We start from the raw sequence: 57671 nt of genomic DNA on the forward strand, positions 1-57671 counted from the left end.
GCTTTATTCTTTCAGCCGTTCAAGTTCCTGTCAAATTGACCGGACTTGCTCGATCTGCGGGAATTAAGCCTGCCCCCTTTCGGAGACAACCCCTCTAACTTACCAGCCGTTCCGAAGTGGTTCGTACCGTCAACGGATTAGCTTGAAGGTAGTGGGATTTGCCCGGCATCTTCGAGGCTCCAGGAGCCCCGTTGATCGCCCTGCGGGAAGCAACTCTAGCAGCCTGACGCGCCTACTCAGGCCCACACACGTAATCCCTAGGTCCTTCCCTCCCCACCTAACCCTCAAACCTCTGCCACGAACGTCCATACGGCGGCCCCGGGACAAGCCGACGGCAAGTCATCCGCAATCGCCTCCCGGTACGAATTACCTACGAGCAGACTGCGCTCTCGGAGGTGGCCGCCATGACCCGCTCGGAGTTCGACGACATCCGTGCCTTCCTCGCCGACGACACCGCCGACGCGGGTGACGTGCTGGCAGTCGCCCGGACTCTGGTCGACGACCTGGAGCACTCACACCTTCGCGAGGCGGTCCTGCGTACCCACTATCTGCGGTTGCTGACGGCCGCACGGGCGACGATGGCGGCCGAGCTCCTGGGAGCGCCCGATCCACTGGCGTTCGTCAGCCATGAGCTGTCCGGGCGCGGCCAGTTGCCGGAGGACGGTGAGACGGCGCAGCGCATCCTCTCCGACGCCCGTGCGGCGGCCGAGTTGCTCGCCAGTCTCGAGAACCCTCCGCCGCGGCCTCCGCGCAACCTTCGCCTGCGCCGCTGCGTCGGCACAGGCCGGCGGCTCCCCCACTGATCTCGTTGCCGCCCGCTGGCGGGATGACAACTTCGGACATACCCCACCTTGGCGGGCCAACTGCCAGACTTTCGCTTATGTGGCAGCGGGGGCTGAACTGGGCGGCAATCATCCTGGTCGGGATATTTGGCGTGATGTGGGTCGGCGTGGTGATCTACGCGGACCACGGATCGTCTGTCTGGATGCGGATCGTTCAGGTGGTGTTCGGAGTCACGCTGCTGGGGTGGGCCGTGCAGAAGGCCGTCTGGATGGTCATGCACGGCATGAAGCACCACAGTGGCTAGACGAGCGTTCTACTCCGGCTGGAACCGGTAACCCATTCCGGGCTCCGTGAGCAGGTGGACCGGGTGGGCGGGGTCGCGCTCGAGCTTGCGGCGCAGCTGGGCCATGTACTGCCGTAGGTAGTGGGTCTCTTTGAGGTAGTTGCTGCCCCAGACCTCTGTCAGCAGCTGGCGCTGGGTGACCAGCTTGCCGGGGTTGCGCAGCAGAGTCTCCAGGAAGTGCCATTCCGTGGGGGTGAGGTGCACACCTCCTGAGATGGTCTTGCTCGCGAGGTCGACGACGTGGTCGCCGACCCGTACGGTGACGTTCTCCTCCTCTGCCTGCCCCGTGCGGCGGGTCACGGCGCGCAGCCGCGCGAGCAGCTCGTCGATGCTGAACGGTTTCGTCACATAGTCGTCGGCGCCGGCGTCGAGCGCGTCGACCTTGTCGGTGCTGTCCGTACGCCCCGACAGAACGATGATCGGCACGGAGGTCCAGCCCCGCAGCCCTTCGATGACCTCCACCCCGTCGAGGTCGGGCAGACCGAGGTCGAGGATGATCAGATCGGGATGCCACTCGGCGGCCAGGCGCAGCGCGGTGCCGCCGTCGGGCGCGACGGCTGCCTCGTAGTGTCTGGCGGCCAGATTGATCCGCAGGGCACGCAGCAACTGCGGCTCGTCGTCGACCACGAGCACCCGCGTCATGTAGGCCGCCGCGGAGTGCACGTCTGTCGGCGGATACGGAGCCGACCTCGGGCTCTGTCTCCCATTCCTCCAGATTACGGCTGGTACGGCGGCGCGACCCCCCAGCCCCAGTGCGGGACCGGCGCCTGGAGCGGAGGCGTGGCGCCGGGCTGGGAGTTGTGCCGCGCCAGCCTGGTGCCCCATTCGATGTAGCCGGCGAACGCGGCCCTGAACTCGGGGTCGTCAGGAAGCCCTGCCTCGTCGGCGGCGTCCAGGAGCAGGTTGACCCATCGGCGGCGCTGCGGTTCGGTGATCGCCTTGCCGAGGTGGTGGCGCAGCATGACGGGGTAGCCGCCGCGCTCCTTGGTGTAGCGGTCGGGGCCGCCGAAGACCTCGCTGAGCCACATCGCCACGTATTTCGGGTGGTCGGCGTCCATGTGTGCGAACAGCGGCCCGATCAGGTCGTCCTTGACCACGCTGCGGTAGAAGAGCTCGGTCAGCCGCTCGAACGCCTCGGCGCCGCCGGCCCATGCGTACAGTGTCGGCACTGTGTCGTCAGTCACGTAATTATGTAATCATCGCCGCGAATCGACGGAAAGGCCCTTGGGCATACGAGAAAGTCCCCGGCCGCCGGATGATCCGGTGACCGGGGACTTCTGCTTGGTAGCGGGGACAGGATTTGAACCTGCGACCTCTGGGTTATGAGCCCAGCGAGCTACCGAACTGCTCCACCCCGCGTCGGTGTGTACTTCTTCATCATACAGGCCCGAGACACTGCTCTGACCATGATCCAGCTTCCACGTGAAAAGGCCCGGTTTTCCGTCTCCGGATCCCCGGGCCTTCATCGTGGTAGCGGGGGCAGGATTTGAACCTGCGACCTCTGGGTTATGAGCCCAGCGAGCTACCGAACTGCTCCACCCCGCGTCGTCGTGCTTTGCAAGCCTATCGGCGACAGCGGGGTATGCGCAAACTCAATGCGGTTATGAGGTGCCCGCGGCTCCCGCCTGTGACCCTGTGGGCACCGGTGACGGGTTGCCGGACGCGGGCGGCGTCGCAGGTGGTGTGGCCGGCGGCGTGGGCGGAGGAGTCGCCGGTGGCGTGCCCGTCGGCGACGGGCTGGGCGACGGCTGCGCCTGCTGCGCGTTCGCGCCTTCCAGCGCCCGCAGCGACTCGTCCAGTCGCCGCTGGGCGTCGCCGTAGGCGTCCCAGTCGGGCGGGCTGGCCTGCAGGGCCTTCTGCGCGTCCTCGTACGCCTTCTTGGCGTTCGCGATCGCGGTGTTCAGCGCCGTGGCGGCCTGGTCGGGCCGGGCCTCGGTCTCCTGCTCGTCGGTGGGTTGTTGCTGTTGCTGCTCCTGCTCGGTGCCGAAGACCTGCTGGAGAGCCTCGTCCAGCGTGCGGCCGACACCGATCTTGGAGCCGAACGACACCAGCACGCGCTGCAGGATCGGGTACGGCTCCTGCCCGCCGCCCGCGGCCACCTGGATGTACACCGGTTCGATGTAGACCAGGCCGCCGGCGTATGGGAGAGTCAGCAGGTTGCCGTAGCGGACCGACGACGCGCCGACGCCGAGCAGGTTGAGCTCACCGGCGAACCGGCTCTGGAAGGCGTTCTGTGCCTGGCCGGGACCCGGGATCGGGGTACTGGACGGCATCCGCAGGATGCGGATCTGACCGTAGTTGCTGCCCGCCGCGGAGTTGACCGCCATGAACGCCGCCAGGTTGGGCCCCTGTCGCGGCACGAACGTCGTCGTCAGCGAGAACGTCGGCGTGCCGCCCGGCATCGTGGTGGTCAGGTAGTAGGGCGGCTGCTTGATGTTGCGGTCGCCCTGCGTCGGGTCGCCCGGGACGTTCCAGAAGTCCTGGCCGCTGTAGAAGGCGGCCGGGTCGGTGATGTGGTAGCGCGACAGGGTGTAGCGCTGCACCTTGAACAGGTCTTCCGGGTAGCGGACGTGCTGGCGCAGCTCGGCGCTCATCTCGGAGGCCGGGCGGATGACGCCGGGGAAGGCGTTGCTCCAGGTCTTGAGCACCGGGTCGTTGTTGTCCCAGGCGTAGAGCCGGACCGTGCCGTCGTAGGCGTCGACCGTGGCCTTCACCGAGTTGCGGATGTAGTTGACGTGGTCGATCGGCTGCTGGGCGATCACCCGGCGGTCGGTGGACGTGTCGCGCGTCATCTCGCCCAGGCTCTCGCTCTGGGAGTACGGGTAGTCGTTGGACGTGGTGTAGCCGTCCACGATCCACTGGATGCGACCGTCGACGACGGCCGGGTACGGGTTGCCGTCGAGGGTCAGGAACGGCGCGGCCTTCTGGACCCTGTCACGCGGGTTGCGGACGTACAGGATCTTGGAGTTGTCGTTGACGTCGCCGGACAGGACGATGTTGGCCTCGCCGTACTTGGCGGCGTAGAGCAGACGGTTGAAGAACGAGCCCACGGGGACGCCGCCGGCGCCGGTGTAGGTGGTGTTCTTCTGGCCGGTGCCGCCGGTCTCCGGGTAGTCGAGCTCCTGCGGCTGTTGCGGGTTGCCGCCGGCGATGACGTAGTCGTCGCCGATGGAGCTCTCGCCGTAGTAGACGCGCGGTTCCTTGAGCTTGGTGCTCTGGACCAGCGGGCCGGTGACCGGCATGTCCTTCGCGTCGTAGGCGGGCAGGCCGCTGGAGTCGACCTGGTTGCCGGGCGCGGCGACGAAGCCGTAGCCGTGGGTGTAGACGAGCGCCCGGTTGATCCAGTTGTCCTGGCCCTGGGGCGGACCGGTCAGCTCGCGGATGCCGACGATGTGGTCGATCAGTTTGCCGGTGCCGTCGGGGTAGCGGTCGACGTCCAGCGGGTCGGCGAAGCTGTAGAAGCCCCTGATGCGCTGCGTCTGCTCATACGTCGAGGAGACCAGGGCAGGGTCGAGCAGGCGCACGCCGGACACCGAGGTGTCGCCGTTGGCCTGGACCTTCGTCGGGTCGGCCTGCGCGTTGTAGGTCTCGACCTCGGTCTTGTCGACGCCGTACGCCTCGCGGGTGGCCTCGATGTTGCGCTGGATGTACGGCGCTTCCTTGCCCTGCTGGTTGGGCTTGACCTGGAACTGCTCGACCAGCGCCGGGTAGACGCCGCCGATCAGGATGGCCGAGAGCACGAGCAGGCCGAAGGAGACGCCGGGCAGCATGCCGCCCGAGCGGAAGACGCCGGCGAAGAACAGCACGGCGCAGATCAGCGCGATGATCGCGAGGATGGTCTTGGCCGGCAGCACGGCGTTGACGTCGGTGTAGGACGCGCCGTGGACGAAGCCCCGGTCGGAGAAGACCAGGCCGAACCGGTCCATGAAGTACGCGATGGCCTTGAGCAGCACGAAGACGCCCAGCAGCACCGACAGGTGGATGCGGGCGGCCTTGGAGGCGTGCACGCCTGGGGACTGCAGGCGGAAGCCGCCGTAGAGGTAGTGGGTGATCGCCGACAGCACGATCGAGATGATCACGGCGGTGAACAGGAAGTTCAGCACCATCCGGATGAACGGATAGTCGAACATGAAGAAGGCGATGTCGTAGCCGAACTGCGGGTCCTGCCTGCCGAACGGCGCGCCGTTGATGAACTGCAGCCACGTCTGCCACTGCCCCGCGAACGAGGAGCCCGCGAAGAGCGCGAGCAGCCCCATGCCGACGATGAAGATCAGCTTGCGGTGGGGGTCGAGCGCCATGCGATAGCGGTCGGCGCCGCTGCTGCCGCCGAACATCGCGGGCCCGAACATCGGCCGCGTACGGAAGGCCAGCAACATGTTGCCGCCGGCGATGCCGACCATCAGCGCCGCTCCGACGAGGAACAGCACGATCTGGGTCAGCAGCACGCCGGAGAAGACCGACGTGAAGCCGGTCGAGTCAAACCACAGATAGTCGGTATAAATGCCCGAGAAAAAGAAGAACAGGGCAACGATCACCACGAGGGCGATCACCACAGGAAGAATCAGTCGCGGTCGGCGGGGCAAGCGCATTGCCCTGCCGGCTCCTGGGGTCCGGAAGCTCAAGGCCAACCCCTCGTCGTAATGAAGAAACGGTCCGTGTCTGGCAACCTACACCGCGGTGCCAGCCCTACGACTAACGCACGACGGCCGCCAGAAGTTTCATCCGGCCTCGCACGAGGGAACATTCGCGTTTCCCGTACGCAGCGCGTCTAGCGCCTGGACGGCGCCGTGCAGCGTGTCGGCGCGTACCAGCCGCAGGCCGTCAGGCACGGCGCGCACGGCCTCGGCGCAGTTGTCGGCGGGCGTCAGGAAGATCGTGGCGCCCGACTCCTTGGCGCCGACCATCTTCTGCGCGATGCCGCCGATCGGGCCGACCTGGCCCGTCGGGTCGATGGTGCCGGTGCCGGCGATCTTCTTGCCGCCGGTCAGCGCGCCCGGCGTCAGCTTGTCGACGATGCCGAGCGAGAACATCAGCCCGGCGCTGGGCCCGCCGACCTCGCCCACGCTGATGTCGACGTCGAACGGGAACTGGTAGGCGGCCCGCATCTCCACGCCCACCAGGGCCTGCCCCTCTTCGCCCGCCACCGTCGGCACGGAGACCTCGAGCTTCTCCTGACCGCGGGTGATGCCGAAGGCCACGGTCTCACCCGGTTTGTGCGCCTTGACCGTGTCGCCCACGACGTTGACGTCGGTCGCCGGCTTGCCGTCGACGGAGTCGATCACGTCTTCCGCGCGCAGCTTGCCGTCGGCGGGACGGCCCTTCTGCGTGGTCGCGACCGTCACGACCATCTTGTACGGGATCTTGAGCTCGTTGAGCGCGGCGGCGGTCGCGGTCTCCTGGGAGTTGCTCATCTCGACGGTGTTCTCCTCCTCGACCTCCTGGGCGGTGCGGTCGGGGGCGAAGATGGTCTCCTCGGGGACCACCGCGACGGAGGGATCGATCCAGCCGCGCAGCGCCGTCAGCAGATCGATGCGGGCGCTCGGGCCGCCCTGGTAGGCGACCGTCACGAGACTCAGCGCGCCGCTGGTCGGATAGGTCTGGCGGTCCTTGATGGAGATGACCGGCTTCTTGTCGACCTCGCCGATGGTGTTCTCCGTCGGGCCTGGGCTCAGCACGACGTACGGGACCGGCTGGAACGCGCCGATCACCCCCAGCGCGAGCACGAGGAATCCCGCGATCAGCAAGGTGAGGGCGCGTCGTGACATGTCGAGAAGCTTATTCGCCGACGCCGACCCACTCGGTCTCGCCGTCGGCGAACACCTGGTGCTTCCAGATCGGCACGCTGGCCTTGAGGTCGTCGATCAGCCGCCTGGCGGCCTTGAACGCCTCGTCGCGGTGAGGCGCGGCGACGGCGACGATGACGGCGGTGTCGCCCAGCTCCAGCTCACCCACGCGATGAACCGCGGCCAGCGCCGTCACGGGGAAGTCGGCGGCGACCTTCTCGGCCACCTGCCGCAGCTCGGCCTCCGCCGTGGGGTGCGCCGAGTAGGCGAGCCGGGTGACGGGCTTGCCGTGGTCCTGCTCGCGCACGGTGCCCACGAAGAACGTGGTGCCGCCCGCTGCGTGGTCGCCGACGGCGGCCAGCACTTCGTCCACGGAGAGCGGGGTGTCTCGTATGCCGAGCAACCGGATGACGTCCACGACAAAAAGCCTAACCTTTACTGGCGCCGCTTCTTACGAACCTGGCGGACGATCGCGGCTGTGCCGATGACGGCCACGGTGGCGCCGGCGGCGGTGAGGGTGGCCTCCTTGACGGGCAGGCGCCTGCCGACCACGGTCGTGCGGTTCTCGCCGCGCAGCTCGAGCAGCTGCTCGAAGGCGGCCTCGTTGGTCCACGCCGGCTTCCATCCGGCCTCGCGCAACGTCGTGCAGTCGACCACCCACGGATAGACGACGTAGTGCAGGTCGGTCGCGGGGGCCGGGGTGACGCCGAGGCGGTGCAGGCGCTGCGCCGTGCCGAACGTCAGCCCCGCCGGGAGCTCCAGGCTGCGGATGCCGGAGAGCTCTTCGACCTTCTCGTGCTCGATCCAGCCGTCGGAGCCGACCGCCACCACGCCGCTGATGTCGCCGCGGGCGGCCAGCTCGAGCACGGAGAGCAGGTCGTCGATGTGGCAGAACTGCCAGTGGGGGCTGCAGCCCTTGACGGTCAGGAGCCTGGGCGACTCGAAGTGGCGGGTGATCACCGTGTCGACGCCGGGCCCGACGACCGCGGCCGGGCGCAGCACCGTCACCTCCAGACCGGGGTGGCTGCGCAGCGACCTGCGCGCCACGGCCTCGATCTCCAGGAAGTCGCCGACCACGCCGGTGTCGGGCTCGGCCGCCACGGGGGCGTCCTCAGGCAGCGGCACCTCGTTGTCGGGGGCGGCGCCGTACACCATCGCGCTCGTCACCAGGACGACGCGGCGCACGCGGGCGGCGGCGCAGGCCGTGAGGACGGTCTGCGCGGCGCGCAGGTTGTAGGCCCGCCGTTCGGCCGGGTCGGAGTCGACGGCGTAGTCGCCGGCCAGATGGACCAGGACGTCGATGTCGGAGATCCGGTTCGCCAAGAGCGGATCCCGTACGTCGATCTCTCTCCAGGTGGCCTCCGGGATGTCTCCACGCTGCTCGTCGATGGCCACCACCCTGCGGAAATCCGCGGAGGATACGAGCCTCGAGAGCAGCTCGCGGCCCAAGCCGGAGGCGGCTCCCGTCACTGCGACGACGGGTTGGCGCGGGCGTTTCGAGGTAGGCACCAGGTCCTCACTTTGCACTGATCCGCCGTAGGACGACTAACGTGGCGGATGTGGACTCCTCCATCCTGCACGAGGTAGAGCGGTGACTGACCTGCCAGGTCGCGAAAACGACCCCAACGAGAACCCGTTCGCCATGTTCGGCAACCCTGAGCAGATGGCTCAGGCGATGCGCCAGTTCGCCGACATGCTGTCGGCGCCTCAGGGTTCCGGCCCTGTCAACTGGGACATGGCCAAGAACATCGCCCGGCACTCCGTGGTCGCCCAGGGCGATCCGAGCGTCATGGAAGGCGAGCGCCGCCAGATCGTCGACGCGCTCAGTCTGGCCGACCTGTGGCTGAACGAGGCGACGACGCTGCCGAGCGGCGTGTCGAATCCGCAGGCCTGGAGCCGTTCCGAGTGGATCGAGAACACCATCCCGGTCTGGCGCAAGCTCTGCGAGCCGATCGCCGAGCGCATGGTCGAGACCATGGGCGGCGCACTCGGCGGGTCCGGGCTGCCCCCGGAGGCCCAGCAGATGGCCGGGCCGCTGATGGGCATGCTGAAGCAGATGGGCGGCATGATGGTCGGCCAGCAGATCGGGCAGGCCATCGGCTCGCTGGCGCGCGAGGTCGTCGGCACCACCGACATCGGGGTTCCGCTGTCCGACAAGGCCGCGCTGCTGCCCGGCGGCATCGCCTCCTTCAGCGAGGGCCTGGAGATCCCGTCCGACGAGATCCGGCTCTACCTGGCGCTGCGCGAGGCGGCCCACCACCGGCTCTTCCAGCACGTTCCGTGGCTGCGTTCCCACCTGCTGGGCGCGGTCGAGGAGTACGCCAGGGGCATCACGGTCGACACCTCGGCGCTCGAGGAGCAGATCCGCGGCCTCGACCTCAACAACCCCGCGGCCATCCAGGAGGCGCTGAGCGGCGGCGGCCTGCTCAAGCCCGAGGAGACCGAGCGACAGAAGGCCGCGCTGGCCCGGCTGGAGACGATGCTCGCCCTGGTCGAGGGGTGGGTGGCCACCGTGGTCGACCGCGCCGCCGCGGGCAAGCTGCCCTCCGCGGGCGCGCTGGCGGAGACCGTACGCCGGCGGCGCGCGACCGGCGGGCCGGCCGAGCTGACGTTCGGCACGCTGGTCGGGCTGGAGCTGCGACCGCGGCGGCTGCGCGAGGCCGCGGCGCTGTGGCGGGCGCTGGAGGGGGCGCGCGGCGTCGACGGGCGTGACGCGCTGTGGTCCCACCCCGATCTCATGCCGACGGCCGACGACCTCGACGACCCGCAGGCGTTCGTCCGCGGGGAGACGACCTGGGACATCTCCCAGCTGGAGGCCAAGCCCGACGAGGGCGGGGGCGAGGGCGACAAGAGTTGAGCCTGCACGACGACGCGGTGGCGGTGTTGTCCGCCTGGGCCGCGCCCACGCCCGAGGAGGAGGCGCTCCGGGCCGAGTTCCTGGAGCACCTGCGGGCGCATGACGACGCGATGTTGCGCGAGTGCGTCCCCGGGCATCTGACGGCCACGACGGCCGTGCTGTCCCACGACGGCGCGCAGGTCCTGCTCACGCTGCATCCGAAGGCCAAGAGGTGGCTGCCGATGGGCGGTCACTGTGAGGTCTCCGACGCGTCCCTCGCGGCGGTCGCGCTGCGCGAGGCGTGGGAGGAATCGGGGATCTCCGGGCTGGAGCTGCTGCCCGGGCCGCTGGCGGTCGACAAGCACTCCGTGTGGTGCCACCCGCCGCAGTGCTGGCATCTCGATGTCGAGTACGCGGCCGTGGCGCCGCCCGGAGCCACGGCCGTGATCAGCGACGAGTCGCTCGACCTGCGCTGGTTCCCCGTCGACGAGATTCCGGAGCCGAGCGACGAGGCCACGCGGCGGCTGGCGAAACGCGGGCAGGCCGCCATCGGCTCCCGGCCCCTTGGCTAGAGTCCACTTGCGTCGTTCCAAAAGGGGGGCCTAGTGGAGACTTCTGCCGTTGGCGGAACGATCGTGACACCTGTCCGCAAACGCCGGAAGTTTCCCGCGGCTCTCACGTGGCTGGCCGTGACGCCGTTCGCCGCGTGGGCGATCGCACGGGTGGCCGGGCTGGAGCGCGGTTCGCTGCCGACGCAGCTCATGACCGCGACCCCGTACGCCGCGGCGGGCTCGCTCGTCCCCCTCCTGATCGCCGCGCTCGGGCGCCGGCGCGCCGCCACCGTCGTCGCGCTGTTGACCACGGCCGCGCTGGGGTTCAGCGTGTTGCCCAGGGCGTTGGGGACGGCGGACGCCGTGCAGGGCCGGCCGTTCCGGGTCATGACGATCAACATGCTGTTCGGCCGGGCCGACGTGGCGACGATCATGAAGCTCGTCCAGGAGTTCGACCCCGACGTGCTGAGCACGCAGGAGCTGACCCCGGACGCGGTCGCCGACCTCGACGCGGCCGGGCTCAAGACGCTGATGCCGCACCGCGTGCTGCAGGACGAGTGGAGCGCCACCGGGAGCGGGTTGTTCTCCAAGCACCCGGTCCGGCCCCTGACCAACTGGACGCCCCCGCCCGGGCACCGCATGCCCGCCGCGGCGGTGCTGCTGCCCGGGGGCGAGCCGATCGAGTTCATCGACGCCCACCCGTACCCGCCGCTGGGTCCGCAGGTGAACGACTGGAACGCGGCGCTGGCGGCGCTCCCCTCGGCCTCGCCTCAGCGGATCCGCGTCATCGCGGGCGACTTCAACGCCTCCCTCGACCACGCCGCCCTGCGCGCGCTGCTGTCGCGCGGCTACAAGGACGCCGCCGACCAGGTGGGCGCAGGGCTGATCCCGACCTGGCCGGCCAACAAGCCGGTGCCGCCGATCATCACGATCGACCACGTGCTGGTCGACCGGCGGGTCGGGGTGAAGGAGGTCAGCGTGCGGGATGTGCCGCGCACCGACCACCGGGCCGTGCTGGCCCGGCTCATCGTGCCCTGATCAGGGCCCTGGTGTTGTCCCAGCCTTCCAGGCCGGGGTCGAGTCGGGCGACGTCGCCGGCGCTGCGCAGGCGGTGCCAGCCCGGGGTGGTCGCGACCCTGCGCGGGCCGGGGGCCTGGGCGCGCAGCGCGCCCACCACGTCGTCGGCGTCGAGGTCGGGCTCGGCCCAGTCGGGCGCGGGCAACGCGCAGGCGAGGGCGACGGCTCCGCCGTTCTCCGCCGGGCAGACCGTGATCTCGGCCCTGCCCAGCTCCCTGAACAGCTTGCCGACCAGCAGCGGTGGCAGGTCGGGGGCATCGGCGCCGATCACGGCGGCCTGGTCGGCGTGCAGGCGGGCGAGCACGGCCTTCAGCGGCTCGGCGTCGTCGATCGTGACGATCTCGGTGCCGGGCCAGACGATGTCGTCGAGCCCGGGGACGCTCGTGACCAGGACGGGCGTGACGAGGTCGAGGCCGGCGGCCATCTCGTACGTGTCCTCGGCGATCGCCGCGAGGAACGTCGCGGGGTCGACTCCCGGGGGCGCGGCCTGCGCCATGGTGCGGCGTACGAGGACGGCGACGACGCGCTTCAACACTCCTCCGGCGCCGTGTGGGCGGCGGCGGAGAAGCCTTCGAGGAACCCGCGGGCCCGCTCGGCCTTCGGGTACTGCTCCACCAGCTTCCAGAACTTCGGCCCGTGGCTCGGCACCAGCAGGTGGGCGAGCTCGTGGATGATCACGTAGTTGATCACCCATTCGGGCAGGCCCTTGAGCCTGGTGGAGATGCGGATCGTGCCGTTTTCCGGGGTGCAGGAGCCCCAGCGGTGCTGCTGGTTGTCGACCCAGCGCACGCTCGCGGGATCGGCCTCGCCGTCCAGGTATTTGGCCGACAACTCTCTGGCCAGCTCCAGCAGGGCCTCGTCGGTGGGCCTTCGTCGGCGTTCCTTGGCGGCCAGCCGATCCAGCATCCGGCTCACCCATTCATCCGCGTCTTCGCCGCTAAGCCAGGCGGGCAGGAGCACGATCGTCTTGTCGCCGTCGCGGTAGGCGGAAACCGTACGCCGGCGACGAGAACTGCGACGGACCTCGACTGTCTCGGGGGGCACATATGCACGGTAGCCGAGACTGGCGAAATTCCACAGGGGGCGGACGTTGTTTCTGCTGGTCAGATGATTAAGAGCCGGTGAATTTGGGAACGCGCCTTTCCCGATGTGCGGCAAGGCCCTCGATCATGTCGGCGGAGGCCATGGTCACAGGTTGGGCCAGGGATTCCCACCGCAGCGCTGCTTCCAGGTCCTGATGGTCTTGGTTCATGGCGACTTTGGTGAGCCTTGTGGCAATGGGTGCGTTCTGGGCGATCTTCGTGGCGATGTCCCGTACGTGCGACATAAGGTCATTTTTGGGAAAAGATTGATTTACTAGACCTTTAACTTCTGCGTCCGATCCGGACAGGATCCGGCCCGTCAGGAGCATCTCCCGCGCCAGCCCGACGCCCGCCCTCCGGGGCAGCAGGTACGTGGCCGCCATCCCCGGGTGCAGGCCCAGCGACGTGAACGGGGCCAGGAGCTTGGCGTCGTCGGCGGCGTACACGAGGTCGCAGGCCAGCGCGAGGCACAGGCCCGCCCCGACCGCGGGGCCGTTGACGGCGGCGATCGTCGGGATCTCGAGCTCGGTGATCGCGAGCCAGTCACGGTAGAAGGCGAGCATGCGGTCGCGGAGCTGGGGGACGGGCTCGACGCCGCGTTCGCCGAGCCACGACAGGTCGCCGCCGGAGGAGAACGCGCTGCCGGCGCCGGTGACGACGAGACACCTGGCCTCGCGGTCGGCGGCGAGGTCGGCCATGGTGGCGCGCCAGCGGGCGGTCATGGCGTCGGTCATGGCGTTGCGCATGTCGGGGCGGTTGAGGGTGACGAGCACGACTCCGTCGTCCGTACGGTCAACCAAGATCTCGTCCATGCCCGGAAGCGTAACCCCGCGGACTCCGCCCGTCCCAGGACCGTCTGGTCAGGAACGGAACGAGCGGTCCCGGCACGGCCTTCTCGCGAATCGCAGCCCAGGCGGGCGGAGGCGTAGGGGCTGCGCCTCCGCCCGCCGCAGGGCGTTCAGCGACACGGCCGCCGCCTTGGAGGAGGACTCCCGGTGTCCCGTTCCGACGCGTACGACGGCCAGGCGCAGCAGGCGGTGCATCGGGTCGGCGGTGAGATCGACGCTGCGTACGCGCCCGCGTGGGATCGACCGGTGCCGGCGTACCAAGAGGCCTGTCTTCAGCTCGAGGTGCTCGGCCGTCAGCCGGTAGCGCGTCTTGGACCAGCGCAGCGCCTCGTACGCGATCATCGAGACGAGCGGCACCGGCACCGGCGCGACCAGCCACCAGGGCGCGTCCCGCCACCACATGACCGTCAGCGTCACCAGCGCCAGGCCCGAACCCCACAAGGCCACCACCCCGATGGTCCGGGCGTCGAGCCGCCGCCAGTCCGTGCCTTCCGGAGCGCCTGTCATGCGGCGTCACCGGTCTCCGCCTGGGCTTTTCCGACAGGTCCGCAGAGCGGATGCCCGTCTGTCGCTTCGTGAAGACCAGCAGGGATCGCGTCTGTCCACAGGCAGGGTGAGAAGATGAGAGTTGTCCACAGGCGGCGGCGAAGTCTCTCGGGATCTTGCTTCGGCGTGACATCTTTCCCGCCATGAGGCCACGTCTGAAGCCGTCCCTCCGGCGCATCGTGCGGGACGAGCGCACCCTGCAATACGGCGTCCACCCCCAGCGCTCCGTCATGTTGAGCGGCCTGACCAGGAAGGTCCGGGAGTGGGTGGAAGCCCTCGACGGCACCCGCGATCTGGAGACCGTCCTGCGTGAGGCCGCCCGGGCCGGTCTCGACGAGGGTCGTGCCCGTTCCCTGCTCGACCAGCTCGCCGCCCAGGGCGTGCTCCACGACGCCTCCGCCGGTCCCGGCCGCCTCCGCGACCTGCCGCTCGCCGAGAGAGACCGGCTGAGGCCCGATCTCGACGCCCTCGACATCGCCTCCACCGCTCCCGACGGCATGTTCGCGCTGTTCGAACGGCGCAGACGGGCGCGGGTGCGTGTGTACGGCGCGGGCCGTGTCGGGGCGCAGGTCGTCGCCCTGCTGGCCGCGTCCGGGGTGGGCACCATCCGGGTGATCGACCCTGGCACGGCTCAGGCCCGGGACATCACGCCCGGCGGTCTGACATGGGCGGAGGTCGGCATGTCCCGTGAGGCCGGCGCGGTGGCCGTCGCCAGGCGGCTCACCTCAGGCGGCCCGCCCCCTCTCTTGGATCCTCGTGCCGACAACGCGGTCCGGGACTCACCAGGTGCCGTCGGCGCGGGTGAGCGGGGGGCGCCGTCCCGCCCCACGGCCCCACGGACCGCAGCGGCGGAAACCGGCCGCATCCCCCGCGCCGCTGGGACCGCGATTGCTCGCCCCGGCGTCTCCCGCGCGGTGCCCCCGCAGAGCGGCAGACCGGATGCGGCTCGCCGTGACACCCATGACGGCGTCGCCGGAACCAGTGGTGCCCTTGGCCTCCCCAAGACCGGCGGCCTCCCGCGTGATCGCGGACGAGCCCAAGGCGCGCCGCCCGCCGACGGCCGCGAGCCCACGCGTCCAGAAGACGCCCGAGGCGATGGGCGGGGTGATGGAGGACGGGATCCCAGTGCGCGGCCCGATCGTGGGCGGGAACCTGCGCGGGGGCAGGATGTGCGGCGGGGTGGAGCCGTGGCGGCGAATTCTGACCACGCGGGTCAGGCCGAGGCGCGGGGACGAGGGGAGGCCGTGGAGCCGGCTGTCAACGTCCTGGCTGGTGGGCCGTTTCTCGGGGACAAGACCGACCGGCCCGATCTCGTCATCATCGCGCCGGTCGCCCCGCTCGACGGGTTACTGATCAACGACCTCAACTCATTGGGCATCCCCCACCTGCTGGTGACGGCCTTCGAGGGGTACGGCACCATCGGTCCGCTGGTCCTGCCCGGCAGCACGGCGTGCCTGCACTGTCTCGATCTGACGCGGCGCGACCGCGACCCCAACTGGCCGATGGTCACCGCCAGGCTGGGCGGCTATCCGCCGGGCGAGATCGCCTGCGCCTCCGCTCTCGCGGCCGTGGTCGCGGCGGCTGCCGTCGGCCATGCGCTTGGTCATCTCGATGGCCAGGAGTCCATTGTGACCAACGGCACAGTGGACGTAACGCCTGATTGGCAATGGAAAAGGCGGTCCTGGAGCGTTCACCCTCAATGTCGTTGTATGCGAAACAATCAATATTCGCTAAGAATGGTCATGGCACCTCACCTCGACTGACGTGCTCAGGGGACGACCACGAAGGGGGGAAGCGGATCTCATCGAGGTTCCGCGCATCGATGTGAGCGATCTTCCACGTCGTGCAGTCACGCGTTCGGCCAAGCTGGCCACCCTCCCACTCGGGTTCGCGGGGCGCGCGGCCCTGGGGCTGGGCAAGCGCATCGGCGGCAAGTCGGCGGAGATCGTCGCACAGGAGGTCCAGCAGCGTACCGCCGAGCAGGTCTTCAAGGTCCTGGGCGAGCTCAAGGGCGGCGCGATGAAGGTCGGCCAGGCGCTGTCGATCTTCGAGGCCGCGTTGCCGCAGGAGATCGCCGGCCCCTACCGTGCCACGCTGACCAAGTTGCAGGACTCCGCGCCGCCGCTGCCCGTCGCCACCGTTCACAAGGTACTGACCGAGCAGCTGGGCGACGACTGGCGTGACCACTTCCTGTCGTTCGACGACAAGCCGACGGCCGCCGCCTCGATCGGGCAGGTGCACCGCGCCGTCTGGCGGGACGGCAGGGAGGTGGCCGTCAAGATCCAGTACCCGGGGGCGGGCAAGGCACTGCTCGGCGACTTCTCCCAGCTGGCGCGGCTGGGCAAGATGTTCGGCGCGCTGCTGCCCGGCCTCGACATGAAGTCCTTGCTGAACGAACTGCGTGAGCGCATCGCCGAGGAGCTCGACTACCTCAGCGAGGCCGAGGCCCAGCACGCCTTCGCCCTCGAGTTCGACGGCGATCCCGACTTCCACGTGCCCGACGTGGTGGCGGCCAACGAGATGGTGCTGGTCACCGAGTGGATGGACGGCACACCGCTGTCGCGCATCATCACCGGCGGCACCCAGGAGCAGCGCGACCGGGCAGGGCTGCTGTTCGTACGGTTCCTGTTCTGCTCCCCCGCGCGGGTCGGCATGCTCCACGCCGACCCGCACCCGGGCAACTTCCGGATGCTCGACAACGGCAAGCTCGGCGTGCTCGACTTCGGCGCGGTCAACCGGATGCCCGACGGCTATCCGAAGGTCTTCGGGCAGCTGATGCGGATCTTCAACGAGGGCGACATGGACACCGTCATGGCCGGTCTGCGGCGTGAGGGCTTCATCCGCGAGGACGTCGACATCGACCCCGACGCTTTGCGCGCCTTCCTGGCTCCGTACGTGGAGCCGACGGCGGTGGAGGAGTTCACGTTCAGCCGGGCGTGGCTGCAGACGCAGGCGGCCAGCGTCGCCGACCTCCGGCCGACCAACGTGGTCCGGCAGCTCAACCTGCCGCCGTCGTACGTGCTGATCCACCGGGTGCACGCGGCGGGGATCGGCGTGCTGTGCCAGCTCGGCACCACGGCGCGCTTCCGCGACGAGGTCATCCGCTGGGTACCCGGCTTCGCCGACGACCCCGACGACAAACCCCTGCCCATCAGCTGACCCCCTGTCCCACCGCCCCGGTCTCTCACCGCCCCGATCCCGGGAGAGCCGACTCCGAAGGAGCCGAACCACCCCGCCGTCTCAGAACCCACTGACCAGGCGCCCAACGCGCTTCAGGCGCTACCGCCAGGCCCCTGCCGTCCGCGGCCGGCGCGCGTGGTCGCACACGGTGGCCGTGGCGGGGGCGTATCGCGGTCACGATGGCGGGATGGCTACCGCGAAGCTCAGCGCTGACAAGAGTTAGGTCTTCGTCGCTGTCGCATACTTCGGGCACCTCGACACTTCGGCACCTCGGCACTTCGGGCCCTCGGCCCTTTGAGCACCTGCGCTACTTCGCGCCTCTGGCACCTCCTGCACCTCACGGACTTCGGCGCCTCGGCACTTTGAAGCACTCCGGCGCTTCGGGCACCTCGCGTACTTCATGCACAGAGAGCGGGGTGGGCGTTCGGCAGTGTCGGCTGGCCGCTGTGCATGATGTGGATATTTCCCCCCGCAGGCCGAAAAGGGAGTGAACGTGGCGGGGGGTTATGAGGCGGAAGTGACACACCGCCCTATGCGCTACCGATCCTTTACTACTTTGTGTAGTGTTGCGGACGCAGACCGTAACTATTTCTGGAGGATGCACATGCGTCGACCTGCCCGCCTGATCGCCGCCGCTGCCGCACTGGCGACCGCAGGCCTGTTCGCCGCGGCCCCTGCCGCGAACGCCGTCGTCGATCCGGTCGCTCTCCTCGAGTGCGTGACCAGCAGCACCACTGAACTCACCACCCTGGCAGTGCCCACGGAGATCCCGCTCACCGGTTGCCTCGCTCCCTGAGCCGGCGTCCCACAGCGGAAACGCGCCGACCTGCCGCTGCCGCCGTGCGATCGCGGCAGGGACCATGCGTGACCAGGTGATCTGATCTGCACGCCCACGCCGTTCGGCCGGGCCCCGGTTCTTCCCCGTGGACCTACTTGAGCGTTGCGGCGGGCAGTTCGTGGCCGGCAGGGCGCTTCGCTCGCACAGGCGCCCTGCCTCACCACCTTGATCCCGACTGTTCGCTCGTGGTGCACCGTACTCGTTGTCGACGGTGGTGGATCCGCTGAAGGTGGCGGACTGGCCGAAGGTGGCGGACTCGCTGACGCAGTGGGGCCGCTGAACGTAGCCGGACCGCTGAACGTGGCGGATCCACTGGACGTCGTGGACCCGCCGAACGTGGCGGACTCGCCGACGTAGTGGAACCGCCAAACGTAGCCGGACCACTGAACGTGGCGGATCCACTGGACGTCGTGAATCCGGCGAACGTGACAGACCCGCCGAACGTGGCGGACTCGCCGACGTAGTGGAACCGCCAAACGTAGCCGGACCACTGAACGTGGCGGATCCACTGGACGTCGTGAATCCGGCGAACGTGACAGACCCGCCGAACGTGGCGGACTCGCCGACGTAGTGGAACCGCCAAACGTAGCCGGACCACTGAACGTGGCGGATCCACTGAACGTGGCGGATCCACCGAACGTCGTGAATCCGCCGAACGTGACAGACCCGCCGAACGTGGCGAACTCGCCGACGTAGTGGAGCCGCCGAACGTAGTCAGGCCACTGAACGTGGCGGATCCACTCGACGTCGTGAATCCGCCGAACGTGGCGAACTCGCCGACGTAGTGGGACCGCTGAACGTAGTCAGGCCGCTGGACGTGGCGGATCCGCTGGACGTGGTGGATCCACTGGACGTCGTGAATCCGCCGAACGTGGTGAGTTCGCTGGACGCGGCCGTCCGAGGGCACGGCCCAGTGATGTCGCAGACGCGATCGCTGCGGACGCGGGATCGCCGGGCCAGGTGAAGGGCCGTTGGACCGCCTCTGATGGCGGCGGGGTGGGGCGCCGGCTGTGGGCCTGGACGCCGTTGCCTCTGGGGACAGGCCGCAGCGACACAAGCGGGGAGAGAAGCGGCCCGGCGTTGTGGTGGAAAGGGAAAGCCGGGCGCTACGGGAGCGCCCGGCTTTCATGGAGATCCTGCGTCGACGCCGGGATCTCCCCTGATCAGAGGTGATGGGCCTGGGCCCGCTGGATGGTTGCGCCGGCCTGCGGTGAGGCCGTTAGGAGAGGCGGGTCAGGGCTTCCAGGCGGTCATGCGCTTGCTTGACCTTGGCCCGCGCCCGCTGTACCTCGGCTCTCGCCCGCTGGACGCGGCGGACGCGCTCCACGAGGCGGAGTTCGGCCGCCTCCCGGTGGAGGGTTTGTATTCGGTCGTTGACCATTTCATGGATCAGATCCGGCACGGCGAGGCTCCTGGTGTGCTGGTGGTTTCTCATGGGTTCGTTCTCTTTCTGGTGCGTAGTGCGGAAGAGGTCAGGCAGCGACCGGGTGCTTGCGAGGACGCCCGCGCGGACGCTTGCGGGGGACGATCGTCCCCCTGAGGATCAGCTCGCCACCCCAGACGCCCCACGGCTCCTCGCGCTCGAGCGCGCGGGCCAGGCAGGCCTTCTGGATCGGGCAGCCGCCGCAGAGTGCCTTGGCGAATTCGACGTCCTCCGGCGACTCTGCGAACCACAGGTCAGGGTCGGTACGACAGGGGATCTTGGCTTCGTCGATCAGGTCCATGATCGTCTTGGCCCCCATCTGCTTCTCCTTTTGAATCGATCTGGTGATCTTGGTCGGGCACCTCGTAGGTGGTCGGGGATCACGGACAAACAAGAAGGCCGCGGATCCTGTGTGCGGATCCGCGGCCTGGAGGCTGCTGCTGTGCCGGTCAACTTATGACCGGAGCATCCCTCCAGGGTTGCGGACCGCACAGTCCACCCATGGTGAGCTGGCTGGCCGGCAGTGCGATACGTGCGATGTAGACAGGAGCGGCTTCCGTCACGGCGGCGAAGTGCTGACGCGAGGAGAAGGCGACGGCCTGGCTACGGACAGGGCGCTCCTGCCGCAGCTTGGCGGGGCCATAGACGGGCCTCACCGAGTCACGGCATGCGGAGGCGAGCCACTTCGTGGCCGACATCTTGATGCTGATCACTGGGACTCACCTCCACTCTGGGATCGTCGGGCAGGACTTGCCCGACTCGCTTGACCTTGACCCTAAACCGGGAAGCCTGGAAGGGGCAACATATTTTCTACCTGCGATTTCGTGTCGATCTCCGCTACTCCTGGCAGCGGAGATCGCACTACTTGATCGGCCGGATCATGGCCTCCTGGACGACCGAGACCACGAGCTCACCCGACGCGGTGTACATCTCACCACGCGCGAGCCCCCGCGCCCCAGCCGACCACGGCGACTCCTGGGCGTACAGCAGCCACTCGTCGGCGCGGAACGGGCGGTGGAACCACATGGCGTGGTCGAGCGAGGCGCCCATGATGTTCGAGGCGCCCCAGGCCATGCCGTGGGCCAGCAGGATCGTGTCGACCAGGGTGAAGTCGGAGGCGTACGCGGCCAGCACGACGTGCAGCAGCGGGTCGTCGGGCAGGTCGGCGTCGTAGCGGAACCACACGTTGGTGTTGGCGCTGCGCAGCTCGGGATTCTGGAACGCCTCCCAGGTGAGCGGCGAGGCGTAACGCGCGTCCACCGGCCGGGGGCGGGCGAGCATGTCGCGCAGCGAGGGGTTCTCGCCCATCAGCTCGTACATCCGGTCCTGGAACGTCGGAAGCGTCTCCGGGTCGGGCACCTTCGGCATCCGCAGGGCCTGGTGATCCACGCCCTCCTCGGGGATGTGGAACGACGCCGACATCGTGAAGATGGCCTTGCCGTGCTGGACGGCCTGGATGCGGCGGGTGGTGAACGACCGCCCGTCGCGCAGGCGCTCGACGTTGTAGACGATCGGCACGGCCGGGTCGCCCGGGCGGATGAAGTAGGCGTGCAGGGAGTGCACGTTGCGGTCCTTGGGGACGGTACGGCCGGCCGCGACCAGGGCCTGGGCCGCCACCTGGCCGCCGAAGACGCGCTGGATGCGCTCTTCCGGGCTACGCCCCCGGAAGATGTCGAGCTCGATCTGCTCCAGGTCGAGCAGGTCGAGCAGCTCCTTCAGCGCCTCGTTCACGTGTCTGTCCCCTCCATGCCGTCCCGTACTGGGACAAAGTCTGATTTTTCGCCTCTATGCCCCTGAGGTGGGATGAGACTCAATAATTCCCCCCTGCAGTTTCGCGGTTGTTACGCGCGAGTAGGTAATCGGGGTGGCCTAAGCACGGCAGAGGGCGAGCACGGCGTCGCCGTAGCGGTCGACCTTCACCCTGCCGATGCCCGCGATGGACAACAACTCCTGCTCGGTCGCCGGCGCGCGTTCGGCGATCGCCTGCAGCGTGACGTCGGTGAACACGACGTACGGCGGCACCTTGGCCTCCTTGGCGGCGGCCGTGCGCCAGGCCTTGAGGCGTTCGAGAAGGGCCTCGTCGTAGTCGGCGGGGCAGGTCGAGCAGCGGCCGAGCTTCTGCTCGGCCGCCGCTCGCAGCGTCTTGGCGCACACCCGGCAGCTGACCGGCGCGGCCACCCGGGGGCGTTCTCGAGCAGGCGCGGTCATGCGCGGCGGCGCGGAGACCCGCCCGGTGAGGCCGTCGAGGAAGCGGGACGGGCGGCGGCTCTTGCGGCCCCCCGGCGCGCGGGCAAGGGCCCACGACAACGACAGGTGCTCGCGGGCGCGGGTGACGCCGACGTAGAGCAGGCGGCGTTCTTCCTCGATCTGCTCGGGGGTCTCGGCATAGATGATCGGGAGCATGCCGTCGGTGAGGCCGACGAGGAAGACGGCGTCCCACTCCAGGCCCTTGGCCGCGTGGAGCGAGGCCAGCGTGACGCCCTCGACGGGCGGCGCGTGCTGCTCGGAGGCGCGGCGCTCCAGCTCGGCCACGAACGCGGGCAGGTCGGCGCCCTGGGCGGCCATGTCCTCGGCCAGGTCGGCCAGGGCCTTGAGCGACTCCCACTTCTCCCGGGCCTTGCCGCCGCCGGAAGGCGAGGCGGTCAGGCCGATGCCGGCCAGGATGTTGTGGACCTCCGCGGCCAGGGGCTCGCCGGCCGCCGAACGCGCCGCGCCGCGCAGCAGCACGACCGCCTGGCGCACCTCGGGACGTTCGAAGAAGCGCTCGGCACCGCGCAGGACGTACGGGATGTCGGCCTTGGCCAGGGCCTCCTCGTAGGCCGCCGACTGGGAGTTGACGCGGAAGAGCACGGCGATCTCGCGCGAGAGCACGCCCTTGTCGAGCAGTTTCCCGATGGCCCTGGCCACTCCGGCGGCCTCGGCGGGCTCGTCGTCGTAGTCGGAGAACACCGGCCTGGGGCCCTCGGGGCGCTGCGCCACGAGCTCGAGCCGGTGCGGCGACCTGCTCTTGGCGATGACGAGGTTGGCCAGGTCGACGACCTGGGGGGTGGAGCGGTAGTCGCGGATCAGCTTGATGACGGCGGCGTCGGGGTGCTCGACCGCGAAGTTCGTCAGGTAGCGCGGGCTGGCCCCGGTGAAGGAGTAGATCGTCTGGTTGGGGTCGCCCACCACGCAGATGTCGTCGCGCCCGCCGAGCCAGGTGTCGAGCAGCAGCTTCTGCAGCGGGTTGACGTCTTGGTACTCGTCGACCACGAAGTAGCGGTACTGCTGGCGGATCTGCGCGGCCACCTCCTGGTGCTCGCTCATCACCGCCGCGGTCAGCTCCAGGATGGTCTCGAAGTCGAGGAGGTGGCGTTCGCGGCGGATCTGCTCGTACGCGTCGTAGAGGGCGGCCAGCTCGTCGGCGGGAAGAGGCGGCGTGCGGTGGTGTTTGGCGGCGGCGGCCGGGTAGTCTTCGGGGCCGATCTGGACGACCTTGGCCCACTCGACCTCGGAGGCGATGTCGCGCAGCTCGGAACGGTCGGGGCTGCGCCGCAACCGCCGGCACGCCTCCCCGAGCACCGGGAGCTTCGACTCGATGACCGAGGGGGCCTCGCCGCCGATCACCCGCGGCCAGAAGTAGGTGAGCTGGCGCAGCGCCGCGGCATGGAACGTGCGGGCCTGCACCCCCGGGGCGCCGAGGGCGCGCAGGCGCTGGCGCAGCTCGCCCGCGGCGCGTGTGGTGAACGTCACGGCGAGCACGCTCTGCGGCTCGACCACACCGCTGCGGACCGCGTACGCGATGCGGTGGGTGATCGCCCTGGTCTTGCCCGTGCCGGCGCCGGCCAGGACGCACACCGGCCCGCGCACGGCCTCGGCGACCGCGCGCTGCTCGGGATCGAGACCGACCAGGACGTCGTCCACGCTGTTCACCCGTACATCCTCCCAGCCTGCCGGCGGTCAATGACTCTTTATTCTGGCAACATGCGGGCGGAGGTACGTTCATAGCGTTCGAGATGCGAACAAGTGCTCTCTTCCTCCACAATGGGGCCCGACCGAATGCTTGTGGGGAAAGGAAGCCCGTGCGAACAGCGGTTTTCGTGAGCGCCCTAGCGCTCGCTGCCGTCGTGCTCACTCCCGTCGCCGCGAGCGCGTCCAAGGAGCCGACGCCGGCGCCCACGGTGGACTATCCGGTCGACGTCAACGGCCTCGGCGGGCTGGCCCTGGAGACCGTCCCGTACGGCTCCCACAAGCGTCAGACGATGGACGTCTGGTGGACGCCCGACGGGCAGGAGCGGCCGGGGGTCTTCGTCATCCACGGCGGCTGGTGGTCCAGCGGCGACAAGAAGTCCATGAAGGAGATCGCGCGCGGCTACGCCGACATGGGCTACACGGTCTTCAACCTCAACTACCGCCTGTCGGGCGACGCGGCCTGGCCGGCGCAGCGCGCCGACGCCCTGGCGGCGATCGCCCTGGCGCGCAAGAACGCCGACCGGTGGGCGTTCGACCCGGGCAACTACGTGGTGGTCGGGTTCTCCGCGGGGGGGCACATCGCGGCGGCCGTCGGCACGTACGGCGACGGCATCAACGGGCTCAAGGGCGTGGTGGGCATGTCGCCGATCATCTCGCCGCTGCGCGCCTACTCCGACGGGGAGAAGACCACCGACTCCGCCAGGCGCAAGCTGCGCACGGCCGCGATCAAGCTGGCCGGCTGCGGCGCGCCCAAGGGCAAGTGCTCGCGGGTCTGGGCCAGCATGGAGGTGGCCTGGCACGCCAGCGCGAAGGACGCTCCGATGCTCACCGTGCACTCCGACAAGGAGTTCGTGCCGCCGGTGCAGAGCCAGCTGCTGAAGAAGATGATGGGCCAGGTCGGCGTGCCGGTGACCGTCATCACGGCGCCCGGCGTCAACCACAGCACGGAGGTCTACCGCGAGCCGGGCATGGCCGAGCGCGTGCAGGCGTGGATCGCCGGCCGCATCGGCTAGACGCCCGTACGGGGTATGGGATTAACGGCGATCGTCGGGTTGTTGCACCCAACGCCCGTTTTCATGACCTTGGAGGGTATCCCCAACATGGCGCTCACCGTTTACAGCACTACCTGGTGCGGCCCTTGCAAGCGGCTCAAGTCTCAGCTGAAGCGCGACGGCATCGTTTTCGATGAGATCGACATCGAGAAGGACCCGTCGGCCGCCGAGTTCGTGATGAGCGTCAACAACGGCAACCAGACGGTGCCCACCGTGGTGATCGACACCCCCGACGGCCGTGTGGTGCGGACGAACCCCTCTGCCCTCGAGGTCAAGGCGCTCCTCGGGGTCTGACCCCTCACCAGTCGCCGACGAGCTCGCCGCCGTACCAGGTCTCGATCAGGCGGCGGGCGATCGACACGCGGGGCGGCAGGCGCAGCTCGCCCGAGCTGAGGGCCTGCGCCAGCTGTTCCCGCGTGAACCACCGGGCCTCGGCGATCTCCTCGGCGTCCGGCGTGAGCGTGGTGGTCGTGGCGTCGGCGAAGAAGCCCAGCATGAGGCTGCGCGGGAACGGCCAGGGCTGGCTGCCGAGATAGCGCGGCCGGGTGACGGTGACGCCGACCTCTTCTGCGACCTCGCGCACGACGGCGGCCTCCAGCGACTCGCCCGCCTCCACGAAGCCCGCCAGGATCGACAGCCGGCCCTCCGGCCACTGCGGGCCGCGGGCCAGCAGGCAGCGGTCGGCCTCGTCGCGAATGAGCATGATCACTGCGGGGTCGACGCGCGGGAAGTGCTGGCTGCCGTCGTTCGGGCAGACCCGGACGTGGCCGCCGGACTGCACGGTCGTCATGGCGCCGCAGCGCGGGCAGTACTGGTGGGTCGAATGCCAGGCGTCCAGCGCGACGGCGAAGACCAGCAGGCCCGCGTCGCGGTCGCCGAGCAGGCCGCCGGCCTGGCGCAGCCCGGCCGCGACCGGCTGCCCGTCGGGGGTGTCGCGCAGGCTCATCGGGACGGTCACGCGGCCGTTGACGTCGCCCTTGGGGATGCCGGGCAGCGGCGCGACCACCGCGAAGTAGGCGACCCCTGCCTCGACGCCGAGCAGGAATCGCGGCCCCGGCGGGGCCTCGGCCGTCGTGTAGAGCACCGCGTGCACCTCGTCGCCCGTGCGCCGCACCAGCGTGTGACCGTTGTCGATCACGAGCACCCGCGTCGCCGGGTCGGACCAGGCCCGCTCCAGCCACTGCTCGTCGGCCCGCAACGCCGACGACCTGTCGATGGTGCCGCGTGCGAGAAGCAGTGGTCCGATGAGTTGTGCCTCCGCGGTCGTCTCCACTGGCCGCCCCCTCCCAGAAGTCCCCTGTCATCCTATGACCACCCGGTTAGCCGCCGATTACGGTATCCGGCCCCCGAGACGATCTCCGTGAGGCTAGGATGCGTCGAGTTAGGTTAGCCTTACCTGAGCTCCGGGGGTGCTTTTCGCGTTGCGGCTCTACCTGACCGCGCTCAAGCCGACCGACTCGGTGACGGACGGCTTCCTGCCCGCGGCGCGGGCGCTCGGCTGCGAGGTGACCGTCCTCACCGACCGGCCCGAGCGGCACCCGGGGGCGGTGGGCTGCGACGTACGCGACCCGCGAGCCCTCATCGACGCGATCGAGCACCTGGGCAGGCCGGACGCGATCTTCTCCAACTCCGACCACCTGCAGGCCGAGACCGCGCTGGCCGCCGACTACTTCGGGCTGCCCGGCAAGGACTGGCGGGCGTGCGCGGCGGCCAAGAACAAGTTCCTGATGCGCCGCCGGCTTCTTCAGGCGGGCGTCGAGGAGGTCTTCTCCGTACGGCTGGGGCCGGGCGACCCGGTGCCGGAGCGGGTGCCGTACCCGGTGGTGGTCAAGCCGCGCGAGGGCGTGGCCAGCGAGGACGTCGTGCTCGTCGAGGACGACCTGGCCGGGGCCGTGGCCGACATCAGGAAGCGGCGGCCCGGAGAGGCGCTGGTCGTGGAGGAGTACCTCGACGGGCCGCTGCGCACGCTGGAGACCCTGGGGGACGACTCGGGGCTGCGGGTGCTGGGCGGGTTCGCGACGACGCTGGGGCCGCTGCCGCACTTCGTGGAGGAGCGGCTCGACTGGGCGCCCGACGGGCCGCACGAGCACGTCCTCGCGGCGCTGCGGGCGCTCGGGGTGGGGTTCGGGGCCTGCCACACCGAGTACGTCCTCACCTCACGCGGGCCGCGCATCGTCGAGGTGAACTACCGGGTGATCGGCGACCACTGCGACTTCCTGCTCGCCGAGGTGCTCGGCGTGCCGCTGTTCGAATGGATCCTGCGGGTGCACCTCGGTGACCGGGCGCCCGCCCCTCCCCCGGCGACCGCGTACGGCAGCGCCGTCAGCCTGGTCGCCGACCGGCCGGGCACGGTCAAGGAGGCGCCCGGGCACGAGTCGGCCGAGACCGGCGGCGTACGGCTGTGGCACCGGCCGTTGCGCGCGGTCGGCGACGTCGTCTCCCTCACCCACACCAACCGCGACTACCTCGGCGTGGTCCGCGCGGTCGGCCCCGACCGGGAGCGGGTCCACGCCGCCATCGCCGGCTACCGGGCGGCCAAGCCGTGGGTGGTCGAATGAGCGGTCGGGAGGCGTACCTGGCCGCCCGGGTCCTCGACGCGCTGCTGCGCGAGGACTACGGCGGGCTGGCCTCCCGGATGGCGCGGACCAAGGACGGCGTCGGCGTGACGCTGGCCGACGGGCGCTGGGTACGCCTCGTGCCTGGTCTGCTGTTCCAGGACTTCGTGGTCGCGCCGGACGAGCGGCTGGGGCTGGAGCAGGTGCTGCAGACCCTGGCCGAGGTGGCCGACCCGGCCGACGCCGAAGGGGTGGCGGCGTTCTTCGAGGAGTGCCTGGCGGCGCTGACGGCGCTGGAGCTGCACGACGCGCGGGCGGAGGAGGTGCTGCGGGCGGGGCCGTCGTACGAGACGCTGGCGGCGTTCGCCGACCATCCGGTCTATCCCACGTCGCGGGCGCGGGCAGGGCTGTCGGAGGACGACCTGCTCGCGTACGCGCCGGAGTTCGGGCCCTCGTTCGCCCTGCGGTGGGCGGCGGTGCCGCGCCGCTTGCTCGGGCCGGGCGCCGCGGAGCTGCCCGCCGGCCTCGCGCCCGGCGGGATCACGGCCGGCGCCGACGAGGCGCTCTTCCCCGTGCACCCGCTGACCGTGGACGAGGTGCGGAAGATCGACGGGGTGCGGATGCTGGACGGCGCGGCCGTCACCGTGCGGCCCACCCTGTCGATGCGCACGGTCGAAGCCGGCCCGCGCCTGCACCTCAAGCTGCCCCTCCCGGTCAGCACCCTCGGCGCCAGGAACCGGCGCTCGATCAAGCCGGGCACCCTCGACGACGGGGCCAGGGCCGAGCTGCTGCTGCGCGAGCTGGCCGACCCGGACGTGGTGCTCGCCGACGAGCAGACGTACGCGCACGCCGGGCACGAGTACCTGGCCTGGATGGTCAGGCGGCTGCCCGAGGGCACGATCATGCCGGTCGCCGCGCTCAACGCGCCCGGGGTGCTCGGCGGGCTGGGCGACGTGCTGCCCGCCTATCTGAAGCTGCTGCTGCGCTGGAACGTTCGGCTCTTCGTCAGGTACGGCATCGCCCTCGAAGCCCACCAGCAGAACCTGGCCCTGCTCCTCCAGGGCGATCGGCTGCGCCTGCTCGTCAAGGACAACGACGGCCTGCTGGCCTCGCCCGCCCGGCTCTCGGCCGCCGGGATCGCGGTGCCGGACTTCGCCGACGAGCGGATGCTGACCGACGACCCCCACGCGCTGGCCGACGTGTTCGTGACCATCACCCTGCACCTGGCCGCGGCGGCGGTGACGTTCGCGGCGCTGCCGCCCGACGAGGCCGCCGCGCTGTTGCGCGACACCCTGGCCGAGGCGCTGGACGCGTACGGAGACGACCCCATGGCACGGCTGCTGCGGGCCAGGACGCTCGACGCGGCCCGGCTCACCGGCAAATCCATGATCACCGCCGGGACGCTCATGTCGAAGGAGCGCTCCGGCGCGCGTGACGTCAACAAGTTCTACGGCACCAGCGGGCCCAACTACCTGAGGAGAACGTGAATGCACGGACTGACCCTCGACGCGGCCTCCGGCCCGGCCGTCGAAGACGACCTGGCCGAGGAGGCGACGCTGGCGGCGCTGCTGCGGTGCTGCGTGCGGGAGGTGGCCGGGCCGCGCGGCCTGGTGTGGCCGGCGCCGCCGAACCTGCTGCTGCGGGTGGCGGGCACGCTGCTGCGGGTGCGTACGCACGGGGGCGCGGCGCTGCGGTTCGACGGCCCGGCCGAGCGCCTGGAGTCGGGTGTGTGGCGGCCGTTGACCACCGAGGAGCTGGTCGAGCTGGTCGAGGCGGAGTTGCGGGGCCACAACGGCGAGTTCGCCGGGCAGGTGACCGCCAGCAAGGAGGCGGTGGCCGCGATCGTGCGGGCTCGGGCCGAGGCGGTGCCGCCCGCCGATCCGTGGCTGGAGTCGGAGCAGGCCCTGGTCCATGGGCATCCGTTCCATCCGAGCCCGAAGGCGCGCGGCGGGGACGGCTGGCTGCGCTACGCCCCCGAGGCGCACGCCGAGTTCCCGCTCCGGCTGCTCGGCGTGCGCGAGGACGTGCTCGCCGAGGGCGGCGAGGTGGCCGCGCTCGACGCGCTCGGCCGGGCACCCGGCGGGTACCGGCTGCTGCCCGCCCACCCCTGGCAGCTCGACCTGCTGCGGCCCGCGTTCGGGGCCGATCTCGTCGATCTGGGGCCCGGCCCGGTGGTGACCCCGACGTCGTCGGTGCGCACGGTGTACGCCGCGGAGGCGGGGGTCTGCCTGAAGTTCTCCCTCGACGTGCGGATCACCAACTGCGTGCGCAAGAACGCCTGGTACGAGCTGGCCGGGGCCGTCGAGCTCACCGAGCGCCTGGCGCCGATCTTCGACGAGGTCGTGCGACGGCATCCGGCCACCCGCTGGCTGCCCGAGCCGGGCTACCGGACCGCCGCTCTCGGCACCCGGCTGCACGAGGGGCTGGGCGTGATCGTCCGGCGCAGCCCGTGGGCCGTCTGCTCCCCCGGCGTCACGCCGGTGCTGGCCGCGGCCCTGGCCCTGCGGGCTCCCGCCGGGGATCCTCGGGCGTGGTGGCGGGCGTACGTGTCGGTGGTGGCGCTGCCGGTGCTGGAGCTGTACTTCGCGTACGGCGTGGTGCTGGAGCCCCACCTGCAGAACGTGCTCGTCGGCCTGGACGCCGCCGGCCTGCCCGTCGAGGCGGTCTTCCGCGACCTGGAGGGCACCAAGCTGGTCGCCGGCCGCCACGACCTCGCCGGGCTCGACCCCGACGTGGCGGGGGCGCTCACGTACGACGCCGAGCGCGGCTGGGGGCGCGTGGTCTACTGCCTGCTCGTCAACCACCTGACCGAGATCGCCGCGACGGTCGCGGGGCCGGACGACGGGCTGCTGCGGGACTTGTGGCGGATCGCCCGCGACCTGTTCGCCCGCCAGGCCGCCGAGCTGGGACGGCCGCTGCCGCTGTCGGACCTGCTGGCCGGCGCGCCGCTGCCCGCCAAGGCCAACCTGGGCGTGCGCTGGGCCAGGGCGGCCGACCGCGCCGCCGGGTACGTGCCGATCGCCAACCCGCTCGCATGATCGGCCCGCGCGTCCGTGAGGCCGCCCTCGGGCTCGCCGAGGCGCCGGCCTACCTCTACGACCTGCCCGCCCTGGACGAGCACGTCGCCTCCGTGCGGCGGGCGCTGGAGGGCGTGGAGCTGTACTACGCCGTCAAGGCCAATCCCGACCCGGAGCTGCTGCGTGTGCTGGCCGCGTACGTGGACGGGTTCGAGGTGTCGTCGGCCGGCGAGCACGCGCACGTCACCGTGTTGTTCCCCGGCATGCCGGTGGCGCTGGGCGGGCCCGGCAAGACCGACGCCGAGCTGCGGCTGCCGCACCACCGCATCCACGTCGAGTCGCCGAACGAGCTGCGCCGCCTGCTCGGCACCGGGCTGGCGGCCGACGTGCTGCTCCGGCTGAACCCGGACCTGCCGGTCGAGGGCGCGGCGCTGACGATGAGCGGGCCGTTCGGGATGGACGAGGACGATGTCGCCGCGTGCCTGCCGTTGTTCGGCGACCGGGTGCGGCTGCGCGGGCTGCACGCCCACCTGGCCAGCGGGCTCGCGGCTCCCCAACTGCTGGAGCTGGCGCGGGCACTGCTGGAGCAGCCGTACGAGGAGGTCAACCTGGGGGGCGGGATGGCGGTGTCGTACGCGGCGCCGGAAACCCGGTTCGACTGGGGGGCGTACGGCGCGGGCCTGGCGTCACTGGGGCGGGGCAGGCGGCTGCGGATCGAGCCGGGCCGGGCGCTGACCGTCTACTGCGGCTACTACGCGACCAAAGTGGTGGACGTCAAGCGGGTACGCGGCCAGGCGTACGCGGTCGTGCTCGGCGGCACCCACCACCTGCGCACCCCGGCGACGAAGGGGCACGACCAGCCGTTCACGATCCTGCCCACCGGCGGCGGGCCTGGCGTGACGGACGAGCCGGTCACGTTCGTCGGCCAGTTGTGCACCCCGAAGGACGTGTTCGCCCAGCGGATCGTGACGTCGGCGCGCGTCGGCGACACCGTGGTGTTCGAGATGGCCGGGGCCTACGCCTGGAACATCTCCCACCACGACTTCCTCATGCACCCGAAGCCGGCGTTCCACCATCTGCGCGCCTGACGCGCTCGATCAGCGCGACCAGGCCGTCGCCGTCGAGCAGGTCGACCGGGCGGACGGTGCGGTTGGCGCGGACGTAGTGGAAGGCCGCCCCCACCTCCTCCAGCGGCACCCCCGCCAGGTGTGACCAGGCCAGCCGGTACGCCGCCAGCTGCACCGACGCCGCCCGCGCCGCCTTGCCCCTGGGCGGCTCGCCGGTCTTCCAGTCGACCACCTCGTAGCCGCCGCCCGGCCGCTCGAAGACGGCGTCCATGCGGCCGCGCACCAGCCGGTCGGCGATCATGGTCTCGAACGGCACCTCCAGGTCGATCGGCCGCCGCTCGGCCCACTCGCTCTGCTCGAAGCGCTCCTGCAGCTCCGCCAGCCGCACGTCGGTCTCTTCCAGCTCCTCGTCGTACAGCTCCAGGTCGTCGATGAGCCGCTGCTGGTCCCACCGTCCCTCCAGCCACTTGTGGAACGACGTGCCGCGCCGGGCCAGCGGCGCCGGCTCGACCGGGACCGGGCGGCGGATGCGGCGGGCCAGCTCGCCAGGGTCCTGCGCCAGCGTGACCAGCGACGACACGGTCAGCTTGGCCGGCAGCTCCACGATCGTCGCGGGGCGGCGGCGGTGCAGCTCACGCTCGCGCAGCAGCAGGTTGGTGTCACGCTCCCAGGCCCGCAGCCGCTCCTCCTCGAAGGCGCGCAGCGGCTCGTCGTCGTCTTCGTCCTCCGCGAGGCTGCCCGCCAGGGCGTCCTCCACCAGACGGGCGCCGTCGAGGACGGACTCGTAGCGCAGCCCCTCGGGCGTGACCGGCCAGGTGGCCTCGGGCGGCTCGGCCAGCAGCGGGTTGGACGCGCCCGCCGGATCGTCGGCCGCCCAGACCGTGACGCGGTCGGCGACGTCGCGGACCTCCAGCAGGAAGTCGGACGGCTCCAGCGGCTTGGTGGCCGTGCCCCAGCGGTAGCCGGAGGCGATCAGCTGGTAGTGGGCGCGGGTGACGGCGACGTACGCGAGCCTGCGCTCCTCCATCAGGTCGCGCTCGCGGCAGTGCTCCTCGAACGCGGCCAGCTCCTCCTTGCTCAGCCCGGACAGCCTCGGCAGGTCGGCGGCGTCGCCGCGCAGCGAATAGGGCAGCTTACGCGGGTTCTCCGTCCAGCGGCCGTTCATGACCGGGGTGGCGGGGAAGATGCTGCCGCTCGCGATCGTCCCCTTGGAGCTGACCAGCTGCGACAGCCCCGGCACCACCACGACCGGCCACTCCAGGCCCTTGGAGGCGTGCACGGTCATCAGCTTGACGCTGTTGCTCTCGCCGACCCGGCCCGCCTCCAGCCCGAACTCCTCGCTCTCCGCCGCCTGCAGATAGGCCAGGAACGCCCCCAGCGTCGGGTCCTCCGCGTCGCCCGCGAACCTGGAGGCCGCGTCGAGGAACGCGTCGAGGTCGGCCCGCGCGGCGAACGCCCCAGCCGTGCCGCTGCGCGCGGCCACCTCGATGTCGAGGCCGAGCCGGCGCTCCACCTCGCTGATCAGGTCGGGCAGCGGCTGCGCGGTGTGGGCCCGCAGGTGGCGCAGCTCGTGGGCGAAGGCCACCAGCCGGGTGCGGGCCAGCGGGCTGTACTCCTCCAGCCACTCCGGCCGGTCGGGCAGCTCGTCGAGCGCGTCGACCAGGCTGCCGCGCTCTTCGGCCATGTCGGCCACGACCTGGTGGAGCGGGTCTTCCTCGCGGTGGCTCTCGCTCAGCTCGCGGGCCAGCTGCCTGGCGTGCTCGCCGAGCGCCCGCAGGTCGGCCGGGCCGATCCGCCAGCGCGGCCCGGCCAGCAGCCTGGCCAGCGCGTCGCCGGCCGTGGCGTCGTACAGGACGCGCAGCGTGGCGACGATGTCGTTCACCTCCGGCACGGTGAGCAGGCCGCCGAGGCCGACCACCTCGACCGGGATGTCGCGCTCCTCCAGGGCGCGGCGGATCGCGGGGAACTGCGAGCGTTTGCGGGCCAGGATGGCGATGTCCTGAGGCTGGAGGGCGAGAGTCTTCTTGCGCTCCCTGTCACCCCAGGGCAGGCCGTCGGGGGCGGTCTCCTGGCCGAGGATCCTGGCGATGCCGTCGGCGATCCACTTGGCCTCGTCGTCGGCGGTCTCATGGAAGGCGCACGTGACGCGGCCCCGATCCACCCGGTTGGGGCCGGGCACCAGCACGGGCACCTCGCGGGCCTCCATGCGCAGCGGCAGCTGCACGCGGGCCGCCACGTCGAGCACGCGGTCGCCGTTGCGGAAGCTCACGCTGAGCTGGCGGACCGGCGCGGGCTCGCCCGTACGGGCCGGGAAGTCGCGCGGGAAGCGGCGCAGGTTGCCCGCCGAGGCGCCGCGCCAGCCGTAGATCGACTGGCAGGGGTCGCCGACCGCGGTGACCGGGTGGCCACCGCCGAAGAGCGAGCGGAGCAGGACGAGCTGGGCGTGGCTGGTGTCCTGGTATTCGTCGAGCAGGACCACGGAGTAGCGGCCGCGCTCGATCTCGCCGACCTCCTTGTGGTTCGCCGCGATCCTGGCCGCCAGCGACATCTGGTCGCCGTAGTCGATGACCTCACGCCGGCGCTTGAGCCGTTCGTACGCCTCCACCAGCGGCAGCAGCTGTTCCCTGGCCGCCTGGACGGTGACCGGGCGCTTCTGGGCGACGATCGGGCGGCCGGGCAGCGCGTCGAGCCGCTCCCACAGCCACTCCCCCACCCGCCGCACGTCGGCGGGCGTGCGCAGGTGCTCCGACAGCTCGCCCGCCAGCTCCAGCACGGCGGCCGTGACGGAGGGCGGGCCCAGCTCGATCTTGTCCATCGGCCCGTCGTACATCGCCACCACCCGTGAGGCCAGCTGCCACGACACGGCCGGCGTGACCAGGCGCATGGTCGGCTCCAGGCCCTCGCGCAGCGCGTGGTCGGTGACCAGGCGGGCGGCGTAGGAGTGGTAGGTGGACACCGTCGGCTCCTCGTCGAGGGCGCCCGGCGCCAGCAGGCCGGCCTCCACCAGGCCGTTGAGCCGCTCCCTGACCCGGGTGGCCAGCTCGGCGGCGGCCTTGCGGGTGAACGTCAGGCCCAGCACGTTGGCCGGGCTGACCAGGCCGTTGGCGACCAGCCAGACCACGCGGCCGGCCATCGTCTCGCTCTTGCCCGAGCCGGCGCCGGCCATGACGACCATGGGCTCCAGCGGCGCCTCGATGACCTCGCCCTGTTCGCGGGTGGGGGGCAGGATGCCGAGTTTCTCGGCGAGCTCGGCGGGGGTCAGCACACCTGACCCCCGTTGTCGTTGACCGGGCAGCTCGCCCGGGCCGCGCACGTGCGGCAGCCGTCGTTGACCTTGGCCTGGAAGAACGGGCCCGACATGCCGGTCGCGACGGTGTCGACGAGCTCCTCGGCCCACTGCGGGTTCTTGTCGTCGGCCAGCGCACCCTGCTGCTGCTCCAGCGCGGCGTTCTTGCCGCCCGCCTTGCCCAGCTGCACCAGCGCGGCGCCGCCCGGCTCCGTCATGCCGTGGCGGGCGAAGGCCCCGAGCAGGGCGGCGAGCTGGTAGACGCCGAGTTGCGGATGGCGGTCGATCTCGCTCGCCTTGGGCTTGGAGCCGCCGGTCTTGAGGTCGATGATCACCGCCCGGCCCTGGTCGTCGGCCTCCACCCGGTCGACCCTGCCCTTGATCTGCACGCCCTCGGAGACCATGGCGGTGAACGACTCCTCGATGGCTTTGAGCTCGCGGGGGTTCTTCTCGTGCCAGACCAGGAACTTGCGGATCATCTGCTCGGCGACCTTGCGTTGCTTGCGGTTGTACCAGGCGCCGCCGAAGTCGAGCTCCTTCCACACCTCGTCGAGGCGCTTGCCCAGGAGGTCTTCGCTGGGCAGGTCGGTGGCCGCCAGCACGGCCAGGGCGTGGATGACGTTGCCGAGGCCCTGGGCGGTGCTGGTGCCGGCCGCGCCGACCGCCGTCTCCAGCAGCCAGCGCAGCCCGCACTTGGTGAAGCTCTCGACCGCCGAGGGGGAGACGTTGACCACGCCGTCGGGCCAGCTCAGCGGGCGGTCGTCGGAGATGGGGGTGAGGGCGTACCAGTCGTTGGGGTGGGCGCCCTGCACTCCGGCGGCGGCCAGGCGGGCCAACTGCCGGGCGGCGCGCTGCCGCAGCTTCCCTGGCTTGGTCGGATCGGTCACCGCGCTGCGCAGGTCGGCCACCAGCGCCGACATGTTGAGCCAGCGGGCCCGGTCGTCGACCGTGGCCTGCTCGACCGCGCCCGGCATCAGCTCCTCCAGGTGCCTGGACGGGCGCTCGTCGGTGTCCTCCCCGCCCACGGCCGTGACCACCAGCCTGCGCCTGGCCCTGGTCACCGCCACGTAGAACAGCCGGCGCTCCTCCGCGAGCATCTTGGAGTGCAGCGAGGCGGCGTTGGGCTCGGCGCCCTCGACCACCTCGACCAGGTCCTCGATGCCCAGCAGGGAGCCGCGCAGCCGCAGGTCGGGCCAGACGCCCTCCTGCACGCCCGCCACCACGACGACGTCCCATTCGAGGCCCTTGGCGCGGTGGGCGGTCAGCACGCGCACGGCGTCGCCGTCGGGGGCCCGGTCTGCGAGGGTGTCGCCGGGGATCTCCTGGGCGGCGAGGTCGTCGAGGAACACCTCGGGGCCGGCCATGGGCATGCGGTCGACGAACCTGGCCGCGTGGTCGAACAGCGCCACCGCGGCGTCGAGGTCGCGGTCTGCCTGGGCGCCTCTGGGGCCGCCCTGCAGGCTCTGCTCCGTCCAGCGTTGGGCCAGGCCGCTGCCCTGCCAGATCGTCCACAGGACGTCCTCGGCGGTGCCCTGTCCCGCGGCGGCCTCGCGAGCGGCGGTGAGCAGCCTGGCCACCCGCTCGGCGGGAAGCGCGACGTGCGGCTCCACTCGGGTGAGCTCCCGGGCGTCCTTGACCGCCGCCACCAGCAACTCCCCCGACGACCGCGCCGCGGGCCGCCGCACGACCGCACCGTCGAGCACCGCGCCATCGGCGCGCTGCCCCGACTCGTCCTCATCGATCGCGTCCGTCGCCGCCGCCCGGCCTTCGGGAGCGCCCGCGGGGGCGCGTTCGCCGGCATCGCCGCCGACGGGCGCGGGATCGCCGGGAACGCCCTGGACCGGCGCGTCGGGGCCGGAGCCGCTGGAGACCGCGGTGTCGCCCACCCCCGACGCGCCGTCCGCCGCGTCACCGCTTTCGGTGGTGCCGTGTACGGCTTCGTTCTCGGCGATCTTGAGGGCGCGGCGGAGGCGGCGTACGCCGATCATGTCGGTGCCGCCGAGCGGGCCCGTCAGCAGCTCCTCGGCCACTCCCTCGTCGAGGCTGGACGGATCCAGCGCCACCCGCAGCATCGTGAGCAGCGGACGCACGCCCGGCTCCTGCGCGATCGGCACCTCGTCGCCCGCGATCATCGTCGGCACGCCGGCGTTGACCAGCGCCCGCCGCAGCAGCGGCACCTGCCGCCGGGCCGAGCGCACCAGCACCGCCATCCGGTGCCACGGCACCCCGTCGATCAGGTGGGCGCGGCGCAGCGTGTCGGCCACGATCGCGGCCTCCTGGCTCGTGCTGTCGGCCAGCAGCACGCGCGCCTCGCCCGGGTCGGCGTCGGGCAGCGGCGCGAGGTCGCGGTGGCCGTGGCGCTGGTCGTGCTCGGGAGCCGGCGCGACCGGCAACCGGGCCGCCACCCGCCTCGTGGCCTCCAGCAGGTCGGCCCCGCTCCTGTGGGACACCCGCAGCGCCAGCACCGGCGCCTCGCTCCCGTCGAGCCTCCTGAACCGCTCGGGGAAGCGCATGATGCCCTGCACGTCGGCGCCACGGAACCCGTAGATCGACTGGTCGGGGTCGCCGACCACGACGAGGTCGCGCCCGTCGCCCGAGAGCTGCGACAGCAGCAGCTCCTGCGCCGGATCGGTCTCCTGGTATTCGTCGACGAACACCGCGTCGTGCGCCGCCCGCTCGCGCTCGCGCACCTCCGGGTCGGCCAGCAGCGCGGAGGCGCCCCTGACCAGCTCGGCGTAGTCGTAGGTCTCCTCGGGGGCGAGGTCGAAGCGGTCCTGGTAGCGCTCGGCGAACCGGCCGGCGGCCACCCAGTCGCCCCGCCCGTGCACCCGGCCGAGCGTGATCAGCCGCTCGGCGTCGAGCCCGCGCTCGTTGGCCCTGGACAGGAAGTCGCGCAGCTCCTCGGCGAACCCGCGGGTCTTGAGCGGCTCGCGCAGCGACACGGGCCAGTCGAGCGCGCCGCCCTCCAGCTCGCCGTGGAGCAGCCGCCGGATCTCCAGCAGCTGCTCGGGGCCGGTGAGCAGGCGTGGCGGGGCCTTGCCCGCGAGCACGCTCTCGCGGCGCAGCAGCGCGTAGGCGTAGGAGTGGAACGTCAGGGCGAGCGGGGTGCGGGTGGTGCGGCGCAGCCGGCCGGTGACGCGGCGGCGCAGCTCCTCGGCGGCCCTGCGGCTGAAGGTGAGGATGAGCACGCGCTCCGGGTCGACGCCGCGGCGCTCGATCCGGTCGACCACGCTCTCCACGATCGTCGTGGTCTTGCCGGTGCCGGGGCCGCCCAGGACGAGCAGCGGCCCGCGCTCGTGCCGGACCACGGCACGCTGGTGCTCGTCGAGCACAGGGGGCGCATCGGGCCCCCCGGATCCGCTGCGCACCAACCGCCAGGTCTGAGCACTCACAGCTCTAGATTCCACCAGACCACAGGGGTAGATCGTGCCGACTTGCCCCGTCTCCCCACGCGATCCGCCTACCGTATCGGCGCAGATATCGGGATTCTTCGCGACACGCCGACGCTCGTGTTCGCCCGCAGCGTCACGCCATCCCCGACCGCGGCACGGTCCGGGCAGGCCCTACGCCCGCCCGGACCGGCCGGTCAGCCGAAGAGGTGGTCGACCACCCTGGCCGTGGCCTTGCCGTCGTCGCGGGGGGCGAACGTGGCACGGAAGGCGTCGTAGCGGTCGGCGTTGGCGGCGGCCACCTGGTCGATCGACCGCAGTGCCTCGATCACCTCGGCCGACGTCGACAGCAGCGGGCCCGGGCCCTGCTCCGCCAGGTCGAGGTAGAGGCCCCGCTTGGCGGAGTATTTCGCCACGTCGTAGCCGTACAGGACGATCGGGCGGCCCGTGCTGGCGAAGTCGAACATGACGGACGAGTAGTCGGTCACCAGCACGTCGGTCACCAGCAACAGCTCGGCGATGTCCGGATAAGTCGTGACGTCGCGGGCGATCTCCGGCACGGCGGGCGCGGCCTGCATCGGGTGGGCGCGTACCAGGATCTCGTGGTCGGCGCCCAGCGCCTGGCGGGCCTTGGCCAGGTCGAGCTTGACCATGGCGTTCTTGCGGTCGTAGTCGCGGAAGGTCGGCGCGTAGAGCACCACGCGCTTGCCCTCGGCCAGCCCGAGGCGCTCGCGCACGGCCGCGGCGAGAGCGTCGCGGTCGGGCGAGTTGAGCAGGTCGTTGCGGGGCAGCCCGCCCTCCAGCACCTCGCCCTTGTAGCCGAACGCCTTGCGCAGCACCGGCGTGGCCCACGGCGACTGCGACAGCAGCAGGTCCCACCCGCGCACCTCGGCCGCCTGGCGGTGCCAGATGGGCGGCTTGGGGTCACGGTTCATGTGGGCCTGGTCGTTGCCGATGAACTTGGCCGGGGTGCCGTGCCAGGCCTGCACCACCACCTGGTCCTCGCGGGCGCGGAACCACACCGGCAGGAACGCGTTGGTGATGATGTGGCGCGACCTGGCCAGCGCCTCGTGGTGCTCGCGGCTGCCGGCGCGCACGACCGTCGCGCCGCCCGGCGGCACGAACGCGCCGTCCTTGACGATCCAGATGTGCTCGCGGTCGTCGCCCCGGCGCAGCCGCTCCTCGTAGACGGCGCGGATGCTGTCGGCGTAGAGGCGGCCGTCGTTGACGACGTAGACGGTGGACTCGCGCAGCGGCTCGGTGCGCTGGGCCGGGTAGAACACGCGGCGCAGCACGTGGGTGCCGGCCACGCCGCGCTCCTCGGCGGGCCTGTCCTCCTCGACCGTGATCACCGGCACGTCGAAACGCGTCGAGATCATGCGGAAGACGTGGCCGCCGATCGTGCGCGGGGCTTCGTCGAGCCCGGGCAGGGCCGCGTGGTCCATCCGCAGCGGCACGATCTCGCCGGACGGGTGGCGCAGCGACATGCTCCAGGTGCCGGAGGCCAGCGGCACCGGCTCGCCGAAGCGGTCCATCGCCCCGGGCTCCACGCGTACGGAGAACTCCGCGCCGGAGCGCTCCATCGGCAGCTGGTAGGACAGCCCGGACCGGTGGCGCAGCGTGAGCGTGCGCGGCCCCGGCGCGTCGGGATAGTCACCGCGCAGCACGAGCGCGGAGCCGTCCCAGACCGCCGAGGTGATCACCGGGCGGATGCGGTGGGCCGAGATCACGATCCGGTCGCGGCGGTCGCCCAGCACGGTGATCTCGCGGTCGCCCACCGTCGAGCGGGTCTCGGTGGAGTCGCCCAGCATGACGGAGGCCGCCGGGTCGCCCTTGGGCTCGACCCAGAGCCGCCGGCCGTCCTTCTCCTGCAGCAGCGCGGGCACGGCCAGGCCGACCACGACGTCGGTGCCGTCGCCCGACGGGGTGAAGTCGGCGGCGATGCGGTGGCCGCCGAGCCGGGCGTGGCCCTTGGTCACCGTGCGGCCGGGCAGGTTGATCTTCAGCTCCAGGCGCTCGCCGTCGAGCGTCACGCCGGTCAGCTCGGCCCGGTTGGGCTGGAGCACGACCTGCAGGGCGCGGTCGGACGTCCAGACCGGCCTGACCCACCAGCCCTGCTTGACGCGGAGCCCGGCGGGCCGCTCGGGACGGCCGATGGACGAGCCGCGCAGCAGGCCGGTCGCCAGCGCGCCACGGCTCCAGAACACGATCTCGGCGCGCCACGTCGTGGCGTCGGGCACCGACGGCCTGCGGCGCATGCGGCGGCGGGCCCCGGAGACGAACCCGCGCACGCCGCCGCGCCAGCGCAGCGACCACGGGCGCAGCTCGGCGGTGAAGCCGGACCAGTCGTAGTTGCAGCCGGGCTCGCGCGCGCCGTGGGTGGCCTCGGGGGCGAGCACCCGGCGGGTGCGCATGCGGATGGGCGGCAGCCAGCGCGGCCCGCGCAGCACCACGGTCGCCATGTTGAACCGGCGACTGCGAACGGAGAGCCCGGCGAGGTAGGCGAAGCCGGTGACGCGCAGCTTGCCGTCGACCCAGACGATGTCGTCGATGTGGGTGACCGGCGTCAGGTCGGCGCGGCGCAGGCGGTAGAGGTCGGTCGGCAGCTCGTCGCGCAGGGGCAGGTCGGCGTACCAGCGCAGGCCCTTGCGGATGCGCTGGGCCGGCTCGGCCGCGGCGGCCACCACCGAGGCGAGCGTCTCGCCCTCGACGAGCTCGTCGTCGGGGCGGTGCTCGATCAGGTGGCAGATGAGGCGACGGGCGACGGGCAGGTCGCGTTTGACGCGGGCGTCGACGCCCGCGAGGTAGGGGCGTACGAGGTCGAGCATCTCGCGACGGCGCGCGGGGCCGCGTTTGACCGCCAGGTCGATGCGGGCCCCGAGGGGACCGCTGAGGACCTCGCCGTCGAACGCGGCGTCGCGACCGCCGGGGCCGACCGCTCGCATGACCGCTTCGAGAGGCTCGCCACGATCGCACAGATCCTGGACAGCCTTCAGGCGGTCGGCGAGCGTATCGCCGCCCTGGCTTCGGGCTGTGACGCCGGTGGCCATGGGGAGGCACCGCCTTTCGGGCCGCCATCAGTGTTCAGCCCATGGTAATGGGAGTCACATGCGACGGAATCGCGGGTTCGCCGTAGGCGCAGGTCAGCGTCGTTACTGAAAATCGCCTGAACGCCCGTCCCAGCGTGCCTGGCGCATGTCCACCCGTTCGCCGCGCAGCGGAGTGCCCTCCTCGCGCCAGTGGGCCAGGCATTCCCGCAGGTGGTCGGGGGCGGCTCCGGTGCCGTCGGCGTGCACGACGCGCCACCACGGCACGCCGCCGCCCCAGGTGGCCATCACCTTGCCGACCTGGCGCGGGCCGCCCTCGCCGAGGTATTCGGCGATGTCGCCGTAGGCCATGACCTTGCCGGGCGGGATGCGCTCGACCAGGTCCAGCACCCGCTCGACGAAGGGGTTCACGGACTCCATGCCGTGGGGCCCGCGTCGATGATCTCGCCGAACTTGCCGAGCTCCGTCACGGCGCCGGCCGCCTCGACCTCCATGACGCCGTCGCGCAGGGTGTAGACCTCGCCGTCCTCGCCGACGAGCCGGGCGCCGAGGGCGGTGGACAGGCGCAGGAGCTGGGCCACCTGCCAGTCGGAGCCGGGCTCGCCGACCAGCTGGTCCCGCCATCGGGCCACGGGGTGCACGTCGCCGCCGTGCCCGATCACGATCTCGTCAGATCCGCGCAGCTCGAATCCGGCCGGCGCGATGGCCTTCGCAAGCTCCGCGAAGGCGAGTGGCGATTCCCGCACCACCCGCAGCTCGTATCCCATGACGCGCGACCATAGCGGATCTTTCACTCTTTTCGCTGATTGAGCAGGACGATGGCTCCGCAGAACATGGCGAGCGCCACCAGCACGCCGCCTCCGTACAGGCCCAACCGCAGCGGATCGGGCCCAGGACGGGTCGGCACGGGCGAGTCCTCGCCCTCCCCGAAGTGCTTGACGCCGGCCTCCACGCTGCGCTTGGCGCCGGTCAGCCGCGCGGCGGCGTTGAGCGCGGCGGCGGCGTCGACCACGCCGAAGCCGGTCTGGTCGTCGTATCCGGCGGCGGGCCCTCCCTTGGAGCCGGCCACGAGCGCCTGGGCGACCTGCTCGGGCGGCAGGGTGGGATGGCGCGACTTGATGAGCGCGGCCACGCCCGCCACGAGCGCGGCGGCCGAGCTCGTGCCCTCGGACAGCTCGTAGCCGCCGCCGCGCTTGACCACGGGCACCTCGACGCCCGGCGCGGAGACCAGCACCGACAGGTTGTCGCTGCTGAACGACGCCCTGCGGCCCTGCTTGTCGGTGGCCGCCACGCCGATGACCCCCGGGTATCCGGCCGGGAAGCTCCAGTAGGAGGTGCTCTTCTCCCTGGCGTACGCGGTCTGGCCGTCGTTGCCCACGGCGGCGACCAGCACGACGCCCTTGCCCAGCGCGTACGAGACGGCCTCGCGCTCGGACCTGAGCGGCCCGTACGAGCCGATGGACATGCTCACGACCTGGGCGCCGTGGTTGGCGGCGTAACGCAGTGCGCGGGCGAGCGGGCTGTCGGCGGCCGGGCCGTCCTCCTCCATGGGCGGCATGGAGAAGCCGGGCTCGTCGTCGATGGCCATGGGCAGCGACAGGATGCGCGCGGCGGGCGCGACGCCGACCAGCCCGTCGTCCTCGCCGGAGCCGGCGATGAGCCCCGCCATGGCGGTGCCGTGCCGGCCGGGCCGCACCTCGCGCTGCACGGCGCCCGCCGACATGTCGGGGCCGGAGCTGACGCGGCCCTTCAATTCCTTGACGTCGGGGTCCACGGCGCTGTCGACGACGGCGACGGTGACGCCCTCGCCCCTGGTCGACGCCCAGGCCTGCTCGACGTTGAGCGCGTCGAGCACCCACTTCTGCTGGTCTCTGACGGGGTCGGCGGCCGTGCCCGTGAACGCGAGGACGGCCGCCGTGACGAGGCGTACGACGGTCAGCACACGTTCCCCTGAGTGCAGGGCGGCACCTTCGGCGGGTCCGCGAGGAAGTAGGCGATCTGGTTGCCGATGGACTTGGCGGCCGGCCACAGCTCGCTGTGCAGGATCTCCTCCGGCGGGATCGCGGCGCGGGTGCGCCCGTCGGCGTAGCCGCCCGTCGAGAAGACGATGTACGGCCCAGCGCCCACCCAGCTGGTGCGCTGACGCTGGTCGGGGCCGAAGCGCGCGGTCACCGTCCCGGGGAAGGCGACCGGCAGCACGCCCACCCGGTCGTCCTGGGTGAGCTCGTCGGTCGCCGAGACCCTGGACTCCTCGTCCTCCAGCACGGCCACCCCGACCGTGAAGACGAACGAGGCCGTCTGGTCGATGTACGTCGCCCGCAGCAGCGTCCGGCAGCCGTACTCCCGCAGGATGCCGGCCACGGGGGCGTCCACGCCCTTGGCGCACTCGGTCTCGGGGGCGATGCCGACGCGGCGGGCGTACTGCTGGGCACGGTCGAGCCCGAAGTACTTCACCTCTTCGGGGAAGACGCCCGTGGCGGGCCAGGCCTGCCAGCGCCGGGCGATCTCCTCCTGCTTGTAGCGGTCCTGTTCGGCCGTGGTCAGCGGGCGGGAGCGGGTCTCGGCGAACAGGCCGACGGTGCCGAGCAGCACGACGACGGCCGACACCACGATGACGACGCTGAGCAGGGCCACGAACATGCGGCGGTAGCGCACCCCCTGCTGGAGGGAGGTGACCTCGGCGCGCTGCCGGGCGACCGTACGCGTATGGGAGTCGGCCGCCGGCCACGTGCGCACCCGCGGCCGGCGGCCGGGTGCGGCGCCGAGCGGATTGCGCCGCCCCTGGGCGGATCCTCCCCCGGCGCGCGGCAGCCCTCCTGCCGTCGTCCTACGGTTCTTCACCACCGCCTCGTTCCCGCGTCTCCGTCGCTCCCACTCCCGTGGGAAGTCGTCTATTTCGTCCCCCTTGATAGGCGGATCATGCGTCTTGTGACATCTGTGCCCGCCGTACCCGTCTGACCAGGACGAAGATGACGGACAGCGAGGCCAGCGCACCGGCTCCCGCCGCGGCGGAGATCGCCGTGTAGAGCGTGACGAGCCGGTCGTCCCGCACGATGACCGTGACCGGGCCCTCCTGCCCGCCGGCCAGCGGGCGGGCAGGGTCGTGGACGTCGGGGCCGGTCGCGGCCTCGGTGTGGCCGGCCAGCCGGGCCGCCTCGGTCAGGGCCCTGGCGGCGTTGACGACGCCGAAGCCGGTGGCGGTGTCGTAGCCGCCCGGGGGCCGGTCGGTGGCGCTGTCGGTCAGGGCCCGCGCCACCAACGTCGGCGACATGTCCGGATATTCAGCCTTGATGAGGGCGGCAACGCCCGACACGAGGGCGGTCGCCTGGGACGTGCCGCGGCCCACCCAGTACTCGTCGCCCGGCCCGGCGCCCATGATGTCCACGCCGGGCGCGGCCACCAGCACCGAGGAGTTCCAGTTGGAGAACGTCGCCCGCCGCAGCCGCCGGTCGGTCGCCCCGACGGAGACGACCCCGGGGAAGGCGGCCGGGTAGGAGTAGGGGGCGAAGGCGCCGTCGGTCTTCCTGTCGCCTTCGTTGCCCGCGGCGGCGACCAGCACGACGCCCCTGGAGATGGCGTAGCGGATGGCCGCACGCTCCTCCCGGGTCGCCAGCTGCTTGGAGATCGACATGTTGATGACGTCTGCTCCCTCGTCGACCGCGTAGCGGATGCCGCGGGCCACCACGTTCTCGAAGCGCTCGTCGGAGTTGAACTCCCGGAACCCCGGCTCCTCGTCCTCCAGGATGACCCTCACCGACAGTACGTCCGCTTCGGGCGCGACGCCGATGATCCCCCGTTTTCCTCCAGGCCCGTGACCGTGCCCGGCGATCAGCGAGGCCATGTACGTGCCGTGCAACCTGCTCGGACCCGTGCCGGGCGGGTTTGCGCCCTCGGTGAAATCTTTACCGACGCGTACCGAGCCGGCCAGGTCGCGGTGGCGCGGGTCGACACCCGAGTCGAGCACGGCCACCGTCACCCCGGCGCCCTTGCTGGTGCGCCACGCCTCGGTGAGCCGCAGCGTCTTGATCACCGCCCGCTGCCCGCCGCGTACGTCGTCGGCCTGCGCGGGCGGGGCCGTGAACAGCAGCACGCCCGCCAGCGCGACGCCCATCCCGAACCGGCTCAGCACTGCCACTCCCGCGAGGTGCAGTCGGGCATCCGCGGCGTGCTCAGCCTGGTGAGGACCCGCTCGGAGATCTCGGTGCCGAAGGCGAAGATCGCGGGTCGCGGCTCGCTCGCCGCGTCCGCCGGCCGCCCGTCCACCTGACCCGCCGTGGTCAGCACGAGGTACGGCCCCGCCTGGCGTACCGACCCCGACTGGCGGACGTCGGCGGCGAACCGGTCGGCGACCGTGCGGGGGAAGGCGAGCGGGCGCAGGCCGGGCACGGGCCTGCCGCCACCGGCGAAGGCCGCCTTGGCGCGTACGGCGCTCAGCTCGTCAGGAAATGCCGCCACGCCGATGGTGACGAGGACGCCGCGCAGCGCGTCGATGTACGTCGCTCGCAGCACGCCCTTGCACCCGGCCCGGCGCAACGCCCTGGCCGCCGCGGCGTCCACCGCGTCCTCGCACGAGGTGTGCGGCGAGATGCCGATCCGGCCGGCACGTTCGCGCCCGCCCTGCTCGGCGGAGTACGGCAACGTGGCGGGGAAGACGCGGCCCGCGGGCCAGTTGCGCCAGCGTCCGGCGATCTCCCGCTCGGCCGCCGCGTGCAGCTCGGCCGTGCTCGGGCCACGGGTCAGCTCGGTGCCCGCCGCGCTGCCCGCGACTCCGGCGGCCACCGCGCAGACCAGAGTCAGCGCGGAGGCCGCCACGAGCGTGGGCCACGGGCGGGCGGAGTTCACCGGTCTGACCCCCTGACAGAGAACCTGCGCGTCTGACCGCCGCCCGTCGTGCTTCCCGCAAGACCCCGGCGGCAGTCCTCAGCGCAGATTTTTCCCTGCGGACCAGGGGAGCATCCCCCCATCCGCGTCAGTAGGAGGGCAGGCTCGGATCGATGGTCTTGACCCAGCTCAGCACGCCGCCGCCCACGTGGACGGCGTCGGAGAAGCCGGCGTTCTTGACGATCGCGAGAGCCTCGGCCGAGCGGGCGCCCGACTTGCAGTGGAGCACGATCTTCTTGTCCTGCGGCAGCCTCTCCAGGGCCGAGCCGTTGAGGAACTCGCCCTTCGGGATCAGCGTGGCGCCGGGGATGTTGACGATGTCGTACTCGTTGGGCTCGCGGACGTCGACGAGGAAGATGTTGTCGCCGCGGTCCTGCATCGCCTTGAGCTCCTGCGCGGTGATCGTGGAGCCGGTGGCGGCCTCGGCGGCCTCGTCGGAGATCGCGCCGCAGAACGCCTCGTAGTCCTCGAGCAGCTCGGTGACCGTCGGGTTCTTGCCGCACAGCACGCACTCGGGGTCCTTGCGGACCTTGACGTCGCGGTACTTCATCTCCAGGGCGTCGTAGATCATCAGCCGGCCGACCAGCGGGTCGCCGATGCCGGTCAGCAGCTTGATGGCCTCGTTGACCTGGATGGAGCCGATCGACGCGCACAGCACGCCCAGCACGCCGCCCTCGGCGCACGACGGCACCATGCCGGGAGGCGGGGGCTCGGGGTAGAGGCAGCGGTAGCAGGGCCCGTGCTCGGCCCAGAAGACGCTCGCCTGACCGTCGAAGCGGTAGATCGAACCCCAGATGTAGGGCTTGCCGAGCAGCACAGCGGCGTCGTTCACCATGTAACGCGTGGCGAAGTTGTCGGTGCCGTCGACGATGAGGTCGTAGCCCGAGAAGATCTCCATGACGTTCTCGGTGGTCAGCGCCGTGTTGTGGAGCACGACGTCGACGTACGGGTTGATCTCGCGGACCGACGCGGCGGCGCTCTCCGCCTTCAGCTTGCCCACGTCGGACTGACCGTGGATGATCTGGCGCTGCAGGTTGGACTCATCGACGACGTCGAAGTCGATGATGCCGAGGGTGCCGACACCCGCCGCCGCGAGATACATCAGCGCGGGCGAGCCCAGGCCCCCGGCGCCGACACACAGCACCTTGGCGTTCTTCAGCCGCTTCTGCCCCGCCATACCCACATCGGGAATGATCAGGTGGCGCGAGTAGCGGCGCACTTCGTCGACGGTCAGCTCTGGAGCCGGCTCGACCAGCGGTGGCAACGACACGTTCTACGCTCCCGTTTTCAGGGGGTCTTATCTCCAGTTGAAACCTAGCCGGGCAGTGGGGCATTCCCCAATCGCGTCTCACCGATCAGACGGCGCGCCTCGGCGGCCACGACCTGCGGCATCTCCATCATCGCCACATGTCCCGCGGTCGGCAGCAGCACCAGCCGCACCTGGCGGAACGCGCGGTGGGCCTTCCTGGCCATCGCCGGCCGGACCAGGCGGTCGTGGCGGCCGTGGACGATCAGCGCGGGCGCCTGGACCTTCTCCGCCTGGTGCCACAGGTTGTCCTCACCGCGGCGGAAGTACTCGGCCACGATGCCGCGCGCCGAGGCGACCATGGCCTGCCCGGCGTGCGGCAGGCCGTCGCGCCTGCGTTGCTCCTCGATGGCGTCCTTCAGCCGCATGGGGTGGACGGCCTCCATGTTGGCCCAGACCATGGCGAACGACGCCTGTATGCGCTGCTCGACCGGCAGCATGCGCAGGTGGTCCGCCACCCATTCGCCCAGCATGGGCACGGCGGCGGCGGCCACGCGGACGGGGCCGTACCTCGGCAGCAGGTCGGGCAGGGCCGGGGAGATGAGCGTGAGCGTGCGCACGAGGTCGGGACGGCTCGCGGCGACCCGGACGGCGACCGCGCCGCCGAGCGAGTTGCCGAACAGGTGGGCCGGGCCCGTCTGCTCCAGCAGGCCGACCACCGCCCGCGCGTGGGCGGGGACGGAGTAGTCGCCGTCGTCGGGCGCGGGCGAGAATCCGGCGCCGGGAAGGTCGAGCGCGTGCCCCTGGACGGTGTCCTTGAGCTCGTCCATGAGGTCGGTCCAGTTGGTCGCCGCCCCGGCCAGCCCGTGCACGAACACCGCCTGCTCCGCGGGACCCCCGGGGGTCGATCGCACGTGCACCGAGCCGATCATGCGTCCTGGCCAGTGCGGGATCGGCTCCGCCATCATGGGTCCTCCTCCTCGCTCTCGCGTACGCCTCTTCCCGGTTCCCACACGATAATCATCGTCGCCGGCCACTCTCGGATTCCCCCACCTGGTACGACGGCCTCATCTCTCCGACATTACGGACATCACCCCCAGGCACTGCAAATCACCCCACCATGATCGACGTCGTTCGCGGCCCCTTCTCCTGGGCTTCTGCTCCGCGTCACCGGGCGATGGCCGGGGACGGACAGGGTGCGTCCATGCGCAAACCCCTTCTCATGGCCGCGGCGATCGCCGCCGCCCTGGCCGGCGGCCTCGCCGCACCCGGCACGGCCGGCGCCGCGTCCCGCCCCGGGCCCTCCTTCACGTTCGCGCTGCTCGGCGACACCCCGTACGGCGAGGCGCAGGAAGCCGCGTTCCCCGCCCTGGTCGACGACGTCGACTCCGACCCGGACGTCCGGCTCGTCCTGCACGCGGGAGACGTGAAGAGCGGCTCGACCTCCTGCGACGACGCGCACCTGACCGCGACGGCGAAGCTGTACCGGACGTTCGACGACCCGTTCGTGCTGACGCCCGGCGACAACGACTGGACCGACTGCCACCGCGTCGCGGCGGGCGGCTTCCTGCCCACCGAGCGACTGGAGGCCGTCCGCCGGATCTTCTATCCCGTCCCCGGGCGCACGATCGGCGGCCGGGCGATGAAGGTCGAGACCCAGGCCGCCGACCCGAGGCACCGTGACTACGTCGAGAACGTGCGCTTCACCGAGAAGGGCGTCGTCTTCGCCACGGCGCACGTGGTGGGCAGCTCCAACGGCCTGGCGCCCTGGAACGAGCTGCCCGGCGGCGACCTGCCGGAGCCGCGCACGGCCGAGTACGAGGCGCGCGAGGCCGCCGCGCTCGACTGGATCGACGCGGCCTTCGACACCGCCCGGCGCACCCGCGCGCCGGGCGTGCTGCTCATGCTGCAGGCCGAACCCGTGCAGGCCGCCGGGTTCACCGAGATCCGCGAGCGCATCGTGGAGCACGCTCGCGCGTACGGCAAGCCGGTGCTGCTGGTGCACGGTGACGAGCACGTGCAGGAGGTGGAGCCGGGCTACGCGGGGGTGCCGAACCTGACACGGCTGGAGACGTTCGGCGACACCGCGAGCCAGTGGTTGCGGGTGACCGTCGAGCCGAAGTCGCCCCAGGTCTTCTCATGGGAGCAGCGGACCGTACCGGCACCCGTACAGGCGCACTGACACCCCGGGTGCGCCGCGGGCTGCGGCGCACCCCCGGCCGTCGACTGTCCGGCCGATAAGCGCGGATTTAGCGGCGCATACCGCGACATAGAGGCCTAAGCGATCTCTTGACACGCCATGATCACGGCAAAACCTGTCGTATGCCGTTTATGGCGACCATGGCCGGAAAGCATGACTCCAGCGGCACCCAGCGTAACGTCGTCGGCACTCACCGCAATGAGCGGCACAGGCCGGCGATCGATTCGTCGCCGGGGGCCGCATTTTCGCGGAAGGCATTTCTCCGGAGCGGCCGCCCCTGGCGCGCACCGGGGTAAATGGCGGACGCCGCCGTACCCCATGACGAGACGTCGCGCGATTTTCGCGCGCGGGCCAGAAATGGCGGCGCCGTCACGCGTCCGCGCGCTTTCGCATTTTCGGAGCAGTACGTACGGGCGCCACGGCCTTCACCTTTCCGACGTGTATTCGACAGGCCAGGTCGAGGCCGTTCAGGCCCCGTCGAGCCCCCGTGCATTTGCGCCCTAATCGGACATATCATGGCATTTCGCGAGATAGATCTTTAAGCCAAGCAATAAGACTCCTAATGCATAGCAAAATGGAGTGATTCCCGTTTGCTGGGTCGCATCCCCGGAAATGACATCAACCGGATGGCTCACCGTAGCCGCCCAAAACCCGGAAACGTCGAGAACGGGGCAATCGTCCTTTAGGGGGAAAACGCAATGCCCAAGCTCAAGAGTGTTATCGCAGGTCTCGCCTTCACCACCGCGATGACCGGCGGCGTGATCGCCGGCGGCACCGCCTCCGCCACACCGGTCTCCAACGCGCCCGTCGTCATGAACGACGACTTCGGCGACGACTTCGACAACGGCTTCGGCTTCAACCGCCACCACTTCCACCACCAGGGCCGTCACCACAAGTGTGGTCGGCACCACCATGGCGGCTGGGGCGGCGGGGGCGGCTGGGGCCGTCGCTCGCACCGCAACGACCACGTCTGCATCGTCGTGCGGAACCACAACTTCAACGACAACCAGGACCTTCGTCGTCACCGTCGCGACCACCGCCACGACCACCACAACCACCTCGACCCGGCGCTCCTCGGCCGCTGATGATCCAGTCCGTGCGTTGACAGCGCAGGAATGAGTGCTCGCCTTCTCTGATGGTCGTCGCCGCCCGACAGGGGTACGGTTTCGCGGCCGACGGTGAATTCCGGGCTCTCGCGGATGGGCCGCGTCGAGAACAAGGCGCGGTCCGTCCTGAGATTCATCCATCCTCGTCTCCACGGCATTTCGGAGGGCTCCGCCGGCATTTACGCCGGCGGAGCCCTCGTCATGTCGTTTCACGGTCGATCCGTGGAGGCGGGGATTTTCGCATGCCCGGGTTTCGACACCCGTGCCGGTCGGACTTCCTCACGGGCCCCGGCCGGCAAGGCCGGCGTTTTCGAGCGAAAGTCTTCATGGCGCGGAATGGTGTCGGTTAAGACAGCACAAATACCGTTTGCGGCGGTTCTGTCCGGTTATATCCATTGTGCGGACGGTTGGTTATCAATCGTCCACCGTATTGCTCCGGATAACGACCGGTGGGCCCGCCGGTCATCTTTTTCGGAGAGGTGCGGAGTATCGGGCAATCGATCCTTTAGGGGGAAGGCAATGCCCACGTTCAAGACTCTTCTCGCAGGTCTCGCCATCAGCACGGCGATGACCGGAGCAGCGGTTGCCGGCGCCGGCGCCATGACGACGGCCGAAGCCAGCACGACCACCAAGGTCGGTGCGGCGACCGCTCCGGTCGTGGCCTCGGGCAGGTGCCACAGAATCCGTCGCTGCGGCTGGGGTGGCTGGGGCCGTCGCCACCACCGTCACCACAACCGTGTCAACGTCCGGGTCGACAACTTCAACTTCAACAACAACCAGCACCGTGAGCACCGCCGCCACGACGACTTCTTCAAGGACGACTGGGACTGGTAAAGAGTCGACGCCACCGCCCGATAGGCGGTGGTGAGCCGGTGGCGTCAGGATCCGCGCCACCGAGGAGTCCGTTCAAGCGATGAACTCCGACAGCCCATGAGTGCCCGTATTCACCGGAGACCCGCCTCCACGAGGCGACCCGCTGAATACGGGCACTCTTCACGTTCGCCGCCCTGGTCGGCCGCCCACCGCGCCCCTAACGGCGCCGCGATCCGCGTATGAACTGCTCGACGGCGGTCTCCACGATCCCGTCGAGCAGTTCCGGCGCCACCAGCTTCCCGTTCATCAGTGTGGCGATGCCCTGCAGCGTCGCGAACAGCACGACCCCCACGCGCTGCGGATCACCGGGCTCCAGCACTCCCCGTGCCTGTCCCTGCGCGATCAGGTCGTGCATCAGGCCGAACGGCGCGGCGGCGGCCGCGACGAGCCGGTCGGCGCCCTCGCGATGCTTGCCGGCGAACATCAGCTCCAGCAGCGCCGCGTCCTCGGTGGCGAACCGCAGATAGGCCGCCGCGATGGCGTGCAGGCGCGGCTCGAACTCCTCGCCCGCGGCGGCGAGCGCCGTGCGCAACTCCTTGTCCAGCCGGGCGAACCCGGTCTCGGCGAGCGCGTCCAGCAGCGCCTGACGGTCCGCGAAGTGCCGACGCGGCGCGGCGTGGCTGACGCCGGCCTCGCGGGCCAGCTCACGCAGCGAAATCTGGTCGGCGCCGTGCCGGCGCAGGCTGCGTTCGGCGACGGCGAGCAGGGTCGCACGAAGGTTTCCGTGATGGTACGCGGGCATGGCACTCATCGTAGCCGAGATGTTGTCGTTGACAGCATTGTTGTCGATGCATACATTGTTGATCATGACAACATTCACCGCCGCGCACATCCCGGACCTGACCGGCCGCACCGTCGTCATCACCGGCGCGAACAGTGGCATCGGCCGAGCCGCCGCCCGCGCGCTCGCCGCCAGAAGCGCCCGTGTCGTGCTCGCCGTCCGCGACCCTGCCAAGGGCCGCGCCGCCGCCGCGACCATCACCGGCGACACCGTCGTGCGGCGGCTCGACCTCGCCGACCTCTCGTCGGTCCGCGCGTTCGCCGACGACTTCACCGAGCCGATCGACGTGCTGATCAACAACGCCGGCCTGATGATCCCGCCGCCCGGCCGTACCGCCGACGGCTTTGAGCTGCAGTTCGGCACCAACCACCTGGGACACTTCGCGCTCACGAACCTGCTGCTGCCACGGATCAGGAAACGGGTGGTCACGGTCTCCTCCACCGGGCACCGCAGGGGCGCGATCGACTTCGGCGACCTCAACTGGGAACGCCGGCCCTACCGGGCGTTCGCCGCGTACGCGCAGTCGAAGCTGGCCAATCTGCTGTTCACCGCGGAGCTGCAGCGCCGCCTCACCGAGGCCGGCTCTCCGGTGCTCGCGACCGCCGCGCACCCTGGCATGGCGGCCACCGATCTCCTCGGGCACCTCGACCACGAGCGCTCTTCGCTGCACCGGCTCCGTACGACCGTCATCAGCCGCTTCTCGCAGAGCGACGACGACGGCGCCCTGCCCACGCTCTACGCGGCGGTGGCGGACGTCCCAGGCGGCGGCTACGCCGGCCCGGGCGGCTTGCTGCAGGGGCGCGGTGCGCCGAAGCTCGTCAGCCGGTCGAGGACCGCCCGGGACGCCGCACTCGCCCGTCGCCTGTGGACGGCCTCCGCGGAACTGACCGGCGTCACATTCCCGGCGGCCGCGACGGACGCCATGATGAAGTGACGCGACCACGGCCGGCGCACGGCACGGCGGAGCCCCAGGGCCGCGCCGCTGAAGGAACTGGACGGCCTGGGGCTTGCCCGGACATGAAGATGCCCGCATTCATCGGGCAGCCTCCTGGCGAAGGCGGGTTGCCGATGAATGCGGGCACTTTATGGGCTTGGTCGGAGTTCATCGCCTGGGCGGACTCCTCGGTGGCGCGGATCCTGACGCCACCGGCTCACCACCGCTCATCGCGGTGGCGTTCGCTCTTTACCAGTCCCAGTCGCCGAAGTCGTCGCCGTGGTGGCGGTGATGACGGCGGTCGTCGTTGTTGTTGACGTTGTGGTTGATGACAACGACCTTGATGCGCTTCTGGTGGTGGTGACGGCGCCAGCCGCCCCAACCCCCACGTCGCCAGCCCCAGCCGCAGCGGCGGACCTTGTGGCACCTGCCACTGGTCACGACCGGAGCGGTCGCCGCGCCGATCTGTGTCGCGCTGGCTTCGGCCGTCGTCATGGCGCCGCCGCCGGCGACCGCTGCGCCGGTCATGGCCGTGCTGATGGCGAGACCTGCGATGAGTGTCTTGAGCGTGGGCATTGCGCTTACCCCCTAAAGGATCGATTGCCCGATACTCCACGCCTCTCCTCAATCGCTTTTTCGGGGAGGCGCGGCGGACGATTAGTAACCAATCATCCGCACTATGGGTATAACCGGACAGAACGACCACAAACGGCAATTGCCCTCTCTTAGCCTATATCAGGCATCATCCTGACAAATTGCCGCTCGCGCCCCGCCGAGAACGGCCCAGAAAGAATCCGGGCATGCCAAGGTCCTCGCCTCCACGGTCAGCCGTAAAACGACATGACAAGGGCTCCGCCGGCGCCAATGCCGGCGGAGCCCTTGTCGCATACCGCAGAGACGAGGAGAAATGGATGTCGGGACGGGCCGCGCCTTGTTTCGACGCGGCCCGCCCCCTAAAGCTCGGCATTCACCGTCGGCCGTGAAACCGCACCCCCCATTGGGCAGCGACGGCCATCAAGGAAAGCGAGCATTCATTTCTGCGCCATCAACTCACGGACCGGTTCACTCCGTGACGGTGTCCTCGAGGACCGGCTCCGTCACGCGCACCATGTTGGGGTTCCAGCGGTGGTGGTCGTGCCGACGGTGCTCGCTCTGGTGCAGCCGCGGGTTCCGGTTGTGGTTGAAGTTCTCGATGATGATCCGCAGGTGCTTGCGCTCGTGACGGTGGTGGCGACGGCCCCAGCCGCCCCAGCCGCAGCGCCGCGCGCGGAAGCACCCGTGGCCGGCGAGGACCGACGTACCGGCGCCGACCTTGGTGGTGGTGGTGGCGGCGGCGCCGGTGGTGGTCGTGGCCGCGCCGGCGACCAGGGTGCCCCCGGCCATGGCGGTGCTAAGGGCGAGCCCTGCGATGACACTCTTGAGCTTGGGCATTGCGCTTTCCCCCTAAAGGATCGATTTGCCCCGTACTCCACTTTTCTCGTTGCCCTGAGAAAAGGTCTTGGATGGCCACTGAAAAGCCATCCGGTAAGTGTCTTTTCCGGCACTGTGGGTGGGCAAACAGCAATCTCCCCATTTTGCTATGCATTAGCAATGCTATTGCTCGCATTAAACATTTATAGAGTGGATTAGCATGATTTATCCCGAAATGTCCTATTTGATGATCGCCGACGAGTCGGAAAAGCGCGCCGGCACCTCCGTCACTCCCAGCGGAACAGCCGTACGGCCAGCCCCGAGAACAGCACCAGCCCGGCCGCCATCACCGCCAGATGCGGCAGTTGCGGCCATTCCCCCGCCCACGTGTCCCGCATGGCGTTCACGAACGGACCGACCACCGAAAAATCGCTGATCACGCGCAACGCCTCCGGCATGACCTCGCGCGGAATCCACATGCCGGCCACGAACAGCAGCGGGAACATCGAGATCGACCCGATGGTGGACGCGGTGGTGCCGTTCGGCGCGACCGCGGCGATCACCAGACCCAGCGCCAGCATCGCGGCGGCGCCCAGCAGGAAGACCAGCACGAAGCCGAACACCTGGGCCGGGAGCTGCGAGCCGAGCACCAGCCACCCGGAAAGGATCACCACGACGGCCGCGATCGAGGCGACGACCAGGTTGAGCGCCAGCTGCGCGCCGAGCAGCCGCGCGGGGTTCACGGGCGTGGTCGACATCCTGCGCAGCACACCCCTTTCCCGGTACGTGGCCAGCGCGTTCGGCAGCACCGTGAACGACGCCGTCAGCAGCGCCAGCAGGATCATCTGCGCGGGCAGCTGCGCGTCCACGACCCGCTCGCCGCCCAGATTCGGATCGGCCTTGCGCAGGTCGGGGATCTGCCCCAGGAGCAGCAGCAGGGCGACGGGGAGCGCCAGCGCGAGCAGGGTGGCGACCCAGTCGCGCAGGAGCAGCTTCGTCTCGACGACCATGATCTTCTTCATGCGAGCTTCCTTCCGGTGAGTGCGACGAACGCGTCGTCGAGCGAGGCCTGCTCGACGCGCAGGTCTCCAGGGACGATCCGCCGCTCGGCCAGCGCGAGCGTGACGACGGCGGCCAGGTTGCCGGTGCCGGTCACGACGACCTGCTCACCTGTGCGCCTGACGTCCGCGACCTCGGGCAGGGCCAGCAGCACGGCGTCGTCGACGGGGACGGAGGGCCGGAAGCTCAGGCGCTGCTCGCCGCCCACCCGTCCGATGAACCCGGCGGGCGAGTCGACGGCGACGACCCGGCCCGCGTCGATGAGCGCGATCCGGTCGCAGAGCCGTTCGGCCTCCTCCATGAAGTGCGTGACGAGCACGATCGTCACGCCGGAGTCGCGCACCTGCTCCACCAGCTGCCAGGTGTCACGGCGGGCCTGCGGGTCGAGGCCGGTGGTCAGCTCGTCGAGCACCGCGACGCGCGGCCTGCCGACGAGCGCGAGCGCGACGGACAGGCGTTGCCGCTGGCCGCCGGAGAGCTTGCCGAACGCGCTGTCCCGCTTGGGGCCCAGCCCGACGCGTTCCATGAGCTCCCGCCAGTCGGCGGGGTCGGGGTAGAAGGAGGCGTACAGGTCGAGCGCCTCCCAGACCTTGATCTGCTCCGGCAGCGCGGCGCTCTGCAGCTGGACGCCCAGCACGCGGCGCAGGGCGTCGCCCTCGGTGACGGGGTCGAGGCCGGCGACGCGCACCGTGCCGCCGTCGGGGACACGCAGCCCCGACACGCACTCCACGGTCGTCGTCTTGCCCGCGCCGTTCGGCCCGAGGATGCCGAAGATCTCACCAGCGCGGACGTCGAACGACACGTCGTCCACCGCCACGTGGTCCCGGTAGCGCTTGTGGAGGTTCTGGACCTCGATCACGTTCATGCTTCGACGCTAGAGACGCGCGCGCCGGCGCAGAATCGTGCTGGATCCCGGAAGGGGTGTACCTAGGTACAGAAGCGGCGACCCTCAGGCCGACTTGCGGGCCTTCCGCTTGGCGGGGGCCTTCTCCTCGGCCTTCTCCTGAGCCTTCTCCTCGGCCTTCTCGTCGTCCTTGGCCTTCTTGCCGCCGGCCGCCCGCTTGGGCTTGGCCTGCGGCCGGCCGGCGCCCTCGCGCTCCCGCTTGGCCGCCTCGACGCTGGCCCGCAGCGCGGCCATGAGGTCGACCGCCGGGCCGGCCTCCTCTTCCTCGCGGGCCGGGACGACCTCCTTGCCCGCCACCTTGGCCTCGATCACCTGCTGCAGCGCCTCGCGGTAGGTGTCGTGGTACTCGCTCGCGTCGAAGTCCGACTCCATGGTGCTGATCAGGGACTCGGCCATCTTGAGCTCCTGGGCGCGCACCTCGATGTCCTCTTCGAGGAAGGCGAAGTCGGGCGTGCGGATCTCGTCCGGCCACAACATGGTCTCCAGGACGAACACGCCGTCCCTGACCCTGAGCGTGGCCAGCGACTCCCGCTGGCGCAGCGCCACCTTCACCACCGCGACCTGACCCGAGCTCTCCAGCGCGTCGCGCAGCAGCACGTACGGCTTCGCGCCCTGCGCGTCCGGCTCCAGGTAGTACGACTTGGCGAAGTAGATGGGGTCGATCTGCTCCGCGGGCGTGAACTGCAGCACGTCGATCCGGCGGGAGGTGCTCAGCGGCAGGTCCTCGAAGTCCTCGTCGGAGAGCACGACGACCTCGCCGCTCGCCAGCTCGTAGCCCTTGGCGATGTCCGCGTACGGGACCTCCTCGCCGTCGACCGTGCACACGCGCTTGTAGCGGATCCGGCCACCGTCCTCCCGGTGCACCTGGTGGAACGTGACATCCTTCTGCTCGGTGGCCGAGTAGAGCTTGACCGGGATGGTGACCAGCCCGAAAGAGATCGCACCCTTCCAGATGCTGCGCATAGGTCACCCCTCATGCTCTCGATGGCCCGCCAAAGGGGCACATACCCGTCATGGGGCAACCAATGCCATACCCGGTCGAACCCATGCTGGCCGTAGCAGGGGAACTACCCGCCGACCGTGATCGGTACGGCCTGGAAGTCAAGTGGGACGGCATCCGCGCCCTCGTCCATCTCGACGGCGGGATGAGGGTGACAGGACGCCACGGCGTGGAGTACACCCGCCGCTACCCCGAAATTTCTGGGTTCGGCATCAAGAACGCCATCATCGACGGCGAAGTCGTCGCGCTCGACCCCCACGGCAGGCCCAGCTTCATCCGCCTCCAGCACCGCATGCACCTGACCGACCCCGACCCGGCCATGCTGCGGCTCTACCCGGTCACGTACATGCCGTTCGACCTGCTCTACCTCGACGGCATGCCGCTGTTCGACCTGACCTACCGCGACCGCCGGGCGCTGCTCGACGAGCTGGACATCGGCGCGCCCCCGTACTTCCCGGGCGCGTCCGACCTGCTCACGGCCACGTACGAACAGGGGCTGGAAGGCGTGGTTGCCAAACGGCTGGACTCCCCTTACCGGCCGGGCACGCGGTCGCCCTGGTGGATCAAAGTGAAGAACCTGACCGCGCGCGAGGTCGTCATCGGCGGCTGGAAACCCGGCAAAG

General features: G+C 70.7%; 51 protein-coding genes, 2 tRNA genes and 1 pseudogene (1 of these 54 running past the window's edge). 19 read left to right on the top strand and 35 right to left on the bottom strand.

All coding sequences use genetic code 11. The features are described 5' to 3' along the window. The first annotated feature begins 404 nt into the window (after positions 1-404). Both ACIBP6_RS42260 and ACIBP6_RS42265 read left to right on the top strand, forming a co-directional pair. Entirely contained in the window at positions 405-803 is a 399-nt protein-coding gene (locus tag ACIBP6_RS42260) for a hypothetical protein (RefSeq protein WP_397060305.1), read from the top strand. Positions 804-880: 77 nt separating this feature from the next. After that, complete coding sequence (locus ACIBP6_RS42265; protein ID WP_132611854.1) at positions 881-1087, top strand: hypothetical protein; 207 nt, start codon at positions 881-883, stop codon at positions 1085-1087. Positions 1088-1096: 9 nt separating this feature from the next. On the opposite strand, the gene ACIBP6_RS42270 is transcribed toward ACIBP6_RS42265, so the two are convergent. The 8 genes and pseudogenes from ACIBP6_RS42270 to ACIBP6_RS42305 all read right to left on the bottom strand — a co-directional run bounded on the left by ACIBP6_RS42270 (position 1097) and on the right by ACIBP6_RS42305 (position 8421). After that, positions 1097-1768 carry a response regulator gene (locus ACIBP6_RS42270; protein ID WP_397061270.1) on the bottom strand — a complete coding sequence of 224 codons (672 nt, stop codon included), beginning with the start codon at positions 1766-1768 and terminating at the stop codon, positions 1097-1099. Positions 1769-1842: 74 nt separating this feature from the next. Further along, entirely contained in the window at positions 1843-2310 is a 468-nt protein-coding gene (locus ACIBP6_RS42275) for a group II truncated hemoglobin (RefSeq protein WP_397060307.1), read from the bottom strand. Positions 2311-2408: 98 nt separating this feature from the next. Then, positions 2409-2485, bottom strand: a tRNA-Met gene (locus ACIBP6_RS42280). Positions 2486-2594: 109 nt separating this feature from the next. Then, positions 2595-2671, bottom strand: a tRNA-Met gene (locus ACIBP6_RS42285). 56 nt (positions 2672-2727) lie between these two features. Further along, positions 2728-5715 carry a UPF0182 family membrane protein gene (locus tag ACIBP6_RS42290; protein ID WP_397060309.1) on the bottom strand — a complete coding sequence of 996 codons (2988 nt, stop codon included), beginning with the start codon at positions 5713-5715 and terminating at the stop codon, positions 2728-2730. Positions 5716-5949: 234 nt separating this feature from the next. Next, positions 5950-6891: pseudogene (locus ACIBP6_RS42295) on the bottom strand (YlbL family protein); the annotation flags it as partial. A gap of 10 nt (positions 6892-6901) precedes the next feature. Next, positions 6902-7327: a molybdenum cofactor biosynthesis protein MoaE gene (locus ACIBP6_RS42300; RefSeq protein WP_397060311.1), complete on the bottom strand. Its 426-nt coding sequence runs from the start codon at positions 7325-7327 to the stop codon at positions 6902-6904. A 17-nt stretch (positions 7328-7344) separates the two neighbouring features. Next, positions 7345-8421, bottom strand: a complete 1077-nt coding sequence (locus ACIBP6_RS42305) for an NAD-dependent epimerase/dehydratase family protein (RefSeq protein ID WP_132611874.1) — start codon at positions 8419-8421, stop codon at positions 7345-7347. Between the two features lie 130 nt (positions 8422-8551). On the opposite strand from ACIBP6_RS42305, the gene ACIBP6_RS42310 reads away from it, so the two are divergent. The 3 genes from ACIBP6_RS42310 to ACIBP6_RS42320 all read left to right on the top strand — a co-directional run bounded on the left by ACIBP6_RS42310 (position 8552) and on the right by ACIBP6_RS42320 (position 11334). Further along, entirely contained in the window at positions 8552-9766 is a 1215-nt protein-coding gene (locus tag ACIBP6_RS42310) for a zinc-dependent metalloprotease (protein WP_397061272.1), read from the top strand. Further along, positions 9763-10317, top strand: coding sequence for an NUDIX hydrolase (locus tag ACIBP6_RS42315; RefSeq protein ID WP_397060313.1), 555 nt, complete (start codon positions 9763-9765; stop codon positions 10315-10317). Before ACIBP6_RS42310 ends, ACIBP6_RS42315 begins: the two co-directional genes overlap by 4 nt. Before the next feature lie 117 nt (positions 10318-10434). After that, positions 10435-11334 (top strand): endonuclease/exonuclease/phosphatase family protein, encoded by a 900-nt coding sequence (locus ACIBP6_RS42320; RefSeq protein WP_397060315.1) that lies wholly within the window; start codon positions 10435-10437, stop codon positions 11332-11334. On the opposite strand, the gene ACIBP6_RS42325 is transcribed toward ACIBP6_RS42320, so the two are convergent. From ACIBP6_RS42325 to ACIBP6_RS42340, 4 genes are all read right to left on the bottom strand, one after another. After that, entirely contained in the window at positions 11321-11905 is a 585-nt protein-coding gene (locus ACIBP6_RS42325; RefSeq protein WP_397060316.1) for a DUF2064 domain-containing protein, read from the bottom strand. The two genes, ACIBP6_RS42320 and ACIBP6_RS42325, sit on opposite strands and share 14 nt — an antisense overlap. Continuing rightward, positions 11902-12417 (bottom strand): M48 family metallopeptidase, encoded by a 516-nt coding sequence (locus ACIBP6_RS42330; RefSeq protein ID WP_397060318.1) that lies wholly within the window; start codon positions 12415-12417, stop codon positions 11902-11904. The genes ACIBP6_RS42325 and ACIBP6_RS42330 overlap by 4 nt, the downstream gene beginning before the upstream one ends. A 67-nt stretch (positions 12418-12484) precedes the next feature. Then, complete coding sequence (locus tag ACIBP6_RS42335; protein WP_397060320.1) at positions 12485-13267, bottom strand: enoyl-CoA hydratase/isomerase family protein; 783 nt, start codon at positions 13265-13267, stop codon at positions 12485-12487. 48 nt (positions 13268-13315) lie between these two features. After that, complete coding sequence (locus tag ACIBP6_RS42340; protein WP_397060322.1) at positions 13316-13810, bottom strand: PH domain-containing protein; 495 nt, start codon at positions 13808-13810, stop codon at positions 13316-13318. Positions 13811-13992: 182 nt separating this feature from the next. On the opposite strand from ACIBP6_RS42340, the gene ACIBP6_RS42345 reads away from it, so the two are divergent. The 3 genes from ACIBP6_RS42345 to ACIBP6_RS42355 all read left to right on the top strand — a co-directional run bounded on the left by ACIBP6_RS42345 (position 13993) and on the right by ACIBP6_RS42355 (position 17825). Then, positions 13993-15612, top strand: coding sequence for a ThiF family adenylyltransferase (locus tag ACIBP6_RS42345; protein WP_397060324.1), 1620 nt, complete (start codon positions 13993-13995; stop codon positions 15610-15612). A gap of 61 nt (positions 15613-15673) precedes the next feature. Then, positions 15674-17008, top strand: a complete 1335-nt coding sequence (locus ACIBP6_RS42350; protein ID WP_397060326.1) for an ABC1 kinase family protein — start codon at positions 15674-15676, stop codon at positions 17006-17008. Between the two features lie 625 nt (positions 17009-17633). Continuing rightward, complete coding sequence (locus ACIBP6_RS42355; protein WP_132611832.1) at positions 17634-17825, top strand: hypothetical protein; 192 nt, start codon at positions 17634-17636, stop codon at positions 17823-17825. Positions 17826-19086: 1261 nt separating this feature from the next. Here the strand turns inward: ACIBP6_RS42355 and ACIBP6_RS42360 are convergent. From ACIBP6_RS42360 to ACIBP6_RS42380, 5 genes are all read right to left on the bottom strand, one after another. Further along, positions 19087-19269, bottom strand: a complete 183-nt coding sequence (locus ACIBP6_RS42360; RefSeq protein WP_132611830.1) for a hypothetical protein — start codon at positions 19267-19269, stop codon at positions 19087-19089. Between the two features lie 70 nt (positions 19270-19339). Further along, positions 19340-19609: a WhiB family transcriptional regulator gene (locus ACIBP6_RS42365; protein ID WP_080045300.1), complete on the bottom strand. Its 270-nt coding sequence runs from the start codon at positions 19607-19609 to the stop codon at positions 19340-19342. Between the two features lie 130 nt (positions 19610-19739). Next, positions 19740-20003 (bottom strand): hypothetical protein, encoded by a 264-nt coding sequence (locus ACIBP6_RS42370; RefSeq protein WP_397060328.1) that lies wholly within the window; start codon positions 20001-20003, stop codon positions 19740-19742. Positions 20004-20151: 148 nt separating this feature from the next. Then, the gene (gene tesB, locus ACIBP6_RS42375; protein WP_397060330.1) at positions 20152-21021 is read right to left on the bottom strand and encodes an acyl-CoA thioesterase II; all 870 of its coding nucleotides are present in this window, start codon (positions 21019-21021) and stop codon (positions 20152-20154) included. 138 nt (positions 21022-21159) lie between these two features. After that, positions 21160-23193, bottom strand: a complete 2034-nt coding sequence (locus ACIBP6_RS42380) for an ATP-dependent DNA helicase UvrD2 (protein WP_397061274.1) — start codon at positions 23191-23193, stop codon at positions 21160-21162. Positions 23194-23369: 176 nt separating this feature from the next. Between ACIBP6_RS42380 and ACIBP6_RS42385 the strand changes: the two genes are divergently transcribed. Further along, positions 23370-24254: an alpha/beta hydrolase gene (locus ACIBP6_RS42385; protein ID WP_397060332.1), complete on the top strand. Its 885-nt coding sequence runs from the start codon at positions 23370-23372 to the stop codon at positions 24252-24254. An 87-nt stretch (positions 24255-24341) separates the two neighbouring features. Further along, positions 24342-24587 (top strand): mycoredoxin, encoded by a 246-nt coding sequence (locus tag ACIBP6_RS42390; protein ID WP_132611824.1) that lies wholly within the window; start codon positions 24342-24344, stop codon positions 24585-24587. A gap of 4 nt (positions 24588-24591) precedes the next feature. Here the strand turns inward: ACIBP6_RS42390 and nudC are convergent, their stop codons facing one another. After that, entirely contained in the window at positions 24592-25566 is a 975-nt protein-coding gene (nudC, locus tag ACIBP6_RS42395) for an NAD(+) diphosphatase (RefSeq protein WP_397060334.1), read from the bottom strand. Between the two features lie 136 nt (positions 25567-25702). Between nudC and ACIBP6_RS42400 the strand changes: the two genes are divergently transcribed. From ACIBP6_RS42400 to ACIBP6_RS42415, 4 genes are read left to right on the top strand one after another with little or no spacing between them, the layout of a single operon-like run. Further along, positions 25703-26851, top strand: coding sequence for a siderophore biosynthesis protein (locus tag ACIBP6_RS42400; protein WP_397060336.1), 1149 nt, complete (start codon positions 25703-25705; stop codon positions 26849-26851). Continuing rightward, positions 26848-28335 carry an IucA/IucC family protein gene (locus ACIBP6_RS42405; protein ID WP_397060338.1) on the top strand — a complete coding sequence of 496 codons (1488 nt, stop codon included), beginning with the start codon at positions 26848-26850 and terminating at the stop codon, positions 28333-28335. The genes ACIBP6_RS42400 and ACIBP6_RS42405 overlap by 4 nt, the downstream gene beginning before the upstream one ends. Further along, entirely contained in the window at positions 28336-29886 is a 1551-nt protein-coding gene (locus tag ACIBP6_RS42410) for an IucA/IucC family protein (protein WP_397060340.1), read from the top strand. It begins immediately after the preceding gene. Then, entirely contained in the window at positions 29883-30953 is a 1071-nt protein-coding gene (locus ACIBP6_RS42415; RefSeq protein WP_397060342.1) for a type III PLP-dependent enzyme, read from the top strand. Before ACIBP6_RS42410 ends, ACIBP6_RS42415 begins: the two co-directional genes overlap by 4 nt. On the opposite strand, the gene ACIBP6_RS42420 is transcribed toward ACIBP6_RS42415, so the two are convergent. The 11 genes from ACIBP6_RS42420 to ACIBP6_RS42470 all read right to left on the bottom strand — a co-directional run bounded on the left by ACIBP6_RS42420 (position 30913) and on the right by ACIBP6_RS42470 (position 47749). Continuing rightward, positions 30913-34197, bottom strand: a complete 3285-nt coding sequence (locus tag ACIBP6_RS42420; protein ID WP_397060344.1) for an ATP-dependent helicase — start codon at positions 34195-34197, stop codon at positions 30913-30915. The genes ACIBP6_RS42415 and ACIBP6_RS42420 overlap by 41 nt on opposite strands. After that, entirely contained in the window at positions 34191-37610 is a 3420-nt protein-coding gene (locus ACIBP6_RS42425; RefSeq protein ID WP_397060346.1) for an ATP-dependent helicase, read from the bottom strand. Before ACIBP6_RS42425 ends, ACIBP6_RS42420 begins: the two co-directional genes overlap by 7 nt. A gap of 194 nt (positions 37611-37804) precedes the next feature. Then, complete coding sequence (locus ACIBP6_RS42430; protein ID WP_397060348.1) at positions 37805-40552, bottom strand: CDP-glycerol glycerophosphotransferase family protein; 2748 nt, start codon at positions 40550-40552, stop codon at positions 37805-37807. Positions 40553-40759: 207 nt separating this feature from the next. After that, on the bottom strand, positions 40760-41074 hold the full coding sequence (locus ACIBP6_RS42435; protein ID WP_397060350.1) for an MGMT family protein: 315 nt from the start codon (positions 41072-41074) through the stop codon (positions 40760-40762). Continuing rightward, on the bottom strand, positions 41062-41421 hold the full coding sequence (locus ACIBP6_RS42440; protein ID WP_132611806.1) for a hypothetical protein: 360 nt from the start codon (positions 41419-41421) through the stop codon (positions 41062-41064). The genes ACIBP6_RS42435 and ACIBP6_RS42440 overlap by 13 nt, the downstream gene beginning before the upstream one ends. Positions 41422-41444: 23 nt before the next feature. Continuing rightward, on the bottom strand, positions 41445-42596 hold the full coding sequence (locus tag ACIBP6_RS42445; protein ID WP_397060352.1) for a S8 family serine peptidase: 1152 nt from the start codon (positions 42594-42596) through the stop codon (positions 41445-41447). After that, a complete protein-coding gene (locus ACIBP6_RS42450; protein WP_397060354.1) occupies positions 42590-43495 on the bottom strand; it encodes a hypothetical protein in 906 nt (301 codons plus the stop codon). Before ACIBP6_RS42450 ends, ACIBP6_RS42445 begins: the two co-directional genes overlap by 7 nt. A 76-nt stretch (positions 43496-43571) precedes the next feature. Further along, the gene (gene mycP, locus ACIBP6_RS42455) at positions 43572-44783 is read right to left on the bottom strand and encodes a type VII secretion-associated serine protease mycosin (RefSeq protein ID WP_397060356.1); all 1212 of its coding nucleotides are present in this window, start codon (positions 44781-44783) and stop codon (positions 43572-43574) included. Then, on the bottom strand, positions 44777-45496 hold the full coding sequence (locus ACIBP6_RS42460) for a hypothetical protein (RefSeq protein ID WP_397060358.1): 720 nt from the start codon (positions 45494-45496) through the stop codon (positions 44777-44779). The genes mycP and ACIBP6_RS42460 overlap by 7 nt, the downstream gene beginning before the upstream one ends. Positions 45497-45623: 127 nt before the next feature. Continuing rightward, complete coding sequence (moeZ, locus tag ACIBP6_RS42465; RefSeq protein ID WP_397060360.1) at positions 45624-46805, bottom strand: adenylyltransferase/sulfurtransferase MoeZ; 1182 nt, start codon at positions 46803-46805, stop codon at positions 45624-45626. A 44-nt stretch (positions 46806-46849) separates the two neighbouring features. Continuing rightward, the gene (locus ACIBP6_RS42470) at positions 46850-47749 is read right to left on the bottom strand and encodes an alpha/beta fold hydrolase (protein WP_397060362.1); all 900 of its coding nucleotides are present in this window, start codon (positions 47747-47749) and stop codon (positions 46850-46852) included. 236 nt (positions 47750-47985) lie between these two features. On the opposite strand from ACIBP6_RS42470, the gene ACIBP6_RS42475 reads away from it, so the two are divergent. From ACIBP6_RS42475 to ACIBP6_RS42485, 3 genes are all read left to right on the top strand, one after another. Beyond that, the gene (locus ACIBP6_RS42475) at positions 47986-48963 is read left to right on the top strand and encodes a metallophosphoesterase (RefSeq protein WP_397060364.1); all 978 of its coding nucleotides are present in this window, start codon (positions 47986-47988) and stop codon (positions 48961-48963) included. A gap of 716 nt (positions 48964-49679) precedes the next feature. Beyond that, positions 49680-50066 (top strand): hypothetical protein, encoded by a 387-nt coding sequence (locus ACIBP6_RS42480; protein ID WP_397060365.1) that lies wholly within the window; start codon positions 49680-49682, stop codon positions 50064-50066. Positions 50067-50606: 540 nt separating this feature from the next. Then, on the top strand, positions 50607-50921 hold the full coding sequence (locus ACIBP6_RS42485) for a hypothetical protein (RefSeq protein ID WP_397060367.1): 315 nt from the start codon (positions 50607-50609) through the stop codon (positions 50919-50921). 196 nt (positions 50922-51117) lie between these two features. Here the strand turns inward: ACIBP6_RS42485 and ACIBP6_RS42490 are convergent, their stop codons facing one another. Beyond that, complete coding sequence (locus tag ACIBP6_RS42490; protein ID WP_397060369.1) at positions 51118-51702, bottom strand: TetR/AcrR family transcriptional regulator; 585 nt, start codon at positions 51700-51702, stop codon at positions 51118-51120. A gap of 64 nt (positions 51703-51766) precedes the next feature. Here ACIBP6_RS42490 and ACIBP6_RS42495 point away from each other — a divergent pair, with 64 nt between their 5' ends. Further along, the gene (locus ACIBP6_RS42495) at positions 51767-52675 is read left to right on the top strand and encodes an oxidoreductase (protein ID WP_397060371.1); all 909 of its coding nucleotides are present in this window, start codon (positions 51767-51769) and stop codon (positions 52673-52675) included. Between the two features lie 249 nt (positions 52676-52924). On the opposite strand, the gene ACIBP6_RS42500 is transcribed toward ACIBP6_RS42495, so the two are convergent. The 5 genes from ACIBP6_RS42500 to ku form a co-directional block, all read right to left on the bottom strand. Continuing rightward, entirely contained in the window at positions 52925-53251 is a 327-nt protein-coding gene (locus tag ACIBP6_RS42500; RefSeq protein ID WP_397060372.1) for a hypothetical protein, read from the bottom strand. A 486-nt stretch (positions 53252-53737) separates the two neighbouring features. Next, positions 53738-54106, bottom strand: coding sequence for a hypothetical protein (locus ACIBP6_RS42505; RefSeq protein WP_397060374.1), 369 nt, complete (start codon positions 54104-54106; stop codon positions 53738-53740). Between the two features lie 266 nt (positions 54107-54372). Further along, the gene (locus ACIBP6_RS42510; RefSeq protein WP_397060376.1) at positions 54373-55107 is read right to left on the bottom strand and encodes an ABC transporter permease; all 735 of its coding nucleotides are present in this window, start codon (positions 55105-55107) and stop codon (positions 54373-54375) included. After that, the gene (locus ACIBP6_RS42515; RefSeq protein WP_397060378.1) at positions 55104-56009 is read right to left on the bottom strand and encodes an ABC transporter ATP-binding protein; all 906 of its coding nucleotides are present in this window, start codon (positions 56007-56009) and stop codon (positions 55104-55106) included. The genes ACIBP6_RS42510 and ACIBP6_RS42515 overlap by 4 nt, the downstream gene beginning before the upstream one ends. 84 nt (positions 56010-56093) lie before the next feature. Then, on the bottom strand, positions 56094-57011 hold the full coding sequence (gene ku, locus ACIBP6_RS42520; RefSeq protein WP_132611782.1) for a non-homologous end joining protein Ku: 918 nt from the start codon (positions 57009-57011) through the stop codon (positions 56094-56096). Between the two features lie 83 nt (positions 57012-57094). On the opposite strand from ku, the gene ligD reads away from it, so the two are divergent. Beyond that, on the top strand, positions 57095-57671 hold the 5' portion of the coding sequence (ligD, locus tag ACIBP6_RS42525) for a non-homologous end-joining DNA ligase (protein ID WP_397060380.1). Its footprint extends 305 nt past the window's final position; 577 of the gene's 882 nt are visible here — the first part of the coding sequence; its start codon is at positions 57095-57097; its stop codon lies beyond the right edge, outside the window.

The sequence above is a fragment of the Nonomuraea terrae genome (assembly GCF_044465245.1).
GTDB lineage: Bacteria > Actinomycetota > Actinomycetes > Streptosporangiales > Streptosporangiaceae > Nonomuraea > Nonomuraea terrae.

Bases quoted from the DNA above. Each gene is read 5' to 3' on its own strand.
- ACIBP6_RS42340 (WP_397060322.1), bottom strand. From the start codon at position 13,810: ATGACAGGCGCTCCGGAAGGCACGGACTGGCGGCGGCTCGACGCCCGG.
- ACIBP6_RS42390 (WP_132611824.1), top strand. From the start codon at position 24,342: ATGGCGCTCACCGTTTACAGCACTACCTGGTGCGGCCCTTGCAAGCGG.
- ACIBP6_RS42270 (WP_397061270.1), bottom strand. From the start codon at position 1,768: ATGACGCGGGTGCTCGTGGTCGACGACGAGCCGCAGTTGCTGCGTGCC.
- ACIBP6_RS42415 (WP_397060342.1), top strand. From the start codon at position 29,883: ATGATCGGCCCGCGCGTCCGTGAGGCCGCCCTCGGGCTCGCCGAGGCG.
- ACIBP6_RS42515 (WP_397060378.1), bottom strand. From the start codon at position 56,009: ATGAACGTGATCGAGGTCCAGAACCTCCACAAGCGCTACCGGGACCAC.
- ACIBP6_RS42500 (WP_397060372.1), bottom strand. From the start codon at position 53,251: ATGCCCACGCTCAAGACACTCATCGCAGGTCTCGCCATCAGCACGGCC.
- ACIBP6_RS42495 (WP_397060371.1), top strand. From the start codon at position 51,767: ATGACAACATTCACCGCCGCGCACATCCCGGACCTGACCGGCCGCACC.
- ACIBP6_RS42475 (WP_397060364.1), top strand. From the start codon at position 47,986: ATGCGCAAACCCCTTCTCATGGCCGCGGCGATCGCCGCCGCCCTGGCC.
- ACIBP6_RS42355 (WP_132611832.1), top strand. From the start codon at position 17,634: ATGCGTCGACCTGCCCGCCTGATCGCCGCCGCTGCCGCACTGGCGACC.
- ACIBP6_RS42335 (WP_397060320.1), bottom strand. From the start codon at position 13,267: ATGGACGAGATCTTGGTTGACCGTACGGACGACGGAGTCGTGCTCGTC.
- ACIBP6_RS42510 (WP_397060376.1), bottom strand. From the start codon at position 55,107: ATGAAGAAGATCATGGTCGTCGAGACGAAGCTGCTCCTGCGCGACTGG.
- ACIBP6_RS42470 (WP_397060362.1), bottom strand. From the start codon at position 47,749: ATGATGGCGGAGCCGATCCCGCACTGGCCAGGACGCATGATCGGCTCG.
- ACIBP6_RS42440 (WP_132611806.1), bottom strand. From the start codon at position 41,421: ATGGGATACGAGCTGCGGGTGGTGCGGGAATCGCCACTCGCCTTCGCG.
- ACIBP6_RS42410 (WP_397060340.1), top strand. From the start codon at position 28,336: ATGCACGGACTGACCCTCGACGCGGCCTCCGGCCCGGCCGTCGAAGAC.
- ACIBP6_RS42405 (WP_397060338.1), top strand. From the start codon at position 26,848: ATGAGCGGTCGGGAGGCGTACCTGGCCGCCCGGGTCCTCGACGCGCTG.
- ACIBP6_RS42310 (WP_397061272.1), top strand. From the start codon at position 8,552: ATGTTCGGCAACCCTGAGCAGATGGCTCAGGCGATGCGCCAGTTCGCC.
- ACIBP6_RS42265 (WP_132611854.1), top strand. From the start codon at position 881: ATGTGGCAGCGGGGGCTGAACTGGGCGGCAATCATCCTGGTCGGGATA.
- ACIBP6_RS42430 (WP_397060348.1), bottom strand. From the start codon at position 40,552: ATGCGAGCGGTCGGCCCCGGCGGTCGCGACGCCGCGTTCGACGGCGAG.
- ACIBP6_RS42290 (WP_397060309.1), bottom strand. From the start codon at position 5,715: ATGCGCTTGCCCCGCCGACCGCGACTGATTCTTCCTGTGGTGATCGCC.
- ACIBP6_RS42485 (WP_397060367.1), top strand. From the start codon at position 50,607: ATGCCCACGTTCAAGACTCTTCTCGCAGGTCTCGCCATCAGCACGGCG.
- ACIBP6_RS42505 (WP_397060374.1), bottom strand. From the start codon at position 54,106: ATGCCCAAGCTCAAGAGTGTCATCGCAGGGCTCGCCCTTAGCACCGCC.
- ACIBP6_RS42260 (WP_397060305.1), top strand. From the start codon at position 405: ATGACCCGCTCGGAGTTCGACGACATCCGTGCCTTCCTCGCCGACGAC.
- ku (WP_132611782.1), bottom strand. From the start codon at position 57,011: ATGCGCAGCATCTGGAAGGGTGCGATCTCTTTCGGGCTGGTCACCATC.
- ACIBP6_RS42435 (WP_397060350.1), bottom strand. From the start codon at position 41,074: ATGGAGTCCGTGAACCCCTTCGTCGAGCGGGTGCTGGACCTGGTCGAG.
- ACIBP6_RS42365 (WP_080045300.1), bottom strand. From the start codon at position 19,609: ATGGGGGCCAAGACGATCATGGACCTGATCGACGAAGCCAAGATCCCC.
- ACIBP6_RS42490 (WP_397060369.1), bottom strand. From the start codon at position 51,702: ATGCCCGCGTACCATCACGGAAACCTTCGTGCGACCCTGCTCGCCGTC.
- ACIBP6_RS42345 (WP_397060324.1), top strand. From the start codon at position 13,993: ATGAGGCCACGTCTGAAGCCGTCCCTCCGGCGCATCGTGCGGGACGAG.
- ACIBP6_RS42480 (WP_397060365.1), top strand. From the start codon at position 49,680: ATGCCCAAGCTCAAGAGTGTTATCGCAGGTCTCGCCTTCACCACCGCG.